The following is a 57,382-nucleotide window of genomic DNA, read 5'->3' as shown; positions in this document are numbered from 1 at the left end:
GGCATCGGCGTGGTGCGCGTGTCCGGCCCCGATGTCGGCGCCATCGCGCGCGCCGTCTGCGGCCAGGCGCTCAAGCCGCGCCATGCCACCTATCTGCCGTTCCTCGACGCGCACGGCAAGGCCATCGACCACGGCCTCGCGCTCTATTTCCCCGCGCCGAATTCCTACACCGGCGAGGAAGTGCTCGAACTGCAGGGTCACGGCGGCCCGGTGGTGATGCAGATGCTGCTGGCGCGCTGCCTCGAAGCGGGCCGCGAGACCGGCCTGCGCCTGGCCGAGCCCGGCGAGTTCACGCGCCGCGCCTTCCTCAACGACAAGCTCGACCTGGCCCAGGCCGAAGCCGTGGCCGACCTGATCGAAGCCAGCACCGAAGCCGCCGCGCGCTCGGCCGCGCGCTCGATGGAAGGCGAGTTCTCGCAGGCCATCCACGCGCTGGTCGAGCAGGTCATCCACCTGCGCATGCTGGTGGAAGCCACGCTCGACTTCCCCGAGGAAGAAATCGACTTCCTCGAAGCCTCCAACGCGCGCGGCCAGCTCGCCGCCATCCGCGCAGCGCTGTGCGGCGTGCTCGCGCAGGCCAAGCAGGGCTCGCTGCTGCGCGAAGGCCTGTCGGTGGTGCTGGCGGGACAGCCCAACGTCGGCAAGTCCTCGCTGCTCAACGCGCTGGCCGGCGCCGAGCTGGCCATCGTCACGCCGATTCCCGGCACCACGCGCGACCGCGTGCGCGAAACCATCCAGATCGAAGGCATCCCGCTGCATATCGTCGACACCGCCGGCCTGCGCGACGACGCCGCCGACGAAGTCGAGCGCATCGGCATCGAGCGCACCTGGGAAGCGGTGCGCCGCGCCGACCTCGTGCTGCACCTCGTGGACGCCGCCGACTACGTCGAGCACGGCCTGTCCGAGACCGACGACGCCATCGACGATCGCCTCTCCGGCCACCTGCCGCCCGGCTCGCCGATCCTGCGCGTGGTCAACAAGATCGACCTTGCCCCCGCCGTGGGCGCCCGGCACTTCGGCGCCAACCGCCCCCACGTGGTCGCCGCCAACGGCCCCAATCCCGCCGAGGTCTGGATCTCCGCACGCACCGGCGCCGGCATCGACCTGCTGCGTGGCCAGTTGCTGCGCCTGGTCGGCTGGCAATCCGGCAACGAAGGCACCTTCCTCGCGCGCGAACGGCATCTCACCGCGCTGCGCAACGCGCAATCCCACCTCGACCTCGCCGCCGAGCGCGCCGAGCAGCAGGCGCAGGCGCTCGACCTGTTCGCCGAGGAACTGCGCCTGGCGCAGGATCATCTCAACAGCATCACGGGCGAGTTCACCAGCGACGATTTGCTGGGGACTATTTTTACGCGGTTTTGTATTGGGAAGTGAGGCAGGCTGAGGTCTCCTGATACAGCCAAGAGTCGCGTAAATGTTTCACCGGCGTCTGCGTCCGCCGCGCCATGTATCAACGATGACTCATCCAGAATCACCGCAGGTTGTCGCTCTTCATTGACGCTGTCCGTGCACGCTGCGCAAGGACAGCGCTCCATCCCGCTGCGTTGTCGATATGACACCCCGCCTGTGCGGTTTTGGCGGCTCCGCAAGCAACTTTGTCCGTTCGATGTCGGCCCCAAGCCATAGATTCGTAGCACGGGATGCGAGGCAGCCCGCCAGGGGCAAGACGCGCCGGCGGCGGCAGCGGCCATGCGCGGCTTGCCGTGCTCGGCCGGCTCCGCCTCGCTCCTGGCCTGTGCACCAGCGGAGCTACACGCTATGCGTGACCACGACATCGAAGCGCAGCCGCCCCGGCTACAAGTATTCGAAGGTGTCGTTCCCCGGCAGTTGCTGGCGGAGATGAATGCGACCGTCGACGCCTGCAGGCAGGCGTGGCGGCCGGCGGATGGCCGTCGCGCCACGGACACGGCGGCGCAGTTCGCCGAGCTGCTGCGGCGGCACGATCCGTTCCGGCTGGCCGAGCGGCAGGCCTGCGCGCGTTCGCGGCAAGGCGCGCGGCAGGCGGGCTGGGCCATCGAGCGCGCCCAGCCGCTGTACGTGCTGCGCTGTATCAACGGCGGCCTGCGCGGGCAGAGCCATCTGCGGCACTACGATTCCCATATCCTGACGCTGCTGATTCCGCTGCAGCAGGCGGCGCCGTCGCGCGAGAACGGCGACCTGATCCTCTACCGGCATCCGCGCGAAGCCGTGGCGGCGTGGAAGAACGTCATCACCAAGGTGCGGCTGATCCTGATGCGCTCGCTGCCGTTCGTCGTGCGCCGGGCGCTGACCTTTCACCATCTCGCGCACGGCCGCTGCGAGCGCGTCGCGTGCGTGCCGGGCAACGTCTACGTGTTCAACGGCTTCATCACGCTGCATGCGAACCTGCACGTCGAAGCGGGCGAGCGCCGCTCGCTGATCTTCCACTATTACGATCCCGGCCTCACCGCGGGGCTGAACCACGTGCCGCGCGCCTGGCGGGCGCTGCGGGACCGGCTGCTCGACGCGATCCAGCCGGTCCGCTCGCGCGACTGACCGGCGGCCGGCCGGCGCGCTCGCGCCGGGACGATCGCGCGTGCTCCCGCTCGCGTACTCCTTGCGGTACATGGCGGCACCGCTGCCGATGCCCGCCGCGGGCGCTCCTATACTGGAACCGCTGGAACAGCCTTCCGCGCGTAGCGTCACGGGCCGGCGCTGGTGTACGCGCGGATCCACATCGGCCCGGACCCAGGCTAGGAGAACGTCATGATCAATGCGCAAGGACATCTCGTCGGTACCCTGAACCACCTGATCGAGGTCGGCAAGGACGGCGAACTGAGCTGCACGACCGGCGCCCGCGAAGTGCAGAGCCCCGAGATACGCGCCATCCTGACCGGCACCGCGGAAACCTGCCGCGCCTCGGTGATGGAGCTGCAGGCGCTGGTGACTTCGCTCGGCGCCCAGCCGCGCGACCGCGGCAGCATGGGCGGCGCGCTGCACCGCGGCTGGATGGAGGTGCTGCACGTGATCGCGCCGCACAACGACGACGCCGTGCTGCAACTGTGCGAGCGCGACGAGGAAGCGGCCAGGCGGGAATACCAGGCGGCCCTGACCGGGGACATGCCGGCCGAGGTGCGCGCGGTGGTGCAGCGCCAGTACGAGGGCATGCAGTGGCATCACCAGCGCATCCACGCCATGCGCGGCATGCAGGTCCACTAGCGGACGGTGGCGCCGGTGGCAGCGCCGCCGCGCCTCACCACACGCGCGGCACCAGCCGGTACCGCACGCGGGCCGCGTAGGCGGCGTAGCCGTCCAGCCCGCGCAGCAGCTCGCGGTCTTCCATCGCCGTGCGGAACACGATGCCGGCGGCGAGCAGCAGCGACCCCGCCACGCCCCACCACGACCCCAGCAGCAGCGCATTGGCCGGCAGGAAGACCAGCACGGCCGCGTAGAGCGGATGGCGCACCAGCGCGTAGGGGCCGCTGGACACCACGCGATGCCCGCGCTCGGACTGGATCCGCACCACCGGGGCGAGGAAGGTATTCTCGCGGCAGACCCGGTCGATGGCGGCATAGGACAGCACCAGCAGCACCGCGCCCGCGCCTTGCAGCCACGCCGGCATGACCGACCAGCGGTAGCGTCCCGCGTCCAGCCCCATCAGCGCCAGCCACGCGCACCACGCCACGCCCACGGCCACCATGAAGACGCGGTCCCACAGCGGCTGCCCGCGCTGCACCGGCGGCTTCAGGCGCTCGGCCAGCAGCGCGGGATCGTAGCGGGCCATGCGCCACGTCACCACCACGGCGCCGCCGAAGAACAGCGCCAGGTACGCCCAGCCCGCGGGCCACGCCAGCGTGCCCGCCGCGCCGAACAGCAGGGCGGCGAAGACCAGCGCCTCGGCCGCCAGCGCGAACGCAAGCCTGAACTTCATGGCGGATGCCCTCCTTGCGGCGTCCCGCGCCGGCATGCCGCCGGGAACGGCGGCGCAGTGAAGTGCGATGGGGAACGCGGCAGGGGCTACAATGGGCCGTTTCAGCGAACGAGCCACTGCCATGTCCGATTATCCGCGTTATACCCTCAATCGCTCGCTCGTCATCCTGGTGCCCCAGCAGCCGTTCTTCGACTGGATCATGGCCGTGGACACCGACCCCGTACCGTCGCTCACGCTCGAGAACGTGCGCGAGGACCAGAGTACCTTCCTGGTGCCGGACGAGGTCTCCAACGCCGCCCAGGCGGTGCAATGGGTGGAGGAGCGCTGGCGCGCCTTCTTCGAGTTCATGCTGGGCGAGTGGTTCGAGGAGTCGGCCTGGCCGGCGGCCCTGACGCTCGAGCAGTTCCGCGAGTGGTTCACGGTGCAGCACCACTCCACGGTGTTCGACATGGCGCTGGACTTCGGCATCGAGCACGAGGACTGGGAAGCCGAGGAGGAAGAGGAGGACGACGGCGAACCGGGGCTGCACCGGCTGCACTGAGGCCGTTGGCGTGGCCCGCATGACCCACATGACCTGTGAGGCGCGCGCCATGCCTGTGGACAAGTCTGTGGAGAAGCCCGAATAACCCTGTGGGCAAAGCTGTGGGCAAGATTGTGGGCAACCCGCCGCGAACGCCGCCATCCCCGCCATGCCGGCGGCGTTGCCCGCCCGTGCCGGCCGCGCCCGTCCCGCCCGACCTTCTTGCCCGCCCCCTCTTTACCGCAGGAAACCCCGGATGTTGAACCGTACCCAGAAGACCCTGATCGGCGTCGTCGCCGTGGCCGTGCTGGCCATGCTGTGGCTGACCGGCAACCATGAGCAGCAGCAGCTCGAGCCGGCCGCGGCGGATGCCGCCGCCGATGCCTCCGCAGCCGCGGCCGCCACCGAGGCGGCCAGCGGCGCGCGCGGCGTGCCGCGCAACGGCACGCTCGACCCGATCAGCATCGACCCGGCGCGCTCCACCGACGTACTGCCGCAATACCAGGCGGATACGCTGGTGGACGACTACCAGGACAACCCCGGCGCCGCGAACGACCGCTATCGCGACCAGTATTTCATCGTGGAGGGCGTGGCCGCCGGCGTGCGGCGCGAGAGCGGCGACAACGTGTTCCTCGACATCCGCTCGAACAACCCGGCCGTGGCGGTGCGCGCCAGGCTGCTGCCCCAGCAGATCTGCGGCCCGGCCGGGCGCACCTGCGAAGTGGAGGCGCGCGCCACGATGGTCCGGCGCGGCCAGAAGGTGGCGGTGGAATGCACCGGCGCGGGCCAGGTGGACGGCTCGCCGCTGCTGGAAGGCTGCCTGGTCCGCGGCGGCGCCAACTGAGCGGCGCCGGCGCTTTTTTCCATCGATTCCACGCCCGTTTCCCGGCTTCCGCATGCAAACCCTGCTCTCCGTCCTCGCCCTGACCATCCTGATCGTGACCGCGGTCGGCCTGGTCTCGCCGCCGTTCATCAGCAACGCCTTTCTCAAGGGCCGCCCGGTCGGCCGCCTGCAGATCCTGCTGGTCGGCGTGTTCCTGGCCGCGATCTGCCTGGTGGCGGTCGGCAGCATGGCCACGCCGCCGGCCGCCGGCTGAGCGGCACGCGCGGCGCTTCGGCAGGCCGCTCCCGCGGCTTTGCGATGCCCGCGCCACCCGCGCCGGCCCGGAAATGCCGGACACGAGACTTGCGGGGCGCGTCCCGCGGGCGGACCAGCGCGGCCGCTTCGGGTCGCCAACGGTAACTCCCGCCGTCCGCCAGCCGTCTCCGGCTGGCGTTTTTCCGGGCTGGCGGACCGTTTTTCCCACTCTGTTCCACCGATTGACCGCGCGGCAACACGCCTAAAGTTGGCGGGCGCGCGTGCCGGGAGCACGCGCCCACCCGCCATGCGCCCAGGAACATCATGAAAAAAGCATTGCTTGCCGCCAGCCTAGGCCTGCTGGCCACCGGCTGCGCCACCTACCAGGCGGTCGTGCCGGTCGACCGCGGCGACCGTATCGCCTCCATGCAGCCGGCCGACGGCACGCTGTTCTGCGTGATCACCAACCAGTCCAGCGGCAACGCCTACCTGGGCGCGCTGCGCGAGTCGCTCGAGGCGCGCGGCTTCGAGTTCAAGCAGCTCGCGCCGGGCTCGTCGGTGGCGGCCTGTCCCTATACCGCCACCTACTACGCGCAGCGGCAGTCGTACTGGCGCGATTTCCTCAGCTCGCTGGACATGGTGGTCTACATCAACGGCGAGCGCGCCGGCCAGGCGAAATACGACGCGCTGCGCAGCGCCGGCGGCATCAACCTGAGCGACCTGATCCCGCCCGGGCAGAAGATCGAGGACGTGGTGGAGCAACTGCTGCCCGGCATGCGGCCCCGGCCGGCCGCCGCCGGCACCGCGCCGTCGGTCCCGGCAGCCCCTTCCGCGCCGGCCGCGTCCGCTACGCCAGCCTGAATACCTCCACCGCCTGACGCAGCTCCTGCGCCTGCTGGTGCAGGCTCTGCGCGGCCGCCGCGGCCTGCTCGACCAGCGCGGCGTTCTGCTGGGTGGCGTTGTCCATCTCGTTCACGGCGCCGTTGACCAGCGCGATGCCCTGCGCCTGCTCGCGCGAGGCCACGGTGATGTCGCCCATCAGCGCGGCGATGCCTTCCACGCGGCGCACGATGTCCTCGATGGCGGCGCCGGCCTGCTGCACCGCCTCGTTGCCGGCGCGCACGTCGGCCACGGTGCGCTGGATCAGCGTCTTGATCTCGCCGGCGGCGCCGGCGCTGCGCTGCGCCAGCCCGCGCACCTCGCCCGCCACCACCGCGAAGCCGCGCCCGTGCTCGCCCGCGCGGGCGGCTTCCACCGCCGCGTTGAGCGCGAGGATGTTGGTCTGGAAGGCGATGCCGTCGATCATGCCGATGATGTCCACCACCTTCTGCGCGTTGCCGTGGATGCCCGCCATCGTGCCGACCACGCGCGCCACCGTGGCGCCGCCGGTGCGCGCGGCCTCGGCGGCGCTGCGCACGGCCTCGTTGGCGTCGTGCGCGCTGTCCGCGTTCTGCTTCACGGTGGCGGAGAGCTCGTCGATGCTCGACACGGTGCGCTCCAGGCTGGTCGCCTGCGCGGCGGTGCGCGCCGACAGGTCGGCGTTGCCGCTGGCGATCTGGCTGGTGCTGCTGGCGATGGCCGCCGCGCTCGCGCGCACGGTGCCGACGATGTCCGACAAACCCTGGCCCACGCCGTCGATGGCGCGCAGCAGCCGGCCCATCTCGTCCTGGCGCCGGCTCGCCATGCGCGTGCCGAGGTCGCCCCCGGCGATGCGCGCCGCGGCCTGGGCGGCGGTGCCGAGCGGCACGCTGACCATGCGCCGCAGCAGCCACCAGAAGCCCGCCGACACCACCAGCGCCAGCGCCACGCCGGCCAGCAGGAAGCGGTCGCGGCTCGCCACCAGCCCGGCGCGCAGCGTCTGCACCGGCACCGAGCCGGCGATGATCCACTGCCAGTCCGGGTAGGTGGTGAAGGCTGTCACGCGCTCGGCCGCGGGCGTGTTGCCCAGCGCCGCGGTGTGCGTCATCACGCCTTGCTTGCCGGCGATCATGTCGCGCACCCAGGGCTTGCCGCCGGCGTCGGTGGCGTTCAGGATCACGCTGCCCTCGGCGGCGCCGCGGCCGACCATCAGGCGGCCCTGGTCGGGGCCGGGGCTCGCGTCGATCACCATGAACTCGCCGTCGCCGCCGACCTGCTTGCGGCGGATGCGGTTCTTCAGCATGGCCAGCTCGGCATTGACGTTGACGCCGACGAACAGCGCGCCCACCACGCGGCCGGTGGCGTCGCGCACGGGCTCGTACTTGCTCATGTACGGCTTGCCGAACAGCCACGCCAGCGCGCGGTAGGCGCGGCCCGACATCAGCGCGGCGTAGGCCGGATGGGTGCGGTCGAGCACGGTGCCGAAGGCGCGCTCGCCGCCCTGCTTCTTGAGCGACGTGGCGATGCGCACGAAGTCCTCGCCGCTGCGCGCGAACACCGTGGCGGCGGCGCCGCCGGTGGTGGCCTGGAAGCTGTCGGGAATGGCGAAGTTGCCGTTGAGCGTGACCTCGCCGCTCCTGAAGCGCGGCGTGGCCTGGCCGGCCACCTCCACGGTATCGGCCGCGTCCAGCGTGTACGGGCCGGGCACCTGCGCGGCGAAGCTGAGCATGAAGCGGTCGGACTCCTGCAGCATGGTGTCGTCGAGCTGGCCCACCAGTTCGCGCAGGGTGTCGGCCTCGGCCACGATGGCGTTGCGCGCCTGCGCCTCGAGCAGGTTCATGCTGCTGGCCGACAGGGCCAGCGCGTAGGCGCCGAACACCGCCAGTTGCACCAGCAGCACCACCGCGGCGATGCGCGTGCCGATGCTCCAGGCGCCGGGGTGCAGCCGCGCGCGCAGCGGGCGCGCGGACGGTGGCCTGCCGGAAGACGAGGCGGGGGACGGCGCGGCAGGTCGCGGGGACGGTGCGGCGGCCGGCGCCAGGGGCGCCGCCACGGCATGGGCAGTGACAGTTGAACGCAAGAGCAGCTCCGTCAATGAGTGCCATGCGCCACCTGGCGCACGGGCGGCGCGCGCTCTGCGGCGCGTCGCCATTGCGGAGGTTTACGGCGGGCGCGCCGCGGCCTTGACCGCCGCGCGGCGAAATCGCCTAGAAGCGCGGCTCTAGCTTGCGCGCGGTGCAGCCGGCGCTTCGTTGTGGTGCACTTTGCCGCGCGTCCTGCCCACGCGCCGCGCCCGATCATGCCCGAACGATCACGCCCGAACGATCATCCCGCCGGCCAATCAGCCAACCATTCAGCCGACCAGCCGGCCCAGCCGCACCACGGTCACGCCGGGGCGCAACTGGCGCAGCGACGGCATCACCAGCACGCAGTCCGGGTAGGGCGTCACCACCGGCTCGCCGTCGCGCCAGCCGATCACGGTGCCGGCCTCGGGGAAGGTCTCCAGCCCGGTATACGGGCCGGCGAAGCGGAAGTCCATGCTGGCTGCCACCACCGGCTCGGTCACGCGCACCACGCGCTGCGGCCGCGGCGGCTGCAGCCAGCCGGCGGGCACGTCGGCCGCGTCAATGATGCCGGCGTTGAGCAGGAAGCGCGCGGTGCTGTCCTTCGCCACGCTCACCGAGGCGGTTTCCCAGTGCTGGCCGCATTCGATCAGCAGCGCGTTCTTCGCGCTGGCGGCGTCGCCGAAGCCTTCGTAGTCGCGCATGCGGCGGCCTTCGGGGTGGCCTTCGTCGACGATCACGTTGGCCGGCGCGCCGACCGCGCGCGCCAGCTCGATGCCCTTGTCGAGCGGGCCGGAGACGATCAGCGGCAGGCTCTTCTCGTGCATCGAGTGCAGGTCCAGCAGCAGGTCCACGGTGTCGATCACCGGGCGCATGGCGCGCGCTCGGCGCAGCTCGGACGAGTCGCGGCCGGCGTCGTCGAGCACGGCGGCGGTCCACACGCGGTTGAAGTCCTGGTCGACGTAGCGCGAGGCGTCGGGCTTCGCCGCGTCGAACGTGTGGTACGCGTCCACGTTGGCGAAGGCCAGCGTCAGGCGGCCGCGGCGCGGGCGCAGGCCGGCGTCCAGCAGCGCCTTGACGGTGATGGCGCCGCACACCTCGTTGCCGTGCGTGAGCGCGTTGATCATCACGTGCGGGCCGGGCGCGCCGCTGTCGAAGGTGTGCACGTAGGGCACGCCCGCGTTGCCGGCGGCGTAGGGGCGGATGTCGGGGAATTCGACTTCGACCGGATAGGCGTCGAAGGTAGGGACTTGGGTATGCATGTGTGTGGGTTGGCTAGCTTGCCTGTTTGAGCGGGAATCCCGGCGGCCGGAAATCCGGGCGCCGCTGGTGGCAAGCAAATGGCACGCCTGCCGCCGTTTGCCGCCATCGTTGCCATTATTGGTGCATTGCGGTTATTCGTGGATGCCGGCGGCCTGCACGATGGCCTTGTACTTGCTGGTCTCGCGCTTGACGAAGGCGGCGAACTGCGCCGGGCCGCCCGGCGCCACCGCCACGCCGGCCTCGGCCAGCTTCTTCTTCACCTCGGGCAGCGCCAGCACGGCCTGCATCTCGGCGTCGAGGCGCTCGACGACCGCGCGCGGCGTGCCGGCCGGCGCCATCAGCCCGAACCACACGCCCATGTCCACGCCCCTGAGCGCGCTGCTCTCGGCCAGCGCCGGCACGCCGGGCGCCACCTGGGCGCGGTGCGCCTCGGTCACGCCATAGGCCTTGACGCGGCCGGCCTGGATATGGGGCAGGGCGGACGACAGCACCATCACGGCGAGGTCGATCTGGCCGCCGAGCAGGTCGGTCGACATGGCCGACGCGCCCTTGTAGGGCACGTGCGTGATGTTGACCTTGCCCTGCTGCTTGATGAGTTCGCCGGCGAGGTTCAGCGGCGTGCCCACGCCCGACGAGGCATAGGCCAGCTTGCCCGGCTGCGCGCGCGCCAGCGCGATCAGCTCGTCGGCGTTCTGCGCCGGCAGCCCCGGCTTGCCCACCAGCACCATCGGCTGCGTGCCGACGAAGGTGATGGGCGCGAGGTCGCGCTCGCCGTCGTAGCGCACGGCGGGATTGGTCAGGCGCGCGATCGAGACCTCGCTGCCCGAGCCCATCAGCAGCGTGTAGCCGTCCGCGTCGGCCTTGACCACCCTGGCCGCGCCGATGGTGCCGCCGGCGCCGCCGAGGTTCTCGATCACCACGCTCTGGCCCAGGCGCTTGCCGAGCTCCGGCGCGATGGTGCGCGCCACCAGGTCGACGCTGCCGCCGGCGGTGTAGCCCACCACCAGCGAGATCGGCCTGGCGGGCCAGCCCGCCGCGCCGGCGACGCCGGCAAGCAGGCACAAGGACGCGGCGGCGGCCGCGCGCAGCAGTTTGTTCATGGCTCTCTCCCTTCGTGGATTCGTGGTCTCGCCGCCGTGCGCATGTATGGATATGCGGATATGGCGATGTGCGGCGATCTTAGAGAGCGGGCGGGCGCAGCAACGTGCGGCTTTGGCAACGGCGCTTGCCGAATCGGCAAGGCGGCGCGGGAAAAGGAAAAAGCTAGGCGACGGTGGCGGCGCGCCAGAAGGCCTCGGCCAGCGCGCGCATGGGCGCGCGCGTGCGATAGAGCAGGATCTGCATGGCGAGGTCGGACTCGCCGCCGGCCTCCAGCCCCGCGCGCACCAGGCGCCCGGCATGGAGGTCGTCGGCGATCAGCCGCGCCGGCAGCCACGCCAGGCCCATGCGCTGGCGCACCATCTCGTGCACCGATTCGGGGAAATCGCTCACCGCGATCACGTCCAGGCGCGCGGCCAGCCGGCGCCGCGCGATCTCGCCGTCGACCATGCGGCCCAGCGTGAGCGTCTCGGCATACGCGATCATCGGCACCGGCGCGTGCCGGCCGCGCGCCTGCAGCTTGTACTGCGGGCCGCCGCCGGGCGCCGCGGCGCTCACGCAGACCAGCCGCTCCTCGCCGGCGAGATAGCGCTGGTAGCGCGCCTCGTCCAGCGTCACCGGCTGCTCGGGCGAGTTGTAGCAGAGCAGGAAGTCGGCGTCGCCCTCGGTGAACATGGCCAGCGCGTCGTGCGTGGGGAACGTCGACAGGCGCGTGCGGAAGCCGGCCGCCACCGGGTCGTGGCGCAGCGCGTGGCGCAGGCCCGCCAGCCATGCCGGCACCATCGAGCGCGCCAGCGTCTTGCCGGTGGCGATCACCACCGTGCTGGCATCGGCGCGGTGCGCCGCGCGCAGCGACAGGCGCGCCTCGTCCAGCGTGCGCAGCGCGTCCCCGGCGGCTTCGAGGAACTGGCGGCCTTCGTCGGTCAGGCGCACCGGGAACACGCTGCGGTCGATCAGCGGCGCGCCGGCCCACACTTCCAGCGCCTGCATGCGGCGCCCGAACGCGGGCGGCGTGACGTTGCGCAGCTCGGCCGCGCGCGCGAGGCTGCCGGCCTGGGCCAGGCACACGAAATCCTCGAGCCAGCGGATATGCATGGGAAGGTGCGGTGAAGTTGACAGTCGATGAAGCGGCGCGGACATTGTAGCGGCATGCCGGCACCGTGCAGACTTCTCCTGGACACCGCGCGGGCGCCATACGTGTGCCATACGTGTGCCATACATGGGCCATACGGGCGCCGCGCGAGTCGGGTAGAATTTTTCGCATGGCCCTCTTCAAGCGCAGCGCCGCGTCCTCCTCCAGTTCCCCGCCGGACAGTGCCTCGGGCAATGCGCCGGGCAGCACGCCGAGAAGCGCGCCAAGAAGCGCGAAACCGGGAAGCGCGAAAGACGGCGCGACAGGCAGCGCGCCCGCCGAGTACACCATCGACGAACTCGCGCGCGCGGCCGGCACCACGGTGCGCAACGTGCGCTCCTACCAGGACCGCGGCCTGATCGACCCGCCCGAGCGGCGCGGCCGCGTCGGCATCTACACGCAGGCGCACCTGGGCCGCCTGCGCCTGATCAACCACCTGCTGGCGCGCGGCTACACGCTCAACAACATCCAGGAACTGCTCAAGGCCATCGTCGAGGGCCACGACCTGCGCTCCATCCTCGGACTGGAATCCGCCATCGCCAGCCCGTGGACCGACGAAGTGCCGCGGCACTACTCCTACCTCGCGCTGGCCAGGCTGTTCGGCCGCGCGGTGTCGCGCCCGGCGCTGGCCAAGGCCATCGCGCTGGGGCTGCTGGAGCCGGACGGCATGGGATACCTCGCGCACAGCCCGCGCACGCTGGCCGCCGGCGCCGAAATCGCGCGCGCGGGTTTCCCGATCGAGGACGTGCTCGCCATCATCGAACATGCGCGCGGGCATTTCGAAGCGGTGTCGGACCGCATCGTGGCGATGGTGGTGCGCGAGCTGGACCGCTTCGGCGAAGGCAAGCTGCCACCGCCGCAGGACGTGCCGCGGCTGGTGGACATCCTCTGGCGTATCCGCCCGCTGGCGATGGTGGCGGTGGAAGCGGAGATGATGCGGGCGCTGGAGTTGTCAGCGAACAAGTATCTTGGAGATCGGGTGGCGGCGATTATTGAGCATTTGCATGATGGGGATGAGCGGGCCTGAGCGGCTTGGCTTTTTTTGGTTATTTTGTTTTTTAAGACAAAGGCTTTAAAGAATTAAAGTCAGATTCAAAGGCTTAACTTCAAGGTCAACGGCTGAACGTCAAAGTCAACATCAAAGTCAAAGGCTTTCGCTCCCCCGGAGCGACCTACTTTCTTTTCCCCGAAAAGAAAGTAGGCAAAGAAAGCGGGCTGCCTGGCCGGCAGGGGCAGAAACGTTGGGATTTCTCTTGTGGGTGGTTTCGTGGTGGGGCCTGTGGTTCTGCTGGCATCCTGCCGTTACCGGTTCGGCTGGCCACGATCTGGCTGGCGGTATGGGTTTCGGGGTCAGACCTATGATGGCGGGCGCACTGCTGGTTCGGGCATCTGCCGTTGCCGGTTTGGGCGGTCACGGCGTAGCACCCGCATGGTTTCGTGGTGGGCGTGGTGGACCCAGCGCGGGTGCGCGGGGTTGCTGGAACCGGGATTGCTTTTCAGCCGTCCGGCACTGCGTTCAAATAGGGGCCACCGCGCCCACCACGAATCCAGCCCCGTTCCTATGCCGTATGCATTTGCCCCGGTCGCGGCAGCAGCCCGAAGGGCCTGGATCTCCGCCATCATGCAGCGCCACCACGAATCGAACACCACCCGAGAGATAGTGGCCGCCAAAACCGGTACCGGCAGATGCAGACAGAACCACCAACCCCACCACGAAACCACCAACCCAAGCAACTCTGTTCGGCTCTGCCCCTGCCGGCAAGGCAGTCCGCTTTCTTGGCTTACTTTCTTTTCGGATAAAAGAAAGTAAGTCGCGCCGGGGGCGCGAAAGCCTTTGACTTTAAGCCTTTGACTTTGACTTTGATGTTGACTTTGACGTTAAGCCTTTGACCTTGAAGCTAAAGCCTTTGACTTTGAACCCCAAAACCGTCCCCCTCAAAAAGACCCCCTAATAGAAGGCGCCCGCAAAGAAACCCCCGCTCTCCGCGAATTCTCCTCAATCTCCGCGATCAGCGGCTCAATCCTCGCGAGTTGCGCGCGGTTATCATGATCCCACGGATGAAACCCCGGCCGGAAATAGTCGAACCACTCCGGGATCATCCTGCGCAGCACCCCCGGCTTGCCCCACAGAAACCACATCACCCCACCAAACCCACGCAGCTTGTTGCGGCACTCGCGGTCGGCCATCACCAGCCGCACGTGGAACACGAACACCATCGCCCAGAACGTCGCGGTGGTGGTCAGCATGGTGAAGGTGCGCAGCAGGTAGCGCGACAAGCCGGGCTTCATCACCGTGTTCCACACGTCGTAGGCCACCGCCTTGTGCTCGGTTTCCTCGAGCGCGTGCCAGATCCACACCTGGTGGTAGCCCGGCTCGGAGCCACCCATCTGCTCGGGGTCCGCCAGCAGGCCGCCGGCCAGCATCGCGGTGTAGTGCTCCAGCGCGATGGTGTGGGCGAGCTGCCATGACTTCGGCAGGATGCGGCGCAGCAGGTTGAGCAGCTTGGCCACGGTGTTGTCGAGCTGCGCGGCGGGCAGGCCGGCTTCGCTCATCAGGCGGTTGTAGAGGATGTGCTCGCGCGTGTGCATCGCTTCCTGGCCGATGAAGCCGGCGATGGCGCGCTTGAGTTCGGGGTCGGCCACGTCGTCGCGGTAGGCGCGCACGCTGTCCATGAAGAAGCGTTCGCCGGCCGGGAAGAAGATCGACAGCGCGTTGACGAAATGGGTGACGTGGCGGCCCCGCACGTGCCAGTCGGCGATGCGGCTGGCGGGCAGGTGGGGATGCACATCGCGTCGGACTGGCATCATGATCGGAACTCCTGTCTAGGCTTGGATGGCGTGGGGCGCGGGCTGCGCGACGTTGCCGCGCCCGGCGAGGAAATGCAGCAGGTCCGCCGCCACGCGCTGCGGGTCTTCTTCCATCGGGACGTGGCCGAGGCCGGCATAGCGCTGCAGGCGCGCGCCGGGAATGCGCCCGGCGAAGGCCTGCGCATGCGCGGGCGGAATCCAGCGGTCGCGCTCGCCCCACAGCACCAGCGTGGGTGCGCGGATGCCGGCCAGCGCGTCGGTGTCGAGCGCCGCGAAATCGAGCCTGGGCACCATGCGGCCCACCGCCTCGCGGCTGCCCTCGGCGTAGAAAAAATCGACGTAGCGGCGGAAGGTGGCTTCGTCCACGCGCGCGGCGTCGCCGTAGACGTCGCGCGTGGCGGCGCGGATGATGGCCTCGGGCAGCATCCACGGCGCCGACCAGCGCACCGGCGCGTGGTTGAACAGCGCGATGTAGAGCGGCAGCTTCATCGGGAAGCCGGCCGCGTCGACCAGCACCAGCTTGTCGACCTGGGCCGGGCGGCGCGCGGCGAGGTCCCACGCGATCAGGCCGCCGAGCGAGTTGCCGATCACGCTGGCGCGCCGCAGGCCGATGGCCTGGCAGAAGGCGTCGATGAAGCGGCGGTACATGTCCACGTCCATCGTGGCGATGCGCCCGCGCGCGTCGCGCAGCGGCCCGGTCAGGCCGAACGGCGGCAGGTCCACACGCAGCACGCGGTAGCGCTGCGACAGCGCCGGCAGCACGCCCTGCCATGTATGCAGCGACGCGCCGAAGCCGTGGATCAGCAGCAGCGGCTCGCCGTCGGGCGCGCCCTCGTCGGTGTAGTGGACCAGCGTTCCCATCACCTGCACCCAGCGCGAGGCCGGCAGCGCGTAGCGGCGCGCCAGCGTCTCGCGCGACAGGCTGAACAGGCCGATGCGGCCCTGGCCGAACCAGCGCGTGAAGGCGCCGGGCGGGCGCCGCAGGCGCGCGTCCGCGGCGGCGGCGCGGCTCATGGCGCGTCTCCGCCGCCGGCGGGCCTGGCCGCCACGGTGCCGCCCGCGGACGCGGGCTTGCCGAGCGGGCTCTTGCGGCGCGCCCCGCGCACCACCAGCGACTGGTAGGCGGCGGGCAGCAGCCGCGCCATCAGGTCGGCGGCCACCGCGTCGGGCCCGATCAGCACGCGGCGGCGATCATGGCGCACGCCGTTGAGGATCACGCGCGCGGCCTTGTCGGCGCTGGTGATGAAGAACTTCTCGAAGTCGTCGCGGCCCTGCTGTTCGTTCTCGACCAGGAAGCCGGCGACGTTGGGCGCGATGCGGCTGGCCTGCGCGATGTTGGTCTTGATGCCGCCCGGATGCACGCAGGTGGCGGAGACCCCGCAGCCGAGCAGGTCCAGTTCCTGGCGCAGCGATTCGGTGAAGCCGCGCACCGCGTACTTGCTGGCGTTGTAGCCGCTCATGCCGGGCTGCGCGAAGATGCCGAAGATGCTGGAGGTGTTGACGACGTGGCCTTCGCCGCTGGCCTTGAGGTGCGGCAGGAAGGCTTTCGTGCCGTGCACCACGCCCCAGAAGTTGATGCCCATGATCCATTCGAGATCGTCGTAGCTCATGCCGTCGATGGTGCTCGACAGCGCCACGCCGGCGTTGTTGAAGATCAGGTTGACGCGGCCGTGCGCGTGCGCGGCCTGCGCGGCCCACGCATGCATGGCGGCGCGGTCGGCCACGTCCACCACGTGCTGCGTGACCATCAGCGCGGGCGCGGCGCGCATGACCTCGCCCACGGTCTGCGCCAGGCCGGTCTGGTCGCGGTCCGACAGCGCGAGCTGGCAGCCTTCGCGCGCCAGCGCCACGGCCAGCGCGCGGCCCATGCCGGAGCCGGCGCCGGTGATGGCCGCCACCTTGTTCCTGAATTGCTTCATGCGGGAGTCTCCTCGCGGGTCGTTTGTTCTTGGTGGTTGTTTCTTGCCCGGTTCATGCGCGGCTCATGCCTGGGCGGCCGGCGCCGGCTGCCGCGCAGCCGCGGACAGTTGCGGGTGCATCAGCGAGCGGGTCTCGTAGTCGGCCATGTCGAAGCGCGCGGTGGCGCGGCGGAACTGCCAGGTGAAGCCCGGCCACAGCGTGGTGTTCTTGCCGGTCTTGGGGTCGAGATACCAGCTCGCGCAGCCGCCTTCGGACCAGATCGCGCGCGCCAGCTTGCGCTGCAGCCCGGCGTTGTAGTCGCGCTGCGCCGGCGCGCGCACGTCGATGGCCTGCACGCGGTGCCGGCCCATCGCCTTGAGCGCGCCGAGGATGTAGTTCACCTGCGACTCGATCATGAACACCATCGAGCTGTGGCCGAGGCCCGTGTTCGGCCCCACCACCATGAACAGGTTTGGAAAGCCCGCCACGGTGGTGCCGAGATAGGCCTCGGCGCCGTCGCGCCAGGCATCGAGCAGGTCGATGCCGTCGCGCCCGAGGATGGCGCCGCGCGGAATCGGGTCGGTGGCGTGGAAGCCGGTGCCGAAGATGATGCAGTCGGCCGGGCGGCGGCTGCCGTCGCGCATGACGATGGCGTCTTCCTCGACGTGGCCGATGCCCGCCGTCACCACGTCCACGTTGGCGCGCGCGAGCGCCGGGTAGTAGTCGTTGGAGATCAGCACGCGCTTGCAGCCGATGGTGTAGTCCGGCGTGACGGCGGCGCGCAGCGCGGGGTCGCTCACCTGCCGGCGGATGTGGCCGCGCGCGATGCGCTCCACCGCCTTCATCAGCTTGGGGTGCACCACGAAGCCGAGCACGCGCGACTCCAGCATCCAGTAGATGCCGCCGCGCACCAGCTTCTGCGTGAACGGCAGGCGGCGGAACAGCCAGCGCTCGGCCGCGGAAACGTTGCGGTCCGGCTTGGGCATGATCCACGGCGGGGTGCGCTGGAACAGGTCCAGGTGCACCACGCGCGGCGCGATCTGCGGCACGAACTGGATGGCGCTGGCGCCGGTGCCGATCACCGCCACGCGCTTGCCGGCCAGCGCGTAGTCATGGTTCCAGTGCTGCGAATGGAAGGTCTCGCCGCGAAAGCGCTCCAGCCCCGGGATGGCCGGGTACGCGGGCCGGCTCAGGCCGCCCATGCCGGACACCAGCACGCGCGCCTGCACGCGCTTGCCGTCGGCCATCTCCAGCTGCCAGGTGCCGCTGGCCTCGTCCCACGTGGCGCGGCGCAGCTCGTGGCGCAGGCGCAGGTGCGGGCGCAGGCGGAACTGGTCGGTGCAGCGCTCCAGGTAGGCGCGGATCTCCGGCTGCGGCGAGAACATGCGCGACCAGTCCGGGTTGGGCGCGAACGAGAACGAATAGAGATGCGACTGCACGTCGCAGGCGCAGCCCGGGTAGTGGTTATCGCGCCAGGTGCCGCCGACCGAGCCGGCCTTCTCGAACACGGCGAAATTGTGCAGGCCCGCCTGCTTGAGGCGGATCGCCATGCCCAGCCCGGCGAAGCCGCTGCCGATGATGGCGATGTCGCAATACTGGGTCGGGCCGGCGCCGCCGGGGCCCGGCGGCTGGGGTCCGGCGGTGGACAACTCGGGGGGCAGGTCCGCTGGCGCGTTCATAGGCTGTCTCTCGTGCCGCGGGCGCGCCGGGCGGGGTGCCCTGACGCGCCGCAACATCATTGATTGTGACATTGATGGATGTCATCGTAGGCAGCGCGGCAGCGCGGGTCAATGCCGGGATTGGAATGTCGCTTCTAATTTTTGGCGGATTTTAGCGGGCCGTTCGCCGTATTAAACGGTGACTAGGCGCGTTTTGGCCGCACTGGCAAGCGTACCCACTGCTGCGTTTGAAACCGCCGGAGGCGGGAGCACGGCGCCGGCCAGTCCGCTGCCGGTGCCGGCACGCCCTAGGCGCGCCCGCCGCCAAGCACGCGCCGGCGCCAGGCGTTCGGGGTTTCCCGCGTCCAGCGCTTGAATGCGTGGCTGAACGCGCTCTGCTCGGAAAAACCGAGCAGCATGGCCAGTTGCGCGAGGCTGACGGCGGGATCGGCCAGGTAGTGCTCGGCCTGCGCGCGGCGCACGCCGTCGACCAGCGCCGAGTAGTTCATGCCGCGCGCCTGCAGCCGCCGCTGCAGCGTGCGCACCGGCAGGCCCAGATGGGCGGCCACGCTGGCGATGGGCACCTCGCCGCGCGGCAGCGCGTGGCCGATGAACGCGCGCGCCTGCGCGATCTCGCCGCCGCCGTCCGCCTCCAGCGCGCGCAACTGGGCCTGGGCGATGCGCGCCATCTGCGCCTGCATCTCGGCGTCGGCCTGCAGCGAGGGGCGCGCCAGCAGCGCCGGGTCGATGTGCAAGGCGTGGCGGCCGGCGTCGAACGCCACCGGGCAGCCGAACACCCGCGCATAACCGTCGGCATGGCCGCCGGGCGGCGCGGCGTGCGGAAACTCGATGCGCTCGGCGAAGAAGCCCTCGCCGAGCAGCCAGCGCGCGAAGCAGATCCAGGTGGCCATGTGCAGCTCGTGCGCGTGGCGCGAGAGCGGGCCGTGCAGCGCCTCCCACGTCATGCACGCGCCGCGCGCCGTTTCCATCAGACGGGTGCGGCCGATGTCGTTGGCCAGCACTTCATAGCGGATGCCTTGCAGGATGGCCTCGCGCACGGTCGGCGTGGTCAGCACCACGTAGCCCATCTCCGCATAGTGGCGCGGCTTGAAGCCGGCGCCCGCGTGCAGCCCGGCCAGCGGGTCGCCGGTGGCGCGCGCGAGCGCGTCGAGCAGGGCCAGGTAGTCGGCCGCGGGCACGCGCGCGGCGGGACCGGCGGCGGCGTCGGACAGCGCCGGATCGAGCCCGGCCAGCGCGAGCAGGCGGACCGGCGCGATGCCGGCGGCCTCGCCGTGGTCGAGCACGGTGCGCAGGTAGGGCAGCGAGACGGTGCCGCCGGCAGCGCCGGCGGCCGCATTGGCGCGTGGCATCAAATGACCTGTCATGCGGAATCAAGACCGGGGGCCGATCTTGATCCAGACTGCGGCGAGCGTCAATGCGGGCAATCGACAACGATCGACGAGTTCACGCAGTCCCGAGGCGCACGAGAACAAGAGAAGGAGACACCATGCACGCCCCATGCACCGCGCCGCCCGGCGCGCTCTCGCGGCGCGGCTTCCTCAAGGTCGGGCTCGGTTTTTCCGCGGCGCTGGCCTGCGCGGGACTGCTCCCGGCGCTGAGCGGCTGCGCGCCCGCGCCCACGAACCCGGCCGCCGGCATGCGCTTCCTGCGCGACGGCGACGTGGCGCTGTTCGGCGCGCTGCTGCCCGCCGTGGCCGACGAGCTGGCCGCGCGCGAGCCCGGCCAGCGCGCGCTGCATCTCGGCCAGGCGCTGCACAATATCGACGACACCTGCGCGGCGATGGACGCCAACGCGCGCGCCGAGCTGCGCAAGCTGCTGGACCTGCTGGCCATCGGCCCGCTGCGCCGGGTGCTGGGCGGCGTGCGCGACGACTGGCGGCACACCGACGCGGCGCAAGCACGGCGCTTTCTCGCGCGCTGGCGCGCGAGCCGCTTCGCCACGCTGAACGCGGGCGCCGTGGTGCTGGTCAAGCTGTGCGGCGTGGCCTATTACCTGCTGCCCGCCGCGTGGGCCGGCGCCGGTTATCCCGGCCCCAATCCCGCCGTCTTCAACGCACTGCACGCCTGACGCCATGACCGTACCCGACCTCTACAGCGCCGGCATCGCGTCCGGCTGGAACGTGGTGGACGCCGCCACGCTCGCCGCGCCGCTCGCGCTCGACGCCGACGTGGCCATCGTCGGCAGCGGCGCCGGCGGCGGCGTGGCCGCCGAGATCCTCAGCGATGCCGGCCTGCGCGTGGTGCTGCTCGAGGAAGGCGCGCTGCGCACCTCCGACAGCTTCCGCGACATGGACGAAGGCCGCGCCTACCGCGAGCTCTACCAGGAGGGCGCGGCGCGCGCCACCGCCGACGGCGCCATCGCCATCCTGCAGGGCCGCGCGGTCGGCGGCAGCACCACGGTGAACTGGTCGTCGAGCTTCCGCACGCCGCCGCAGACGCTGGCGCACTGGGCCGCGCACCACGCGGTGAGCGGCCACGCCGCGGCCGACATGGCGCCGTGGTTCGCGCGCATGGAGGCGCGCCTGTCGGTGGCGCCGTGGGGCATGGCGCCGAACGGCAACAACGGCGTGCTCAAGCGCGGCTGCGACAAGCTGGGCTGGGAGTCGCACGTGATCCCGCGCAACGTGAAGGGCTGCTGGAACTCCGGCTACTGCGGCCTGGGCTGCCCGGTCAACGCCAAGCAGTCGATGCTGGTGTCGACCATCCCGGCGGCGCTGGCGCGCGGCGCCACGCTCGTGCACCGCGTGCGCGTGCGCGCGTTCGCGCACGACGGCAAGACCGTCGGCGCGCTCGCCGGCGAGGCGCTCGGCGCCGACGGCCGCACGCCCACCGGCGTGGCGGTGACGGTGCGCGCGCGCCACTACGTGGCCGCCGGCGGCGCCATCAACACGCCGGCGCTGCTGCTGCGCTCGCGCGCGCCGGACCCGCACCAGCGCCTCGGCCTGCGCACCTTCATCCATCCGGTCAACCTGAGCATCGCGGTGATGCCGGAGCAGGTCGACCCGTATTACGGCGCGCCGCAGTCGGTCGCCTCGGACCACTTCCAGTGGAAAGACGGCGCCACCGGCGCGATCGGCTACAAGCTCGAAGTGCCGCCGCTGCTGCCCGGCATCAGCGCGGGCGTGTTCGGCAGCGTGGGCGAGGCGCTGCGCGCCGACATGGCCGCGCTGCCGCGCACCAACGCCATGCTGGCGCTGCTGCGCGACGGTTTCGTGCCGCACAGCGAAGGCGGGCGCGTGCGCATCGCCGGCGACGGCAGCCCGGTGCTCGACTACGACATGAACGACTACCTCTGGGACGGCGTGCGGCGCGCGTGGCTGAGCATGGCCGAGGCGCAGTTCGCCGCCGGCGCGCTGCGGGTGCGGCCCGCGCATCTCGACGCGCCGTATTACGCCGACTGGGCCAGCGCGCGCGCGGGCATCGCCGCGCTGCCGCTGGCCAAATTCCGCGCGGCGCTGTTCTCGGCGCACCTGATGGGCGGCTGCGGCATGAGCGACGAGCCGCGGCTCGGCGTGGTGGACAGCGGCGGCCGCCATCACCAGTTGAACAACCTGTCGGTGCTGGACGGCTCCGTGTTTCCCACCAGCATCGGCGCCAACCCGCAGTTGTCGGTGTTCGCGCTGAGCGCGCAGAACGCGCACGGGCTGGCCGCGCGGCTGGTGCGGTGAGCGCCGCCCGGCCGCCCCACGCAAGAGGGGTAAGACAAAGCGGTGCGCGCTCGCGCGCTTCAAGTCCACAATTAAAACGGGCGCGCAAGGAGCCGGCGCGCCCCGCGCGCGGCGCCACGACACAGGAGGCGGAGTCCGAGGCAACGTTGGAAACAACGTTAGAGGCAACCCTCAAATTTTGCGCTTGTGAAACGCTCGCGGCGCTGGCTAGGCTCCGTACAACCGTTTCAAGCATCCGTTTGCCGACAGAGCAGGGAGCAGGAACGGCATGGCATTTTGCTGGGGTTCGATGCATGACAAGACAAGAGGCGCCCCCCATGAAGACCGGTAAAGGCACGGCAGGAGACACCAAGGCCCGCATTCTCGACGCCACCGAGCGCTTGTTCATCGAGGTCGGCTACGAAGGCACCTCGCTCAGGCAAGTGACCTCGCGCGCGATCGTCAATCTGGCCGCGGTCAACTATCACTTCCGCAGCAAGGAAATCATGATGCAGGCGGTGCTCGGGCGCCGCCTCGACCCGCTCAACACGCGGCGCCTGGCCGTGCTCGACGCCTGCGAGGCGCGCTGGCCCGGCAACCAGATCCGCTGCGAGCACGTCATGGGCGCGCTGTTCGTGCCCGCGCTGCAGATGGCGCGCGAGCCGGAGCTCGGCGGCCCGTCGTTCCTGCGGCTGCTCGGCCGCGTGTACTCGGACACCTCACCGTTCATCCAGTCCTACCTGCTCGGCCACTACGCGCCGGTGTTCGGCCGCTTCTCGGGCGCCTTTGCGCGCGCGCTGCCGGAGATCCCGCCGCAGGAGCTGGGCTGGCGGTTGAACTTCGCGCTCAAGGCGCTGGCCGGCGTGCTGGCCGGCGACGAGCTCGGCAACCTGCTGCCGGCCTTCACGCAGGGCAAGGACGTGAGCGACGCGCAGGTGCTGGCGCAGTTGAGCGCGATGGTGATCGCCGCGCTCAAGGCGCCGGTGCCGGCCAGCCAGCAACTGTGCGCGCTGCAGGACGTGTTCGTGATCGGCGAGGCCCAGCACGCCGAGGAACGCGCCACGCAGGCCTCGCTCGACGGCCTGGTGGCCGAGCAGGCGCAGCGCGCCGACGCGCACGCCGCGGCCGCGCGCAAGACGCGCCGCACCGCGCGCAACGAGGGCGCCACGCGCGCCGCCGTCACCAGCATGGCGGTGCGCGGCGCGCGCGAGCACCCGCCCATCGTCTTCCCGAGCAATCCGCTCGACGACTGGATGCGTACCCGCTCCAGGACCTAGCGGCGCGTCCCGCGCGCCTTCCGCCGCCCGGCCGCGCGCTTCGCCCGGTGGCGGGGTCTTGCCGTTCCACGATCCCCGCCGCCGCCCTGGCAACCCGCGCCCAGGCAATCCGCTTCGCCGACCCGCCGCGTGCCGCGAGCACGCGCCGGCCCGCTGCTGCCCGCGTTTTCGCGCCACGCGCGCCTGGCGCAGCACGGTGCCGTGACAGGAGACCCGCATCATGAAGCCACTCTCTTTCCAGACGCTGCGCCAGGCCTTGCGCGCATTCCCGGGGGCCCGGCCCGCCGGCCTGCTGCGCGGCCTCGCCGCCGCCGGCGTGATCGCAATGGCGCTGCCGGGCGTCGCGCATGCCCAGGCATCCGTCACACCAGCCACCGCCGCCACCGCCGCCACGCCGGCCGGCACCGCCTACGACGGCCTGTCCGCGCAGCAGCAGGCCGCACTGCTCTCGAAGCAGGTCGCCGGTGGCGAGCTCGCGAAGCTGCCCGACGAGCAGCTGCTGGCCGTGTTCAACGCGCTCCAGCCCGAGACGCCGCTGCTGTGGGCCAAGGCGGAGGTGAGCCGCTATCCCGAGTACGAGTACTGGATGACGCGCCAGGAGCGCCTCAACGGACAGTGGCAGGACCAGCCCGCGCGCATGCTGATCCGCTACCGCCACGCGCCGCGCCAGCTCTATGCGAAGTGGCTGCCCGGCGGCAGCCAGGCCGGCCAGGAGATCCTCTACGACGAGACCCGGCGCAAGGACGAGATGTACGGCCACCTGGGCGGGCTGCTGGGCTTCACTTCGATGTGGATCGCGCTCGACGGCACCATCGCGCGCGCGCAGTCCAACCACACCGTGCGCGACCTCGGCTTCCAGTACGTGGTGGCGATGCTCGAGCGCGACGCGCGCTCGCTGCGCGCGGCCGGCCTCTCCGAGCGCTTCGCGCGCGCCGAGATCGTGCAGGAGCAGGGCACGCGCATGGTGGCGCTGACCTGGGAGCTGCCCGCCGGCGCGCCGCGCTACTACGCCAAGCGCGTGCAGCTGATGCTGGACCTCAAGAACCCGTGGCCGCGCGTGGAGACCGCGTGGGACGCCGATGGAAACATGGTGGAGAAGATTGTCTTCGAGAAGGCCGTGCGCAAGACATTCGACGCCGACACGTTCGACGCGAAAAACGGCGACTACAGGTTCTGAAACCATGCCGCCGGACCCGGCGCCGCGCGGGGAAGCCGCGCGCGCCGTTTGAATTGCGCCGCGCGCGCGGGCGCGCCGCGGTTTGAACAGGCGGCGCGAGCGCCTGCATGGCGGTGGCGGGCGCGCGGCGCACGGTGTTTGGAACGGGCGCTCTATTGACGCTCGCGCGGGCGAACGGCGAGAGTCACTGCACAACAGGTCATATACAAGACCGGACAAACCGGCACGACACAAAAATACAAAACCGATAAAAAGGAGACAAACGATGGCCCGCTTGAATGTATTCAACGGCCTTGCGGCGCTGGCTGGCACAAGCCTGGCGCTGACCCTCGCCGGCTGCGGCGGCGGCGATGCGCCGAGCCCCGGCTCGGCCGAGGTCGCATCCTGCGCCAGCACCGGCAGTTGCCCCGCCAGCGGCCCCGCGCAGTCCGGCCCCGCGCCAGCGCCGCTGTGCCCGGCCTCGCTCGACTACGCCACCGTCTATACCGGCGGCTCGGGCGGCGGCGAGTTCGTCAAGATGCAGTTCGACACCACGGCGCTCACGTACCGGCTGCAGATCCTCGCGTCGCCGGTGCCCAAGGCGCCCGGCAGCGTGCAGCCCACGCGCGCCGGCGTGACCTACACCGGCACCATCGCCCGCCTGACCTCGCTGCCCAGCGCCGAGCAGAACCGCTGCGCGCTGGCCATCCGCAGCGCGGTGCCGTCCGACGGCGGCGCGCAGGCCGTCATCGACCCCGCCGACCCGCCCATCATCTTCGTCGGCAACGGCGTGGCCGGCGGCGGCATCCCGGGCGCGACGATCTCCTATCCCGGCGTGGACCTCGGCATCGGCGCGCCGATCGGCGCCATCCCCGCGAAGACCTTCCCGATCTACCCGGTGCTGGCGTTCGCCGAGACCGAGACGGACTTCGCCAAGGTGGCGGGCACCTACAACATGCTGGGCTACCACCTGGTGCCGTCGGGCGGCAACCTGTTCCCGGCCGGCAACTTCATCCCCGCCACCGCGCAGACCGTCGAGACCCTGAACGCGGACGGCACCTGCACCGCGGCCAGCGGCAGCTGCCGGTCCACCGGCAACCCGTGGCGGCCGCGCGCGCAGAACGACGGCGCGTTCGAGAGCAACAACGACGCCGGCACGCGGCAATACCCGTTTTTCTACACGCAGTCGCTGGTCAGCGGCCCCACCACCAAGGCCAAGGGCATCCTGGTCGCGGGCAAGCTCAACGGCGCGCTGGTGCCGCTGCTGATCCGCACCGGCTACGCGCACATCGACCTGACCGACCTGCTCGACCCGATCAACGTGGACGACGAATCGGGCCTGGCCTTCCTCGCCCCGGCCGCCACGCTGACCAGCGCGCAGCTCAACGGCTCCTACGTCGGCTCGGGCAGCGATTTCGTCTACACCTCGTCGATCGTGCAGGACAAGCTGGTCGGCCTGGTCGACCCGCTCACCACCAACGTCAAGGGCGCCTTCCAGCTCGACTTCTCGCAGGCCCGCCCGGGCCAGATCGGCACCACCGACAACAGCGGCACCACCGGCACGCTGATCGCCACCGGCCACGCCTTCGCGCACCTCGCGGGCACCGGCAGCGCCAACCCGACCTTCCGCGTCAGCGTATTCGCCAGCCCCTGAGCCGGCGGGCATCGAAGCCTGCCGCGCGCGCCCGGAGGAGGCGCGCGCGGCGGCCGGCAGCGCACGGTGCCGCCTCGCGGCACCCGCGCGGAAAAACAGAACAACAGGCCAGGAACCACGCGCCGCACACAAGGCGCTTCAGGAGACAGACATCATGCACAAGGCCCCCCTTTTCCCGTCGTCCGGCGCGCGGCCGGCGTTCTCTTCGCCGGCCCGCGCGCGCCGCGCGTCCCGGCTGGCGCGCTACGCGCTGGCGCTCGCCGGCGCCGCGCTGCTGGCCGCCTGCGGCGGCGGCGGCGGCGGCGACGGCGACCACACCAGCGCCGCGCCGGCCGCGGCGATCCCCGTGCGGCTGTGCCCGGCCGCGCTCGACTACACCACCACCTTCACCGGCGGCACCGGCTCGGGCGAGCTGGTCAAGGTGCAGATCGACACCAGCAAGATGACCTGGCAGGTGACGTTCCTCGATTCGTCGGTGCCGCGCGCCACCGGCACCGTGCAGCCCACGCGCAGCGACACCGCCAGCGGCAGCAACGTGATGAGCGGCAAGCTGCAGCCCGAGACCGGGCTGCCCACCGAGAAGCTCAACCAGTGCGCGTTCCAGCTCGCCGGCGCCAGCCTCGACCCGAACCGCCCGGCGCGGCTGTTCGTGGGCGAGGGCGTGGCCGGCGGCACCATCCCCGGCGCGCGCATCCAGTTCGACGGCGTGGCCGGCGCGGGCGTGGTGCCCGACACCACCTTCCCGTACTTCCAGTTCATCGGCTTCGCGCAGACCGAGACCGACCTCGGCAAGATCGCCGGCCAGTACAACGGCTCGGGCTTCCACGAGGTGCCGTCGAAGAACTTCCAGACCGTGGCGCAGGACTACCGCATGACGCTGGCCGCCGACGGCTCGTTCCTGGTGTGCGACAACAAGCCCGGCGGCACCTGCGCGCAGAAGGGCAACAAGTTCGTGCCCACCGCCGGCGGCGCGCTGCTGTCGACCAACTACGCGGCCGAGCTGCCGCCCACGCTGGGCGGCACGCTCGGGCGCGCCTACCTGATCGTGGGCAAGCTGCGCGGGCAGCTGGTGCCGGTGATGATCCGCGTGGGCTACGCCAGCGGCTCGATCGGCGGCGTGCTGGGCGGCATGCCGCTCGGTGCCGACGACGAGATCGGCATCGGCATGATGGCGCCGGCGGCGGCCGTCGCGCAGGGCTCGGTCAACGGCGAATACGTGGGCGTGGACAGCAGCTTCGACTACCGCACCACCGCGCTGGTGGGGCCGGACGCCACCATGCTCGACCCGTTCCGCGCCTCGGACGCGTCGCTGGCCACGGCGTTCGCGCTGGACTACGCGCAGCAGGTGCCGGGCATGGTGACGACCACGCGCAAGGGTGGCGCCGCGGGTGGTCCGACCGGCAAGTTCATGTTCACCGGCGGCGTGTTCGGCTTCCTCGAGTCGCGCGGCGGCAGCCCGTATTTCACCATCGGCGCGTTCGTGCAATGACCGCCATGCGATCCACACACATCCGGGAACACAACATGACGATGAACGCCATTCGATTCGCCGCGCCGCTGCTGGCCGCGGCACTGGCCTGGCTCGGCGCCATGCCGGCCGCGCACGCGCAGAAGGCCGGCGACAACGTGGTCGCGCTGGGCTGGTTCCACATCAGCACCAGCGGACACAGCAGCCCCTTCACCACCAGCGTGATCGACGCGCCGATCAACGGCCCGCTCGGGCTGCCGTCCTCGTTCAGCGCGCCGGGCAGCAGCATCAGCACCTCCAACGCCGACACGCTGGGCCTGACCGTGAGCCACTTCTTCACCGACCACATCGCGCTGACGACGGTGGCCGGCGTGCCGCCCAAGTTCAAGCTCCACGGCCACGGCGACCTGATCCCGCCGGGGCCGGCCGGCGCGCTGGGCCGCCAGCCGCTGGGCGACCCCAGCCTCAACCCGATCATCACCGGCGCGCGCCAGTGGAGCCCGGCGGTGATGGCGCAGTACCACTTCCTGGAGCCGACCGCGCGCGTGCGGCCGTTCGTCGGCATCGGCGTGTCGTACAACTTCTTCACCAACATCGACCTCAACCCGGCTTTCGCCGCGTCGGTCAACAACAACCTCGGCGCCACGCTGGCGGCCGGCGCCGGCAAGCCGGGCCCGACCTCGGTGGAGGCCAAGGCGTCGAGCTCGTGGGCGCCGGTGTTCAACCTGGGCGGCTCGTTCGCCATCACCGACCAGTGGGGGCTGACCGCGTCGGTGACGTACATCCCGCTCAAGACCACCTCGTCGATGATCGTCAAGGCCGCCGACGGCACCGTGCTGTCCACCTCCAAGGCGGACATCAGCCCGAGCCCGATCATCGTGTTCGTGGCGGCGACGTACAAGTTCTGAAGCCGGCGCGGCGGCGCGCCGCGGATCGATTATGCTGATGCCTCGCCGGCCCGTTCCCGGGCCGGCTTTTCCTTGGAGGCAATATGCAACTCATCGGCATGCTCGACTCGCCCTATGTCCGCCGCGTGGCCATCTCGCTGCGGCTGCTGGGGGTGCCGTTCGAACACAAACCGGTGTCGGTGTTCCGCACGTTCACGCAATTCCAGGCCATCAACCCGGTGGTGAAGGCGCCCACGCTGGTATGCGACGACGGCACGGTGCTGATGGAGTCGGGGCTGATCCTCGACTACCTGGCGGTGCTGGCCGGCCGCAGCCTGATGCCGGCGGACCTGCCCGCGCTCCAGCACGCGCTGCGCGTGGCCGGGCTGGCGCTGGCCGCCTGCGAGAAGACCGTGCAGATCGTCTACGAATGCAACCTGCGGCCCGACGAGAAGCAGTACGAGCCGTGGCTCGCGCGCGTGCGCGGCCAGCTTGGCGCGGCCTACGCGGCGCTGGAAAAGGAAATCGCCGGCACCGCGCCGCCGGCCGACGAGCGCCGGCTCACGCAGGCCGACGTGACCACCGCCGTGGCGTGGCGCTTCACGCAGATGATGCTGCCGCAGGCGGCCGACGCCGCCGCCTACCCGGCGCTCGCGGCGTTCAGCGCCGCCGCCGAAGCGCTGCCCGCGTTCAGGGACACGCCGCCGGACTGAGGTCCTTGGCCATCTCCGTGGTGGCGTGCCAGCCGAGCGCGACGTAGAGCGGCCGGCCCGTCTCGGTCGCGTGCAGGATCGCGTACTGCACGCCGCGCCGCGCGAACTCCTCCTCCGCCAGCTGCATGAGCCGGTGGCCCAGGCCCTGCTTGCGGTGGGACGTCTCCACGTAGACGTTGAGCACGTAGCCGCGCTTGTCCTGGGTGGGATGGGCGGGGTGTGGCGGCCAGTCGATGGCCATCAGGCCGATGCCCGCCACCGCGCGGCCGTGCTCGGCGAGCACGAAGCCGAAATAGCTGCCGTCGCGCAGGCGCGGTTCCAGCCACGGGCGGAAGCGTTCGGTCATGGCGCGCAGGACGGCGTCATCGCGGCCGGCTTCGCGGAACATTTCCTCGCGGTGGTAGCAGACTAAGTCTAGGTCGTCGGGGGTCAGGGGGCGGACTTCCATTGGGGTGGGGGAGGGTTGGCGTCGGGGATTGTTATGCTAGCGCAGGTGGTCGGGTTCGGGGATTTGGGGGGTCCTGTGCGGGCTGTTGTGGGCCTTGGGGATCGGGCTTGATTGGCGGTTCGGGCTTTGGGTCCTTGTTCGGGCTTTCGTGGGCCTTGAGGCTCGGGCGGTTTTGGTGGTTCGGGCTTGGGATTCTTGTTCTGGCTTCTGTGGGCCTTGAGGCTCGAGCGGTTTTGGTGGTTCGGGCTTGGGATTTTTGTTCTGGCTTCTGTGGGCCTTGAGGCTCGAGCGGTTTTGGTGGTTCGGGCTTGGTGAAGATCGTTACTTTTCTTTGTCTCGACAAAGAAAAGTAACCAAAAGAAAACGACCCCTTGCAGGGGGGCTGGGCGCTCAGACTTTATGTCTGGTGGTGGTTTCGTGGTGCGGGCGTTGGCTTCGATGAGGCTGCTGACGCTACCGGGTTGCTTGCCTGCGACGTCGCTGGCGGCATTGGATTCGTGGTGGCGCTGCTTGATGGCGGTGGCACAGGTGGTTCGGGCTGCTGCCGCGACCGGGGCGGATGGGCGCGTCATGGGAGCGACGCTGGTTTCGTGGTGGGCTCGGTGGCTCCCGTTTGTTTTTCTTTCTCTTTCTCGTTTTTCTTTCTCTTTGCCCTTGTTCCATAAAAAAAGCGAAGCGCATCTGCGCTTCGCTTTTTTTTGCCTGCCAGGCCAGCGTATCGATTGTTTTCTCCCCTCTCCCGCTTGCGGGAGAGGGGCGGGGGAGAGGGCCGGCGTGTCCACGAAGTGATCGCTTTCGCCATTCGCTGGCGCCTGCCTTCTCCCCCGGCCCCTCTCCCATTTCATGGGAGAGGGGAGCAAACCTCCAGCTATCTGTGGCCGCCTTACTGCGCGGTCACCGCCGGCTTGATGCTGTCGGCTGACGCCACGGGGCCGGCTTCCGCCAGGCCGCCGCCGAGCGAGCGGTACAGGTCGATGGCGTTGTTCAGGCGCAGTTGGCGCGCCTGGATCAGTGCCTGTTCGGCGGTGAACAGCTGGCGTTGCGCGTCGAGCTGGTCGAGCTGGTTGGCCACGCCGCTGCGAAAGCGCACCGTGGACAGTTCGAAGCGTGCCTGCTCGGCGTCGCGCACCTGTTCCTGGCCGTGCACCTGTTCTTCGAGCGTGCCGCGCGCCACCAGTGCGTCCGCCACTTCGCTGAAGGCCGTCTGGATGGTCTTCTCGTAGCTGGCGACCTGGATGTTCTTGCGCACGTTGGCCAGGTCCAGGTTGGACAGGTTGCGGCCGTAGTCGAAGATCGGCAGCGTCAGTTGCGGCGCGAACGACCACACGCCGGTGCCGGAATCGAACAGGCTCGAGAAGGTCGGGCTGATCGCGCCGGCGTTGGCGGTGAGCGTGATGCGCGGGAAGAAGGCCGCGCGCGCGGCGCCGATGTTGGCGTTGGCCGACAGCAACTGCTGCTCGGCCTGGCGGATGTCGGGGCGCTGCTCGAGCAGGTCCGACGGCAGCCCGGCCGGGATGTCGCTGATGATGCGCTCGTCCGACAGGCGCATTGCCTCGGGCAGGTCCGCGATGCCGCCGAGCGGCTTGCCCACCAGCACTTCGAGCGCGTTCTGCGCCTGCGCGCGCTGGCGCGCCAGCTGCGCGGCCGAGACGCGCGCCTGCGCCACCAGCGATTCGTTGTCGCGCAGGTCCAGCGCCGAGGTGGCGCCGGCGTCGAAGCGCTGGCGCGCCAGGTCCAGCGTGGACTCGCGCGTGCGCAGCGTGTTCTGCGCCAGCTCGTACTGCTCGGCGAAGGAACGCTCGGACAGGTAGGCCTTGGCCACTTCCGAGACCAGCGAGATCTGCGCCGCGCGGCGCGCCTCCTCGGTGGAGAAGTACTGCGCCAGCGCCGCGTTGGAGAGGCTGCGCACGCGGCCGAATAGGTCGAGCTCGAACGATGTGATGCCGGCGCCGGCCTGGTAGTACTCGGAGACCGAGGTGCCGGCCTGGCTGGAGCCGAACTGCGCGCCCGAGATGCGCTGGCGCGTGTAGCCGCCGGTGGCGTTCACCGTGGGCAGCAGGTCGGCGCGCTGCACCTGGTACTGCGCGCGCGCTTCCTCGATGCGCAGCACGGCGGTGCGCAAGTCGCGGTTGTTCTCGAGCGAGGCCGCGATCAGCGCCTGCAGGCGCGGGTCGCGGAAGAACTCGCGCCAGCCGATGTCGGCCGCGCGGCGGGTCTCGCCGGTCTTCACCTCGGCCGCGGCGTAGCCGTCGGGCGCGGCCGGGTACTGCGTGGCCACCGGCGGCGCGGGGCGCTCGTACGTCGGCGCCAGCGTGCAGCCCGAGAGGACGCCCGCCACCAGCAACAGCGTGGTCAGTGTCTTGGTCATGGTCAGAGTTCCTGTTTGGGTTCGAGCCACTTCTGATCCTGCTTCGGGTCCTGGTCCAGGTCCTGCTCGGGCGCGCGGCCCTTGAAGCGGCTGCGGATCACCACGAAGAACACCGGCACCATGAAGATCGCCAGCACCGTGGCCGTGATCATGCCACCGATCACGCCGGTGCCGATCGCGCGCTGGCCGCCCGAGCCCGCGCCGGTGGCGATCGCCAGCGGCAGCACGCCCAGGATGAAGGCCATCGACGTCATCAGGATCGGGCGGAAACGCAGGTGCACCGCTTCCAGCGTGGCCTCGATCACGCCGCGGCCCTGCGCCTGCAGGTCCTTGGCGAACTCCACGATCAGGATGGCGTTCTTGGCCGACAGGCCGATGGTGGCGATCAGGCCCACCTTGAAGTACACGTCGTTGGGCATGCCGCGCAGCGTCACGCCGAGCAGCGCGCCGAGCACGCCGAGCGGCACCACCAGCAGCACCGAGACCGGGATCGACCAGCTTTCGTACAGCGCGGCCAGGCACAGGAACACGATGATCAGCGACAGCGTGTACAGCATCGGCTCCTGCGAGCCGGCCAGGCGCTCTTCATAGGACTGGCCGGACCATTCGAAGCCGAGGCCCGGCGGCAGCTTGGCGAAGTTGTCCTCCATGATCTTCATCGCCTCGCCGGTGCTGTGGCCCGGCGCCGCCTGGCCGGCGATCTTCACCGCCGGCAGGCCGTTGTAGCGCTCCAGGCGCGGCGAGCCCATGATCCACTGCGAGGTGGAGAACGAGGCGAACGCGACCATGTCGCCGTTCTTATTCTTCACGCGCAGCTTGCTCAGGTCGTCGGGCAGCTTGCGGTCGCTGCCCTCGGCCTGCGCGATCACCTTGCGCACGCGGCCTTCGTAGATGAAGTCGTTGACGTAGGACGAGCCGAACGCAATGGCCAGCGTGGCGTTGATGTCCGCCACCGAGACCCCCTGCGCGCGCGCCTTCTCGCGGTCGATGTCGATCTGCAGCTGCGGCGCGTCTTCCTGGCCTTCGGGGCGCACGCCGGCCAGCGCCGGATTCTGCGCGGCCATGCCGAGCATCATGTTGCGCGCTTCCATCAGCTTGGCGTGGCCCTGGCCGGTGCGGTCCTGCAGGCGGAAGTCGAAGCCCGAGGAATTGCCCAGCTCGGAGATCGCCGGCGGGTTGAGCGGGAAGATGATGGCGTCCTTGATGAACGACAGCGTGCCGAACGCGCGGCCCACCAGCGCCTGCGCGGTCTCGTCCGCGCCGGTGCGCTCCTTCCAGTCCTTGAGCTTGACGAACGCGATGCCGCCGTTCTGGCCGCGGCCGAAGAACGAGAAGCCCGCCACCGTGATCATCTGGTCCACCACCTTGCTTTCCTTCTGCAGGTAGTAGTCCTCGATCTGCTTGAGCACGCCCAGGGTGCGCTCCTGGGTGGCGCCGTTGGGCAACTGCACCACGGTGATCATGTAGCCCTGGTCTTCGTCGGGCAGGAAGGAGGAGGGCAGGCGCATGTACAGCACCACCACGCCGGCCAGGATGACCGCGTAGATGACCAGGTAGCGCCCGGCGCGCCCGAGGATGCGCGCGACCACGCCCTGGTAGCCGGTGGCCGCGCGCGCGAAGCCGCGGTTGAACCAGCCGAAGAAGCCGCGCTTCTCGTGGTGATGGCCGGCTTCCACCGGCTTGAGCAGCGTCGCGCACAGCGCCGGGGTGAGCGTCAGCGCCAGCAGCGCCGAGAACGCCATCGACGAGATCAGCGACAGCGAGAACTGGCGGTAGATGTTGCCCACCGAGCCGGAGAAGAACGCCATCGGGATGAACACCGCGGTCAGCACCAGCGTGATGCCGACGATGGCGCCGGTGATCTGGCCCATCGCCTTGCGCGTGGCCTGGCGCGGCGAGAGGCCTTCCTCGCTCATGATGCGCTCGACGTTCTCCACCACCACGATGGCATCGTCGACCAGGATGCCGATCGCCAGCACCATGCCGAACATGGTCAGCACGTTGATGGAGAAGCCGAACGCCAGCAGCATGCCGAAGGTGCCCATCAGCGCCACCGGCACCACCAACGTGGGAATCAGCGTGGCGCGGAAGTTCTGCAGGAACAGGTACATCACCAGGAACACCAGCACCACGGCTTCGAGCAGGGTCTTGATCACTTCCTCGATCGAGATCTGGACGAAGGCGGAGGTGTCGTAAGGCACGCTGTACGCATAGTCGCCCGGGAAGAACTTGGACAGCTCCTCCATCTTGGCGCGCACCGCGGTGGCGGTGGCGAGCGCGTTGCCGGTCGGCGCGAGCTTGATGGCGATGGCCGCGGCCGGCTTGCCGTTGGTGCGCGCCAGCGTGGAGTAGTCGGCGCCGCCGAGCTCGACGCGGCCGACGTCCTTGATGCGCACCGAGGAGCCGTCCGGGTTCACGCGCAGCAGGATGTTGGCGAACTGCTCCGGCGTGGTGAGGCGGCTTTCGGTGGTGACGGTGGCGTTGAGCTCGGTGCCCTTGGGCGACGGCGCGCCGCCCAGCTCGCCCACGGCGACCTGCACGTTCTGCTCGGCGATGGCCGCGGTGACGTCCTGCGGCGTCAGGTTGAAGCCCGTCAGCTTGGACGGGTCCACCCAGATGCGCATGGCGTACTCGGTGCCGAACAGGTCGGCCTGGCCCACGCCGGGCACGCGGCGGATCGAGTCGATCACGCTGGCCGAGACGTAGTTGCCGAGCTCGATGGCATCGGCCCGACCCGACTTGGACGAGACCGTCAGGAACATCATGTAGTTGTTCCCGGCCTTGTCCACGCGCACGCCCTGCTGGCGCACCTCGGCCGGCAGGCGCGCTTCCACGCGCTTGAGGCGGTTCTGCACCTCGACCGAGTCGAGGTCGACGTTGGAGCTCGGATCGAAGGCGATGGTGATCGTCGCCAGGCCGGTGGCTTCACTGGTGGACTGGTAGTACAGCAGCCCCGGCGCGCCGTTGAGCTCCTGCTCGATCACCGACGTGACCGAGTCTTCGAGCGTCCTGGCGGATGCGCCCGGGTAGGTCGCCGTGACCGAGATCGTCGGCGGTGCGATGTTGGGATACTGGGCGATCGGCAACTGCAGGATCGACAGCACCCCTGCCAGCACGATGATCAGCGCGACAACCCACGCGAACACCGGCCGGTCGATGAAAAACTTGGCCATAGAACTGGCTCCCTTGGTATTGCGCTGTGATTAGCCTTGCTTGGCGCCGGCCTGCTTGTCTGCCTTGCCGGCCGCCTTGCCGTCCGCCTCCGCGGCGACCGCCGCCGGCGCCGAGGCGCCCGCGCTGGCCGGCTGCGCGGCCGGTTCGGAAGCGGCGGTGACAGGCGCGGCGGCGGGGGCGGCAACAGGCGCGGCAGCGGGCGCCGCGAACGGCACGGCCTTGGCGGGCGCGCCCACCTTGACCTTCTGCAGGCCCTCGACGATCACCTTCTCGCCGCCCTTGAGGCCTGCGGTGACGATCCAGTTCTCGCCGACCGCCTGGGGCGCCGTGACCGGCAGCGAGGCCACCTTGCCGTCGCCGCCCACCACCAGCACCGAGGCGCCCTGCGCCGTGCGCACCAGCGCGCGCTGCGGCACGGTCAGCGCGTTCTCGTCCACGCCCTGCTCGATCTTCACGCGCACGAAGGTGCCCGAGAGCAGCTCGCGGCGGGGATTGGCGAACTGCGCGCGCAGCGTGATGGCGCCCGTGGTCGGGTCGACCGTCATGTCGGAGAACAGCAGCTTGCCGGTCTGCTCGTACTCGCGGCCGTCCTCGATGAACAGGTGCACGCGCGCGCCGCCGTCCACGCCCTTGACCTGGCCGCTGCCGATGGCGCGCTGCAGCTTCATCACTTCGCTGGCGGGCTGGGTGAACGTGACCCAGATCGGGTCGACCTGCTCGACCGTGGCCAGCTTGGTGGCCTCGCCGCTGCCGACCAGCGCGCCTTCCGTCACCAGCGCGCGGCCCACGCGGCCGCCGATCGGCGCGGTCACGGCGGTGTAGCCGAGGTTGATCTGCGCGGTGGTGACGGCGGCCTTGGCCGAGGCGATGTCGGCGGCGGCCTGGCCGGCGGCGGCCACGGCTTCGTCGTACTCCTGCTTGCTGACCGCGTTCACGGCCACCAGCGGCTTGTAGCGCTCGGCCTTCTGGCGCGCGGCCACGGCATTGGCCTCGGCGCGCGCCAGGCTCGCCCTGGCCGATTCGAGCTGGGCCTGGTACGGCGCCGGGTCGATCTTGAACAGCAGCTGGCCGGCCTTGACCTCGCCGCCTTCGCGGTAGTTGCGCGACAGCACGATGCCGGCCACGCGCGCGCGCACCTCGGCGGTGCGCACGCCTTCGAGGCGGCCCGGCAGTTCATTGATGACCGACACCGTGGTCGGCGTCACGGTGACGACGCCCACTTCGGGCGGCGGCATGGCGCCGCCCTGCGGCTGCTTGTCGCCACAGGCGGTGAGCGCCAGCGCCGACAAAACGGCAGCGGCAACGCAGGTAATACGTTGGGACTTCCTCATCGATAACCCCATGATGGCAATTTGAGATCGGCCGCATGCGCTTCCGGCAGCGTGCGCGGATACGGCGCGGCCCGCCGGCCGGCAAAGGCCGGCGGCGGGCATAAAGAGTGCTGCTGGTCACTTACGGGCGCGCTGGCGCTACGCGTGTGACAAATGGAAAAACCGGGCCACGGCACGCCGGCGGGACGCCGCGGAAAACCGCCCGCCACGGCAGGACGGGCGCGGAAATCGCGGCGCCGCTTCAGCCCGCCCGGGCTGGCTGAACGTCAGGCGAACGCGTATTATAGATACATTCGCGCATGTATGTAAGTGTCTGTTGCAATGCGGCGATAATTGCCCCATATATCAGCGGCCCGGCGAAGGCCGCGCGCGCTAGCGCATGCCCGTGCCCGGCGGCGCCGTCGACTGCACCCGGGAGAGATAACAGACCGGCCAGACCTGGCCGGCAGCCGAGAACATCATGGCCAGACGCACCAAGGAAGAGGCGCTAGAAACGCGCCACCGCATTCTCGACGCGGCGGAAGCCGTGTTCCACGCCCGCGGCGTGGCACGCCCGTCGCTTGCCGACATCGCCGAGGCCGCCGGCGTGACCCGCGGCGCCATCTACTGGCACTTCAAGAACAAAAGCGACGTGTTCGCCGCCATGTCGGACCGCGTGCACCTGCCGCTCGAGGCGCTGTGCGAGCCCGAGCGCATCGCCAGCAAGGAAGACCCGCTCGGCAGCATCCGCGACATCTGCGCGTTCGCGCTGCGCCAGACCGTGGAAAACCCGCAATGGCGGCGCGTGTTCGAGATCGTCTTCCACAAGTGCGAGATGGTCGAGGAGAACGGCGCCATCTTCCAGCGCCAGCGCCAGTCGCACCAGGAAGGCACGGTGAAGATGCGCGACCACCTGCGCCTGGCGGTGGACCGCGGCCAGCTGCCGGCTGACCTCGACCTCGACCTCGCCGTCAATGTCTTCCACGCCTCCATCGGCGGCATGCTGTCGCACTGGCTGTTCGCGCCGGAGGACTTCGACCTGGAGACCAACGCCGCGCGCGTGTCGGATGCCTTCATCGACACGCTGCGGCTGTCGCCGGCCCTGCGCAAGGGCTACGTGGCGCCGCCGGTGGCCGCGCTGAACGAGGAAATCGATTCGATGTGCCAGGAAGCCCAGGCCAAGGAAGCCAAGGAGGCGGAGCAGGCCGCGTCGAAAGCTGCGCCGAAGGCGGCACCGAAGCCGGCCCGGAAGGCCGCCTCGAAAACGGCAGCGAAGACAGCCCCGGAAACCACGCCGAAAGCCACCGCCAGGCCTGCGCGCGGCACGAAGGCCGGCTGAGGCAGCCCCCGCCCAGCCACCCGTTCCGTCAGCCGCGCGTGGCGTCGCGCCAGCGCGCGAAGAAGGCGCGCTTGCGCAGCGTGTCCTGCGCCGCCAGCAGGCCGGGGCCCACGCTGATCGGCTTGAGCGCGTAGCCCAGCCGCTCGGCCAGCGCCGCCGCGGTGTGCACGCTGTCGGTGTCGGTGCGGATGGTGTAGAGCTGCGAGGCGCTCTGCCCCAGCACGGTCTGGCCCGCGCGCGACAGCAGGAAGTCCAGCCACAGCCGCGCCGCGTTGGGATGCGCCGCGCGGCGCGCGATGAAGGCCACGCGCGACATCACCAGCGTGTAGTCGCGCGGGGCGATCACGTCGATCTCCGCGCCGCGCTCCATCAGCGACAGCGCATACGAACCCAGCAGGTTGTAGCCCATCACGAACTCGCCCGAGGCGATGCGCTCGATCATGTTCGCGGTGGAGGCCGACAACTGCACGCCGCAGCGCCCGAGCGCCTGCGCCAGGTACCAGAACTCGTCGCCCATGCGCGCGTCCTGCTGCGCCAGCAGGTAGCCCACGCCCGATTTCTCCACGTCGTAGGTCACCACGCGCTGGCGCCAGCGCGGCGTGTTCTCCTGCAGCAGCCGCGCCAGCCCGGTGCGGCTGCGCGGCGTCTGCATGCCGGCGAAATGGCGCCGGTTGTAGACGATCACGGCCGGCTCGAAGGTGGTGCCCCAGGCCTCGTCGCGCCACGCCGCCCAGGCCGGCAGCCCGGCGCGCTCGGGCGAGGCGTAGCGCAGCGCGTGGCCGTCGTTGACGAGCTTGATCTGCAGGTCCATCGCCGTGCTCCACAGCACGTCGGCGGTCTCGGCGCCGGGCGGCTCGCCGGCGGCCAGGCGCGCGCCTTCGGCCAGGAAGCCGTCGTTGAGCTCCACCGTGTTGAGCTCGCGGTAGCGCACCCTGATGCCTGGGTAGCGCGCCTCGAAGGCGCTCACCAGCGGCTGGGCGATGTCGGCGTCGGTGGAGGCGTGCACGTTGACCGCGCCTTCGCGCAGCGCGCGCGCGATGATCTCGGCATAGCTCTGTGGATAACCAGGCGGCACCGGCGGCGCGGACTGCGCGCGCAGCGGCGCGCTCAGGCCCGCGCTCCACGCCGCGCCCAGCGCCGCGGCGCCGGCCAGCACGCGGCGGCGGCGCCGGCTCGGCGGCGCGGCGGCGCCCGGCGCGGACGGGCCGGCCGGGGCGGAAGAGAGGGCGTGGGCGGGGGGCAACTTGCGCAAGGCTGGAACCATCGTGGCTGACATCGCTGCCTGGCAGGGCCCTGGCGCGCACGCCGCGCCCGGCCCGGGGCGGAGGTATTATAGGCGCCCGCGGCCAGTCCCCCGCGGCGGCCGCTGTGCCGCATTGTGAACAACGGACGCTTATCGAGCATGGGAGGACCGGCGTGCGCCTGTTGCTGGTGGAAGACGAAATCGAGCTGGCGCGCTGGGTGGCGCGCGCGCTGGAGCAGGGCGGCTTCGTGATCGAGCACGTGGCCGACGGCCTGCAGGCCGAGGCGCGGCTGATCGCCGAGGAATACGACGCGGTGGTGCTGGACCTGCGCCTGCCCGGCAAGGACGGCCTGTCCGTGCTCAAGTCCATGCGCGGGCGCGACGACCGCACCCCGGTGCTGATCCTGACCGCGCAGGACACGCTCGACGAGCGCGTGCGCGGCCTCAACCTCGGCGCCGACGACTACCTGCCCAAGCCGTTCGCCATCGCCGAGCTGGAGGCGCGCATCCTGGCGCTGATCCGGCGCAGCCGCGGGCGCGCCCATCCGCGCCTGCAATGCGGCTCGCTGGTGTTCGACGGCGAGACCCGCAGCTTCACGCTCGGCGGCGCGCCGCTGGCGCTCACCCCGCGCGAGTCCACGCTGCTGGGCGCGCTGCTGGCCAGGAGCGGCCAGCCGCTGACCAAGGCGCAGCTGCTCGACAAGGTGTTCTCGCTCGACGCCGACGTCAGCCCCGATGCCATCGAAGTGCTGGTCTACCGCCTGCGCAAGAAACTCTCCGGCCACGGCGTGACCATCGTCACGCTGCGCGGCTTCGGCTACCTGCTGGAACCGGAAGGGCCGGCCTGATGCTGCACCGCCTGCCCCGGCACTGGCTGCGGCGCTGGCTGCAGGGCAGCCTGCGCCGCCAGTTGCTGGTCCTGCTGGTGCCGGCGCTGGCGGCGATGATGGCGCTCGACACCTGGCTGACCTACGGCACGCTGCGCGACGCCGCCAACGCCGCCTACGACCGCTCGCTGTACGGCTCGGTGCGCGCCATCGACAACGCCATCGGCATGGCCGGCGAGAGCGTGCAGATCGCGCTGCCCGACGCGGCGATGGAAATGTTCGAGACCGCCACCCAGACCCACGTGTTCTACCGCGTCTCGCTCGAGCGCAACGGCCAGGTCGAGACCGTCACCGGCTACGACGACCTGCCGCTGCCAGCCGGCGCGCTGGCCAGCAACCAGCCGCGCTTCTACGACGCCGACTACCGCGGCGACCCGGTGCGCATCGCCGCGCTGGCGCACCCGGTCTACCGGCCCAACGCCAACATGCGCGTGATCGTGCAGGTGGCCGAGAGCGCCGAGCCGCGCCTGGACCTGATCGCCACCGTGTGGCGCGGCGCGCTGGCGCGCGACGTGCTGCTGATCCTGGTCAGCGCGGGCGTGCTGGTGGCCGGCATCACCTATGTGCTGCGCCCGCTCGCGCGCGTGCGCGACGACGTGCAGGCGCGCCGGGCCGAAGACCTCACGCCGCTGGCCTTCGACCACGTGCCGCTCGAAGTGCGCCCGCTGGTGGACGCGGTCAACCTGCACGTGTCGCGCTCCAGCGCGATGGCGCAGGCGCAGGCGCAGTTCATCGCCGACGCCGCGCACCAGTTGCGCACGCCCCTGGCCATCCTCAAGACCCAGGCCGAGTTCGCCCAGCGCCAGTTGGGCGCCGGCGCCGATCCGGCCCACGCGCCGCAGGCCGCGCGCGAGGCCGTGGGCGGCATCGTCACCCAGCTGGAGCAGGCCGCGCGCCTCACCAGCCAGCTGCTGGCGCTGGCGCGCGTGCGCCAGCATCCGGGCAGCGACAGCCCCGGCGACGCCGAGCCGCCGCCGCTGACCGACGCCGTGGCGGTGGCCGAACAGGTCGCGCTGGACTACCTGCCGCTGGCGCGCGGCAAGCAGCAGGACTTCGGCTGGGAACGCCCCGCCGGGCTGGCGCTGCCGGTGCGCGCCGACGCCGCGCTGCTGCGCGAGGCGTTCGCCAACCTGGTTCACAACGCCATCCAGTATTCACCGCGCGGCAGCCGGATCACGCTGTCCGCGGCGCGCGCCGGCGACGTTGCCCGCCTTGTCGTCGAGGACGACGGGCCCGGCATTCCCGCCGAAGAACGCGAGAAGGTGTTCGCGCGCTTCTACCGGCGCGTGGGCAACACCGAACCCGGCTCCGGCCTCGGGCTGGCCATCTCGCGCGAGATGGCGGCGCGCTTCGGCGGCACGGTGGAACTGGGCGAGGGCACGCAGGGACGGGGGGTCCGGGCGGTGTTGGGGTTGCCGGTGGGGGAGGGGGGAAGGATTGGAGTCGAAGTCTTTGAAAGACTAGAATCAAAATCAAAGGCTTAACTTCAAAGTCAAAGACTTAACGTCAAAGTCAACATCAAAGTCAAAGGCTTTCGCTCCCCCGGAGCGACCTACTTTCTTTTCCCCGAAAAGAAAGTAGGCAAAGAAAGCGGGCTGCCTGGCCGGCAGGGGCAGAAACGTTGGGGTTTCTTGTTGTTGGTGGTTTCGTCGTGGGGCCTGTAGTTCTGCTGGCATCCTGCCGTTACCGGTTCGGCTGGCCACGATCTGGCTGGCGGTATGGGTTGCGGGGTCAGACCTATGATGGCCGGCGCACTGCTGGTTCGCGCATCTGCCGTTACCGGTGCTGGCGGTCACGGCGTAGCACCGGCACTGGTTTCGTGGTGGGCGCAGTGGACCCCACGCGGGTGTGCGGGGTTGCTGGAACCGGATTGCCTCTCAAGTCAAAACCATTTGGCACTGAGATCGAATGGGGGCCACCACGCCCACCACGAAACCAGCACCGTTCCTATGCCGTATGCATTTGCCCCGGTCGCGGCAGCAGCCCGAAGGGCCTGGGCCACCGCCATCATGCAGTGCCACCACGAATCGAACACCACCCGAGAGACAGTGGCCGCCAAAACCGGTACCGGCAGAATCCCAGCAGAACCACCGCCACCACCACGAAACCAGCAACACTAGAAATCCCAACGTTTCTGCCCCTGCCGGCTAGGCAGCCCGCTTTCTTTGCCTACTTTCTTTTCGGGGAAAAGAAAGTAGGTCGCTCCGGGGGAGCGAAAGCCTTTGACTTTGATGTTGACTTTGACTTTGACTTTGACTTTGACTTTGAAGTTGAAGTTGAAGTTGAAGTTGAAGTTGAAGTTGAAGTTGAAGTTGAAGTTGAAGTTGAAGCCTTTGACCTTGAAGTCGACTTTAGCATTTTAAAGACTCTAAATTTAACCCTCCAAAGCCAACGCCCCACCATTAAAAAAACCCAGAAAACACCCCCAGCCCCCAAATGTCCACACATTCACCCCCACGTAAACCCCACCCCTTTCCCTGTCAAATTGACAGCCTTTTGACAGTTTCCCCCACCTAGAATCCCCCCCAATGGCTCATAAGAGCCAGATCCGCGCAATCCACCGCACGGAAAGAACTCAAAGAACAAGTCCGGCCATGCACGCGCAGCGGCGGACAGGAGACGAGCCCTTCGCCCCCCGGCGTGCCGGGGGTGTCTTCCTGCCCCGCGCCAGCGCCACACCAGCCGGGCGCCCCGGTCCGGACCGCGCCAGGCACCGCATGCCATGCCCGGCCGCCGGCAACCTTCAAGACAAGCAGGAGACCGATATGCGCCGCTCGATTCACCGCTTCGCCCACGCCGTCATGGCTTCGGCCGCGCTGGCCGCCACCGTGGCCGCCGCGCCCGCGTTCGCGCTCGACAACGTCAAGTTCATGATCGGCGCCAACCCGGGCGGCGGCTACGACCAGACCGGCCGCTCGCTGGGCGCCGCGCTGGTGGCCGCCGGCGTGGCCAAGACCGCCGCGTACGACAACAAGGGCGGCGCGGGCGGCGTCATCGGCCTGACGCAGTTCGTCAACACCGACAAGGGCAACCCCAACGCGCTGATCGTCACCGGCGCGGTGATGGTGGGCGCGATCGAGACCAACAAGCCGCCGGTCACGCTCAAGAACGCCACGCCGGTAGCGCGCCTGTACGCGGACACGATGGTCATCACGGTGCCGGCCAACTCGCCGCTGAAGTCGGTCAAGGACCTGACCACGCAGCTCAAGGCCAACCCGGGCAGCGTGAGCTGGGGCGGCGGCTCCAAGGGTTCGATCGACCACATCCTGGCCGGCCTGATCGCCAAGGACATCGGCGTGGATCCGAAGAAGGTCAACTACGTGCCGTTCCAGGGCGGCGGCGAAGCGTCGGCCTCGATCCTGGGCGGCCACGTGACCGTTGGCATCGCCGGCGTGTCCGAGTTCCTGCCCTTCATCAAGAGCGGCAAGATGCGCGCGCTGGCGGTGACGTCGAAGGAACGCACCGCCGACATCCCCACGCTCAAGGAGCAGGGCGTGAACGTGGAGATCTACAACTGGCGCGGCGTGTATGGCGCGCCCGGCATCACCGCCGAGCAGCGCAAGGCGCTGGTGGACGCGGTGGTCAAGGCCACCGAGACGCCGACCTGGAAAGAGGCGCTGACCCGCAACGACTGGACCCCGTTCCTGCTGACCGGCGACGAGTTCGGCAAGTTCGTGGACGGCGAGTCGGCGCGCCTGGGCACCACGCTGCGCGAGCTGGGCGTGGCGAAGTAAGTTCCGTGCCGGCGCGCGCGCCGGCATGACGGCGCCGCCGCGGTGTCGCTTTGCCGTTTCACCTGTCGGCCCCGCCTGCGGCGCACCGTGACGCCTGGTGCGCATGCGGCAGGCGGGGGCCCGGTGTCCACCACCTGCGATAGCCAGCACCAGACCATCAGTCGCCGGGCCCCCGCCGCGCGGGGACGACAAACCGCGGCCGGCCAGCGCGCCGCCGCCTGAAGGAGCCCTTGATGAAACCCTCGCACCTGGCGATCGGCATTGCCGTATTGCTGCTCTCGCTGTTCTTCTTCGTCGGCCTGCCGGGCATCTCCGGCGACGAAGGTTATGCCGGGCTGTCGCCGCGCTTCATGCCCACGCTGGTCGCCATCGGCCTGGCCGTGTGCGGCGCGGCGCTGACCTGGCAGGGCATCCGCGGGGGCTTTCGCAACATGCCCGAGGAAGACGCGGAGCTGCCCTCGGCACCGCACAACTTCCGCGGCTTCCTGTGGGTCGCCGCCGGGCTGGTGGCCAACATGGCGCTGATCGGCACGCTCGGCTTCGTGCTGGCCTCGACGCTGCTGATGATCTGCGTGGCGCGCGGCTACGGCAGCAAGCGCTTTGTGCGCGACGGCTTCATCGGCCTGTGCATCACGCTGCCGATGTGGGCGCTGTTCGAATTCCTGCTCGGCATCAACCTGCCGCTGCTGCCCGTCGCCGGGTTCTGACCGGAGCTGACTCATGGACACTCTCAACCTGCTGATGCACGGCTTCGCCGTGGCCATCACCCCGATCAACCTGATGTGGGCCCTGGTGGGCTGCTTCCTCGGCACCGCCATCGGCGTGCTGCCCGGCATCGGCCCGGCGCTGACGGTGGCGATGCTGCTGCCGCTGACCACCAAGGTGGAGCCGACCGCCGCGCTGATCATGTTCGCCGGCATCTACTACGGCGCCATGTACGGCGGCTCGACCACCTCCATCCTGATGAACACGCCGGGCGAATCGTCGACGATGGTCACGGCGATGGAAGGCAACCTGATGGCCAAGAGCGGCCGCGCCGGCCCGGCGCTTGCCACCGCGGCGATCGGCTCGTTCGCGGCGGGCACCATCGCCACCGTGCTGCTGTCGATGTTCGCGCCGGTGGCGGCGGACGTGGCGCTGCAGTTCGGCCCCGGCGAGTACTTCATGATCATGCTGCTGGCCTTCACCACGGTGTCCGCGGTGCTGGGCTCGTCGCTGCTGCGCGGCATGACCAGCCTGTTCCTGGGGCTGGGCATCGGCCTGATCGGCATGGACTCGCTGTCGGGCCAGACGCGCTACTCGATGGACGTGCAGGAGCTCTACGACGGCATCGACATCGTGGTGGTGGCGGTCGGCCTGTTCGCGGTCGGCGAGGCGCTGTTCAACGCCTTCTTCCCGCAGCCCGACGGCAGCTTCAACAAGCTCAGCAGCGTCATGATGACCAGGTCGGACTGGAAGCGCTCGGTGCCGGCGTGGATCCGCGGCACCCTCATCGGCTTCCCGTTCGGCCTGATCCCGGCCGGCGGCGCGGAGATCCCGACCTTCCTGTCGTACGCCACCGAGAAGAAGCTGTCCAGGCACAAGGACGAGTTCGGCACGGTCGGCGCGATCGAAGGCGTGGCCGGCCCCGAGGCCGCCAACAACGCCGCCGTCACCGCCACGCTGGCGCCGCTGCTGACGCTGGGCATCCCCACCTCGAACACCACCGCGATCCTGCTGGCGGCGTTCCAGAACTACAACCTGCAGCCCGGCCCGATGCTGTTCCAGACCTCGGGCGACCTGGTGTGGGGCCTGCTGGCCTCGCTCTACATCGGCAACGTGATGCTGCTGGTGCTGAACCTGCCGGCCATCGGCCTGTGGGTGCGCATGCTGCGCATTCCCACGCCGCTGCTGTACGGCGGCATCCTGATCTTCGCGGGGCTGGGCGCGTACGGCATCCGCCAGTCGTGGTTCGACCTGCTGCTGCTGTTCGTGATCGGCGTGCTGGGCATGGCCATGCGGCGCTTCGACTTCCCCACCGCGCCGGTGATCGTCGGCATGATCCTGGGGCCCATCGCCGAGAAGCAATTGCGCAACGCGCTGTCGATCAGCCAGGGCGACTGGTCGATCTTCGTGACCCAGCCGATCTCGGCGACCATCCTGGCGATGACCGTGGCGGTGGTGGTGATTCCGAGGGTGCTGGGGTGGCTGGCGCGGCGCGCCGCGCGGCGTGGGGGGGTGGTGGACGCGGCGGGTTGAGTTGGCTTGCCGCGTGGCGGCGGGGTGATTATGTTGGCGAAGCCTGACACTTTTGCGGTGTTGGGCTTTTTTTATTGGTTTATTGGGGGAGGGTTCTTTAAAGATTGGGTTCGGCTTGAGAAGCGGCTTCAAAGTCAACTTCTTAACGTCAAAGTTAAAGTCAAAATCAACTTCAAAGTCAAAGTCAAAGTCAAAGGCTTTCGCTCCCCCGGAGCGACCTACTTTCTTTTCCCCGAAAAGAAAGTAGGCAAAGAAAGCGGGCTGCCTGGCCGGCAGGGGCAGAGCCGAACAGGGATACGAGGGTTATTGGTTTCGTGGTGGGGCCTGCGGTTCTGCTGGCATTCTGCCGTTACCAGCTTTTGCGTCCACGTTCTTTCGGGTGGTGTTCGATTCGTGGTGGCGCTGCATGATGGCGGAGGCCCAGGCCCTCCGGGCTGCTGCCGCGACCGGGGCGGATGGGTGCGTCATAGGGGCGGTACTGGTTTCGTGGTGGGCGCGGTGGCTCCTGTTCGAGCGCGGTGCCGAACGGTTTCGACTTGAGAGGTAGTCGGGTTCAAAGCAACCCAACACACCCGCGCCGGATCCACCACGCCCACCACGAAACCATGCCGGTGCTACGCCGTGACCGCCCAAACCGGTAACGGCAGATGCTCGAACCAGCAGTGCGCCCGCCATCATAGGTCTGACCACGAAACCACTACAGCCAGCAGTGTCGTGGCCGCTCGCACCGGTACCGGCAGAATGCCAGCAGAACCGCAGGCCCCACCACGAAACCAATAACCCTCGTATCCCTGTTCGGCTCTGCCCCTGCCGGCCAGGCAGCCCGCTTTCTTTGCCTACTTTCTTTTCGGGGAAAAGAAAGTAGGTCGCTCCGGGGGAGCGAAAGCCTTTGACTTTGACTTTGAAGTTGATTTTGACTTTGATGTTGACTTTGACGTTCAGCACTTAACTTCGACGTTCAGCCGCTGACTTTGAAGTAGCCTTTGAACGTCAAGACCCAGAAAGAAAAAAGTGCCCCTTTCCCCCCAGAACGCACCACCAGCCCCCCAACAGGGCCCCCTCCCCCCACCCCCTGTATCATTCCCCCAACCCGCGCCGCACCGGCCACCCGAATAGCAGCCCGGCCACCCGGCCACAATCCAGGACCAGGAACAACCTGAACCGCCATGCCAGAGCCGAAGCCGGAATCCGCCCTCATGCCCGTCGGTGCCGACCATGCCCCGCCGCGCGAGCCGGACCGCATGCGCGCCGCGTCGCCGTTCGACCAGGTGGTGTTCGCCGGCGGCGGCAACCGCTGCTGGTGGCAGGCCGGCTGGTGGGACAGGGTGGCGCCCGAGCTGGGCCTGCGTCCGCGCGTGATCGCCGGCATCTCGGCCGGCGCCGCCACCGCGTGCATGATCTACACGCACGACGCGCGCCAGGTCATGGCGTACTACCAGGAGGTGCTGGCCGACAACCGGCGCAACGTCTACTGGAGCAACCTGCTGACGCGGCAGCGCGTGTTCCCGCACTACGGCATCTACCGCGGCGCGCTGCTGAGCATCTTCGCCGATGGCCGCCTGGCGCAGTTGCAGGCCGCGCCCGAGATCCGCGTCGGCGTGGCGCACATTCCGCGCTGGAGCGGGCCGCGCATGGCGGTGCTGGCGGGCCTGGTGGCCTACAACATCGAGAAGCACTGGCTCAGGACGCTGCACCCGCGGCTGGGCCGCAGGCTCGGCTTCCGTCCGGAGTTCGTGCGCGCGCAGGACTGCGGCTCGCCCGAGCAGCTGGCGGACCTGCTGCTGCAGTCGGCCTCCACGCCGCCGTTCACGCCGGTGCTGCGCCGCGACGGCCGGCCGGTGCTGGACGGCGGCATGGTCGACAATGTGCCGGTCGACGCGCTCGACCCGACGCCGGGCAACGTGCTGGTGCTGGTGACGCGGCTCTATCCGCGCCCGCGGCGCTTCGTGCTGCGGCACGGCGGGCAGCGGCGGCTTTATCTGCAACCTTCGCAGCGGGTACCGATCTCGAGCTGGGACTACACCCGGCCCGGCGCGATGATCGCTGCCTACGAACTCGGCCAGCGCGACGGGGAAACCTTTCTGCGCGAATGGCCGTCTGTCATGAAGACGGAGCTCGGCACCACCGCATAGCGTTCTTCGGACGCGCCGGCCGGCCTTGCGGCTCTGTCATCTCGATGTGCAACGCGGCCTTCGCGCCGCCACAGGAGGCATTGATGACGAAACGCCAGGCAAGACCGGCAAGCGAGCGCCAGAGCGCGCGCAGGGCGACATCCGAGCAGCCCGTCGAGCGCGTGCCGCGCCGCGGCAGGCGCCGCGGCGGCGCGCAGCGCGAGGCGGATTTCGTGGTGATCGGCGCGGGCTCCGGCGGCGTGGCCGCGGCGCGCCGCGCGGCGGCGCACGGCGCGCGCGTGGTGCTGATCGAGCGCGACGCGATCGGCGGCACCTGCGTCAACCGCGGCTGCGTGCCCAAGAAGATGCTGTCCTACGGCGGCACCCTCGCCGCCATTCTCTCGGGCTGCCTGTCGCACACCGGCGGGCGCGAGGACTGGGGCGACGCCATCGTGCGCGTCAACGCCGAGATGGCGCGCCTGCACGTGGCCTACACCCACCGCCTGCAGGAAGCCGGCGTGACGCTGCTGCACGGCGAGGCCACCGTCACCGCGCCCGACCTGGTGCAGGTCGGCGCCGAGACCATCCACGCGCGCCGCATCCTGATCGCCACCGGCGCGCGCCCGCAGACGCTGCCGGTGCCCGGCGGCGAGCTGGCCAGTACCTCCGACGACGTCTTCACCTGGCAGAGCCTGCCGGCCTCGATCGTGGTGATCGGCGGCGGCTACATCGCGGTGGAGCAGGCCTCGATCCTCTCGCGCTACGGCGTCAAGGTCGAGATGCTGGTGCGCGAGAGCCGCCTGCTCGAGCGCTTCGACCACGAGATCGCCGCGGCGCTGGCCGAGGCGCTCGCCGCCAGGGGCGTGCGCCTGCATTTCAATGCCGAGGTCACGCTGCTCAACCAGGCCAACGGCGCCATCGACGTGTGCTACCGGCAGGGCGCGCCCGATGGCGATGGCATCGATGGCGGCGGCGGCGGCCGCGTCCACACCGTGCGCGCGCAGGCCGCGCTGGCCGCCATCGGGCGCGAGCCGCAGTGGGAAAACCTGGGCCTGGCGGCGCTCGGCGTGGAGAAGTCCGCGCAGGGCGGCATCCGCGTGGACCGCTCGTTCCGCAGCCGGGTGCGCTCCATCCACGCCGTCGGCGACGCCATCGACGGCCTGCACCTCACGCCGGTGGCCAGCGCCCAGGGCCGCTGGCTGGCCGACCGCCTGTTCGGCCGGCGCGGCGAGCGCGCCGACTTCGACGTGGTGCCGACCGCGGTCTTCTGCGAGCCCGCCATCGGCAGCGTCGGCCTGACCGAGCACGAGGCCATCGCGGCCGCCGGCAAGGCCGAGCGCGTGGAGAGCGTGGTGCGCCGCTTCGTCTCGCTGGAGAACCGCTTCGCCGGCAGCGGGCAGGCGTCGATGGTGAAGCTGGTGGTCAACGCGCGCAGCGGCCGCGTGCTGGGCGCGCACATGATGGACAACGCCGCGCCGGAGATCATCCAGACGCTGGCGGTGGCGCTGCGCCTCGGCGTGAAGCTGTCACACCTGCGCACCACGGTGCAACTGCACCCGACCGTGGCGGAAGAGTTGTTCGCTTAGGCGGGCCCGCGCCGCGCGCGCCTCAGCCCATGCCGGCCGGCGCGGTGCCCGCGCCGGGCCGGGCGTCCTGGCACGGGTCCGGCCGCTTGCGCGCCGGCACCAGCACCACGCGGTCGTACTCGCCCACCTCGCCGGCGCCGGCCTGCTCCAGGTAGCCCACGCTGTAGATCTTGCCCGGCTCGGCCGCGAGCCAGCGCGGCGCGCCCACGTCGCGGCGCACGTGGCCGTTGCCGGCGATCAGCACGGCGCCGCGGTCCGCATAGGCGCGCATGGCGGCGGCCATCACGGCGTCGCGCGCGGCCTGCGCGTCGAGCATGCCGGGCAGCATGGCCTTGGGGAAATTGCCGCAGTGGCCGCGGTCGAGCACGGCGGTCTGCTCGCTGACCACGTCGGCGGGCAGCGGCGCGGCCAGGCCCAGGCGCTGGCGCTCGGCCGGCTCGAACACGCCGTCGAGCCCGCCGCGCACGATCCTGCCGGCATCGGCGCGCGACAGGTTGGCCGCCACCAGCGGCAGGTCGTATTGCAGCGCGAGCGCCACCACCGGCGTGTACAGCTCCCATTGCCAGCCCTTGCCGCCGGCCTGCGCGACCACGTAGGCGGCGTCGCCGGGGCGCTCGCGGCGGGCGCGGTCGATGTCGGGCTGGCGCTCGCGGTCGAACTGCTCCATCGCGATGGCGGGCCGCCAGCCGGCGGCGAGCGCGCTCGACAGCGCCAGCAGGCGGCGCTTCTGGCCGTCGGCGTTGTCGTGCACTTCACCGAGCAGCACGTAGGTCTTGCCGGTGAACTGGTGCGCGACGTCGCCCGCCACGGTGGCCGGCGGCGTGCCCGCGCAGCCCGCCAGCGCGGCGAGGAAGGCAGCGAGGAGGGCGGCGGCGAGCGCCAGTCCGGCGCGGCGGCCGGCAGGCCGGCAAGCAAGGCGATGACGTGTCTGCATGGCGGGGAAGTCCGGATTTTTCATGTGGTGGCTGGCGCGCATGGCGACCATTATTGCCCAGTTGCGGGCGGCGCGCTGCGCACCTCGCCCCGCGCGCGCCGGCCGGCGCAAACGAAAAGGGCGGCGCCGGCTGACCCGGCACCGCCCCTGTCTTCTCCCGGCTCGCGCCGTGGCGTCGGCCCGCTCAGTGGCTGGCGCCGGCCGCCTCCCCGCCGACCAGTTCCGGCAGGCGGTTGCCTTCCGAGTCGATCTGCAGCGGCCCGGTGCCCGAGAAGCGGTCCAGCGCGAGGTAGATCACCGGCGTGATGAACAGCGTGATGACCTGCGAGAACAGCAGCCCGCCCACCACCGCCAGGCCCAGCGGCTGGCGCAGCTCGGCGCCGGCGCCCAGGCCCAGCGCCAGCGGCAGCGCGCCGGCCACGGCGGCGAAGGTGGTCATCATGATCGGGCGGAAGCGCAGCAGGCAGGCCTGCCGGATCGCGCGCGCGGGCGCCATGCCCTGCTCGCGCTGCGCCGCCAGCGCGAAGTCGATCATCATGATGGCGTTCTTCTTGACGATGCCGATCAGCATCAGCACGCCGATGGTGGCGATCAGCGACAGCTCCACGTTGAAGATGAACAGCGTGAGCAGCGCGCCCACCGCCGCCGACGGCAGGCCGGCCAGGATGGTGAGCGGGTGGATGTAGCTTTCGTACAGCACGCCCAGCAGCGTGTAGATCACCGCGATGGCGGCCACCAGCAGCAACACCTGGGTGGCCTGCGAGGACTGGAACACCGCGGCGTCGCCGCCCCAGCTCGTGAAGATCGAGGTCGGCATGTCGATCTCCTGCCGGTAGGTGTCGATCTTGGACGAGGCCGCGCCCAGCGCCGCGCCCGGCGCGAGGTTGAACGACACCGTCACCGAGGGCAGCTGGCCCTGGTGGTTCACGGCGATCGGGCCGACCCGGCGCTCGGTGGTGGAGAAGGCCGAGACCGGCACCATCTGCCCGGTCTTGCTGCGCACGTAGAGCTTGGAGAACGCGGTCTCGTCAGCGCGGTCGATGTCGGCCGCGGTGAGGATCACGTAGTAGTTGTCGATCGGCGTGTAGATGGTCGAGACCTGGCGCTCGCCGAACGCGGAGTACAGCGCCTGGCGCACGTCCTGGATCTGCACGCCGAGCGCGTTGGCCTTGTCGCGGTCGATGGAGAGCTGCGCTTCCAGGCCGGATTGCTGCGAGTCGCTGGTGACGTCGCGGAACACGGGGTCGGCGCGCATCCTGGCCATCAGCTTGTCCGAGTATTCCTGCAACTGGCCGGCCTTCACGCTCTGCAGCGTGTACTGGTAGCGGCTCTTGCTCTGGCGCCCGCCCAGGCGCAGGTTCTGCACCGGCGAGAAATAGACCGCCAGCCCGGGAATGCCGGACACGTCGTGGCGCAGCGACTCGACCACTTTGGACATGCGCGGGCGCTGGCCGTGCGGCTGGAGCTCGACGAACATGCGGCCGGTGTTGATGGCCGGCGAGTTGCCGCCGCCGATCGTCACCACCACGCTGCGCACCGCGGGGTTCTTGCGCATGCGCTCGGCGGCGTCGCGCAGGCGCTCGGCCATCGCGTCGAACGAGATGTCCTGCGGGCCTTCGGCGTTGACCTGGATCTGGCCGATGTCTTCCTCGGGGAAGAAGCCCTTGGGAATGGTGGCGAACAGCACCGCGGTCAGCACGAAGGTCAGGCCGGCCACCGCCAGCACCGACTTGCGGTGCGCCAGGCACCAGTCCAGCCCGCGCGCGTAGCGGTGCAGCGTGAACTCGAACAGGTCCTCGAACCACTGCGTGGAGCGCAGGCCGATGGTCTGCTTCTGCGCCGCGGCGGGCGCGTGCGCCGCCTGCCCGGCGTGGTCGCCGTAGGTGTGCTGCGACTCGTCGATGGGCACGTTCTCGGCCGAGAGGAAGCGCGCGCACAGCATCGGGATCAGCGTGAGCGACACCAGCGCCGAGACCAGGATCGACAGCGACACCACCGCGGCGAACTCGTGGAACAGCAGGCCGATCACGCCCGGCATGAAGAAGATCGGGATGAACACCGCGATCAGCGAGATCGAGATCGACAGGATGGTGAAGCCCATCTCGCGCGAGCCGATCAGCGCGGCGCGCAGCGGCGGCACGCCTTCCTCGATGTGGCGCACGATGTTTTCCAGCATCACGATGGCGTCGTCCACCACCAGGCCCACGGCGAGCGTGATGGCCAGCAGCGAGACGTTGTCCAGGCTGTAGCCGAACACCTTCATCAGCGCCACCGTGCCGATCAGCGAGATCGGCAGCGACACGGTGGGGATCAGCGTGGCGGCGGCGCGGCGCAGGAACAGGAAGATCACCATCACCACCAGCGCCACGGTCAGCGCCAGCGTGAACTGCACGTCGTGGATCGACTCGCGGACCGACACCGAGCGGTCGTTGACCACGCTGACGCTGACCGAGGCCGGCATCTGCTGGATCAGGCGCGGCAGCGTGGCCTTGATGGCGTCCACCACGGCCACCGTGTTGGCGTCCGGCTGGCGCAGCACGGCCAGCACGATGGAGCGCTCGTTGTTGAGCCAGCTGCCGGTCTTGATGGTCTCGACGCTGTCCTCGACCTCGGCCACGTCGGACAGCCGCACCAGCGCGCCGCTGGGCTGGCTGGCCACGATGATGTTGCGGAAGGCGTCGGCGCTGGCGAGCTGGCGGTTGGCCTGGATGGTGAGCGTCTGGCGCGCGCCGTCGAGCGTGCCGACCGGGGTGTTGGCGTTGGCGCGGTTCAGCGCGGTGGCCAGCTCGTCGAGCGTGAGGCCGCGCGCGGAGAGCGCGTCCGGGTGGGCGCGCACGCGCACCGCGAAGCGCTTCTGGCCGTTGACCTGCACCTGCGCCACGCCGGGCAGCGTGGCCAGCGTGGGCGAGATCAGGTTGTCGCCGAAGGCATTGAGCTCGGCCAGGCTCAGCGCCGGCGAGTTGATCGCCAGCAGCAGCACCGGCGCGTCGGCCGGGTTGACCTTGCGGTACGACGGCGGCACCGTCATCTCGATCGGCAGCGAGCGCTGCGCGCGGAACAGCGCGGCCTGCACGTCCACGGCGGCGGCGTCGATGTCGCGGTCGTTGTTGAACTCGATGGTGATGCTGGAGTTGCCGAGCGTGTTCGACGAGCTGATCACCGACACGCCGGGAATGGTGGCGAACTGCTTTTCCAGCTGGATCGCCACCGAGGCCGCCATGGTCTCGGGACTGGCCCCGGGCAGCGTGGCGGTGACCTGGATCACCGGCGAGTTGAACGACGGCAGCGCGGCGATCGGGATGGTGGGGTAGAGCGCGATGCCGGTGACGATCACCGCAAGGCACAGCAGCACCGTCATCACCGGACGGCGGATACAGAGCTCGGACAGGTTCATGGCTTGGGGGCTCTGGACTTCAAGGCTTGGCATCGGCGGCCGGGGCGCTGGCGGCGCCCCGGGCGGCCGGCGGGGCTTCGCGCACCAGGCTGCCCGCGCGCAGGTTCTGCGCGCCTTCCACCACCACGCGCGCGCCCGGCTGCACGCCGTCGATGACGGCGGCGCTGGCGGTCGAGATCTGCACCTTGACCGGCACCGGCTTGACGCGGTTGTCGGCCTGCACGACGTAGACGAAGCGGCCTTCCGGGCCGGTCACGACCGCCTGCGGCGGCACCGACAGCGCGCCCTTGAGGGTCTGCACCACGGCGTCCACGTTGGCGTAGGTGCCCGGCCACAGGCGCTGCTCCTCGTTGTCGAACTGCGCCTTGATGCGGATGCTGCCGTACTGCGGGTCGACCGAGTTGTCCACGAAGCTGATCTTGCCCGTCACCGGGGTCTTGCTGCCGTCGTTGGGCATGGCGGTGACGGCGACCGGGCCGGCGTGCAGCGCCTCGCGCAGCGCCGCGAGCTGGCGCTCGGGCAGCGTGAAGGTGACGGCGATGGGCTGGATCTGCGCGATCGTGACCAGCGGCAGCGCGCTGGTGGGCGTCACCAGCGAGCCGGGGAACATGTTGATCACGCCGGTGCGCCCGGCGATGGTGGCGCGGATGGCGCCGTAGCTGACCGCCACGCGGCTGGCCTCGATGGCGGCCTGGTCGGCGCGGATGGTGGCCTCGAAGCCGTCGACCTTGGCCTGCGCCGTGTCCACCGCGCTCTTGGAGATGAAGTTGCGCTCGAGCAACTCCTGGCTGCGCGCCAGCGTGCGGCGCGCGTCGGCGAGGTCGGCCTGGTCGCGCAGCAGCTGGGCCTGCGACTTGGCGAGGTTGGCCTCGTCCATGCGCGTGTCCAGCGTGAACAGCAGATCGCCCGGCTTGACCGACTGGCCTTCCTTGATGTGCACGGCGCGCACCGTGCTCGAGACCTGCGGGCGCACCTCCACGGTGGACAGCGCGCTGACCGTCCCGTTGGCGCTCACCTGCAGCGGCACGTCGCCCTGCTGGACCACGGCCGTGCTGACCACCACCGCGGCCGGCGCCTTGGCGGCGGGTTTCGGCGCCATCCAGGTGCGCCAGCCATACCAGCCGCCGGCCACCAGCACGGCCAGGACCGCGAGCAGCAGCCACAGGGAGACCCGGCCCTTGCCGGTGCCCGTGGCCGGGCTCCACTTACCGTCGACAAAGCCCTTGGCCTGGTCGATGCCATTCGTTTTCATGTGAGGTCTCTCTTACAGTGCGCGCGTCACGCGCTGCTCCCCGACGACCCGGCTTCTTGGAACCGATGCCGCCTCGCGACAAAACCGCTACTAGTACAGGATCGGGACCGTCGGCGGCTAGCGACTTGGCATGCCGGATCATTACAACGTATTACAGCGCACCGCCGAGACCTGTTCGCTCCAGCCTATCCGTACTTGTATCGAAAGCCAAACATTAGCAGAAAAGCATGACATGGCGACACATTCCGGCGGCATGTTGTCGATGCCGGCCCATGCGCGGGCGGAAAAGCGGGCGGGACGGCAATCCGGGGGATACCACGGGGTATGTCCGGCTCAGGCCCGGCTCAGGCCTGCCGCGCGGCGCCCCAGCGGCAGCCCAGCGCCCGCGCGCGCTGCGACACGGCCAGCGCCAGCAGCATCAGCGCGGCGGCGCCCCAGTGCAGGGCGTCGGCGCCGGCGGTGGCGTAGATCGCCGCGCCGCCCATGGCGCCGAGCGCCTGGCCGAGGTAGATCGAGGAAGAATTGAGCGAGATCGAGGCCGAGGCCCGTTCCGGCGCCAGCGCCACCAGCCGCGCCTGCTGCGCGCTGTTGGTGGCGAAGCCGCCCACGCCCCACAGCATGAAGATCAGCACCAGCGCCACCGGCCCGATCGCGGCCAGCGGCCACAGCAGCATGGCCGCCAGCGAGGTCAGCATGGCCAGCTGGACGATGCGCGCGGGCGTGGCGCGGTCCATGCGCGCGGCGGCCAGCACGTTGCCGGCCACGCCGCAGGCGCCGTAGGCGAGGAACATCAGGCTCAGCGCGGCGCCGCTGATGCCGTGCACGTCGCGCAGCAGCGGCGCGATATACGTAAACAGCGTGAACATGCCGGCCGACTGGATCATGGTGGTGGCCACCACCAGCACCATCGGCGTGTGCCGCAGCACCGCGCCCCACGCGGCGCGGCCGACCGGCGCCACGTACAGCCGCGGCGGCAGCACGCGCCACACCGCCAGCGCCGCGGCCAGCGCCATCACGCCCACCAGCGCCATGCTGAAGCGCCAGCCCGCCGTGCTGGCGATCCACGTGCCCAGCGGCACGCCGACCACGCTGGCCACGCTCCAGCCCAGGAACACGAAGCTGATGGCGCGCCCGCGCGTGTGCGCGTTGACCAGCAGCGGCAGCGTGGCGGCCGCCTGCGGCGTGTAGATGGCCGCGCCCACGGCGGTGGCGAAGCGGATCGCCATCAGGCTGGCGAAGCCCGGCGCCAGCGCCGCGGCCAGGTGCATGGCGGCGTACACCAGCAGCGCGCCGGCCAGCAGCACGCGGCGGTCGATGCGCGAGCCGAGCGTGGCGAACAGCGGCGCGCCCACGCAGGTGGCCAGCGCGAACACCGAGATCAGCTGCCCGGCCGTGGCCGCGCCCAGGCCGAAGTCGCCGGCGATGTGGTTGAGCATGCCGGTGACGATCATCGCGCCGGTGCCGATGACGAAATTGCCGAAGCACAGCGTCAGGAGCCTGGGATCCATTGCGGCCGGCGCCGCGAGGCGCCACGAGGGGACAGGGGAAGGGCGGACGGAAACGCGGCCCGCGCGTCACCCGGGCCGCGCGGTGCGGCGAGTGTAGCGGGTTTGCCCGGTTCGCGTTTCGGCATGGCGGCCGGGGCACAAGCCGGGAGAATAAAAGGAGGGAGGAAGAGGGAGAGAGAAAAAGCGCTGTTCGCGTTACGTACCGATGCGGCATCTTGCCGGGTGCCGGTTGATTTTCATATATCAGTCATTACAATGATAGTTATCAAATATTTTCTCGCATAACCGCCATATCAATGCTCTTTAAGCTGGCCACACCCCAGGAGGTCGCGGGCGAACTCGGGCAGCGCCTGCGGGCACGCCGCCTGTCCCTGAATCAGTCGCAGGCGGAGACGGCCGCGCGGGCCGGTGTCTCGCTTGGCGCCCTGCGCAATCTCGAGCGCACCGGGCTCGTCACCGTCGAGGTCCTGCTGCGCGTGGCCACCACGCTGGGAGTGGTCCAGCAGCTCGAGCCGGTGTTCGTCACGCGCCCGGCAAGCATCGAGCAGATGGAAGCCGCCAGCCACTCGCGCCGCCGCGCCGGCCGCAAGAAAGGATGAGGCATGAGGAAGCTGACCGTGATGTATGCCGGCTGGGGCGAACGCTTCCCGCTGGCGCGACTGGCCGACGACGGACGCGATCTGCTGTTTCAGTACACCCCGGAGGCACTGGCTCGCGGGCTCGAACTGTCGCCCTACAACCTGCCGCTCTCCCGCGACGCGTATCGC

Annotated in this window: 45 protein-coding genes and 1 pseudogene (2 of these 46 running past the window's edge); 27 read left to right on the top strand and 19 right to left on the bottom strand. The window is 70.1% G+C overall.

Annotated elements, in window-relative coordinates; translation table 11 throughout:
* The 3 genes from mnmE to ACWTPI_RS19930 all read left to right on the top strand — a co-directional run.
* Window positions 1-1,374 carry the 3' portion of a tRNA uridine-5-carboxymethylaminomethyl(34) synthesis GTPase MnmE gene (mnmE, locus tag ACWTPI_RS19940; protein ID WP_454732508.1) on the top strand. Its footprint begins 75 nt before the window's first position, so 1,374 of the gene's 1,449 nt are visible here — the last part of the coding sequence; the start codon falls outside the window, past its left edge; it ends in the stop codon at window positions 1,372-1,374.
* Window positions 1,375-1,758: 384 nt separating this feature from the next.
* A complete protein-coding gene (locus ACWTPI_RS19935; RefSeq protein ID WP_155888153.1) occupies window positions 1,759-2,514 on the top strand; it encodes a hypothetical protein in 756 nt (251 codons plus the stop codon).
* Between the two features lie 210 nt (window positions 2,515-2,724).
* A complete protein-coding gene (locus ACWTPI_RS19930; RefSeq protein WP_020204208.1) occupies window positions 2,725-3,177 on the top strand; it encodes a PA2169 family four-helix-bundle protein in 453 nt (150 codons plus the stop codon).
* A 34-nt stretch (window positions 3,178-3,211) separates the two neighbouring features.
* On the opposite strand, the gene ACWTPI_RS19925 is transcribed toward ACWTPI_RS19930, so the two are convergent.
* Complete coding sequence (locus ACWTPI_RS19925) at window positions 3,212-3,889, bottom strand: methyltransferase family protein (RefSeq protein ID WP_020204209.1); 678 nt, start codon at window positions 3,887-3,889, stop codon at window positions 3,212-3,214.
* Between the two features lie 121 nt (window positions 3,890-4,010).
* Here ACWTPI_RS19925 and ACWTPI_RS19920 point away from each other — a divergent pair, with 121 nt between their 5' ends.
* The 4 genes from ACWTPI_RS19920 (at window position 4,011) to ACWTPI_RS19905 (ending at window position 6,348) form a co-directional block, all read left to right on the top strand.
* Window positions 4,011-4,430 (top strand): hypothetical protein, encoded by a 420-nt coding sequence (locus ACWTPI_RS19920; RefSeq protein ID WP_020204210.1) that lies wholly within the window; start codon window positions 4,011-4,013, stop codon window positions 4,428-4,430.
* Between the two features lie 235 nt (window positions 4,431-4,665).
* A complete protein-coding gene (locus ACWTPI_RS19915) occupies window positions 4,666-5,253 on the top strand; it encodes an OB-fold putative lipoprotein (protein WP_454732422.1) in 588 nt (195 codons plus the stop codon).
* 52 nt (window positions 5,254-5,305) lie between these two features.
* Window positions 5,306-5,506, top strand: coding sequence for a hypothetical protein (locus ACWTPI_RS19910; RefSeq protein WP_020204212.1), 201 nt, complete (start codon window positions 5,306-5,308; stop codon window positions 5,504-5,506).
* A 305-nt stretch (window positions 5,507-5,811) separates the two neighbouring features.
* Complete coding sequence (locus ACWTPI_RS19905) at window positions 5,812-6,348, top strand: Sbal_3080 family lipoprotein (protein ID WP_059410979.1); 537 nt, start codon at window positions 5,812-5,814, stop codon at window positions 6,346-6,348.
* Here the strand turns inward: ACWTPI_RS19905 and ACWTPI_RS19900 are convergent.
* The 4 genes from ACWTPI_RS19900 to ACWTPI_RS19885 form a co-directional block, all read right to left on the bottom strand.
* Window positions 6,335-8,425: a methyl-accepting chemotaxis protein gene (locus ACWTPI_RS19900; RefSeq protein WP_454732421.1), complete on the bottom strand. Its 2,091-nt coding sequence runs from the start codon at window positions 8,423-8,425 to the stop codon at window positions 6,335-6,337. The genes ACWTPI_RS19905 and ACWTPI_RS19900 overlap by 14 nt on opposite strands.
* A gap of 273 nt (window positions 8,426-8,698) precedes the next feature.
* Entirely contained in the window at window positions 8,699-9,670 is a 972-nt protein-coding gene (locus ACWTPI_RS19895; RefSeq protein WP_059410978.1) for a M14 family metallopeptidase, read from the bottom strand.
* Between the two features lie 132 nt (window positions 9,671-9,802).
* Window positions 9,803-10,771 carry a Bug family tripartite tricarboxylate transporter substrate binding protein gene (locus ACWTPI_RS19890; RefSeq protein ID WP_454732420.1) on the bottom strand — a complete coding sequence of 323 codons (969 nt, stop codon included), beginning with the start codon at window positions 10,769-10,771 and terminating at the stop codon, window positions 9,803-9,805.
* A 163-nt stretch (window positions 10,772-10,934) separates the two neighbouring features.
* Window positions 10,935-11,864, bottom strand: coding sequence for a LysR family transcriptional regulator (locus tag ACWTPI_RS19885; protein ID WP_454732419.1), 930 nt, complete (start codon window positions 11,862-11,864; stop codon window positions 10,935-10,937).
* 167 nt (window positions 11,865-12,031) lie between these two features.
* On the opposite strand from ACWTPI_RS19885, the gene ACWTPI_RS19880 reads away from it, so the two are divergent.
* The gene (locus tag ACWTPI_RS19880) at window positions 12,032-12,928 is read left to right on the top strand and encodes a MerR family transcriptional regulator (RefSeq protein WP_454732418.1); all 897 of its coding nucleotides are present in this window, start codon (window positions 12,032-12,034) and stop codon (window positions 12,926-12,928) included.
* A 908-nt stretch (window positions 12,929-13,836) separates the two neighbouring features.
* Here the strand turns inward: ACWTPI_RS19880 and ACWTPI_RS19875 are convergent.
* The 5 genes from ACWTPI_RS19875 to ACWTPI_RS19855 form a co-directional block, all read right to left on the bottom strand.
* Window positions 13,837-14,709 (bottom strand): metal-dependent hydrolase, encoded by an 873-nt coding sequence (locus tag ACWTPI_RS19875; RefSeq protein WP_029044375.1) that lies wholly within the window; start codon window positions 14,707-14,709, stop codon window positions 13,837-13,839.
* Window positions 14,710-14,724: 15 nt separating this feature from the next.
* Entirely contained in the window at window positions 14,725-15,723 is a 999-nt protein-coding gene (locus tag ACWTPI_RS19870; RefSeq protein ID WP_454732417.1) for an alpha/beta fold hydrolase, read from the bottom strand.
* Window positions 15,720-16,628, bottom strand: a complete 909-nt coding sequence (locus ACWTPI_RS19865; RefSeq protein WP_454732416.1) for an SDR family NAD(P)-dependent oxidoreductase — start codon at window positions 16,626-16,628, stop codon at window positions 15,720-15,722. Before ACWTPI_RS19865 ends, ACWTPI_RS19870 begins: the two co-directional genes overlap by 4 nt.
* 63 nt (window positions 16,629-16,691) lie before the next feature.
* Window positions 16,692-18,287, bottom strand: a complete 1,596-nt coding sequence (locus tag ACWTPI_RS19860) for a flavin-containing monooxygenase (RefSeq protein ID WP_454732415.1) — start codon at window positions 18,285-18,287, stop codon at window positions 16,692-16,694.
* 287 nt (window positions 18,288-18,574) lie between these two features.
* A complete protein-coding gene (locus ACWTPI_RS19855) occupies window positions 18,575-19,636 on the bottom strand; it encodes an AraC family transcriptional regulator (RefSeq protein ID WP_020206615.1) in 1,062 nt (353 codons plus the stop codon).
* A 137-nt stretch (window positions 19,637-19,773) separates the two neighbouring features.
* Between ACWTPI_RS19855 and ACWTPI_RS19850 the strand changes: the two genes are divergently transcribed.
* From ACWTPI_RS19850 to ACWTPI_RS19815, 8 genes are all read left to right on the top strand, one after another.
* Entirely contained in the window at window positions 19,774-20,355 is a 582-nt protein-coding gene (locus tag ACWTPI_RS19850) for a hypothetical protein (RefSeq protein ID WP_059410969.1), read from the top strand.
* Between the two features lie 4 nt (window positions 20,356-20,359).
* The gene (locus tag ACWTPI_RS19845; protein ID WP_454732414.1) at window positions 20,360-21,955 is read left to right on the top strand and encodes a GMC family oxidoreductase N-terminal domain-containing protein; all 1,596 of its coding nucleotides are present in this window, start codon (window positions 20,360-20,362) and stop codon (window positions 21,953-21,955) included.
* 317 nt (window positions 21,956-22,272) lie between these two features.
* A complete protein-coding gene (locus ACWTPI_RS19840; RefSeq protein ID WP_020206618.1) occupies window positions 22,273-23,211 on the top strand; it encodes a TetR/AcrR family transcriptional regulator in 939 nt (312 codons plus the stop codon).
* Window positions 23,212-23,536: 325 nt separating this feature from the next.
* Window positions 23,537-24,388, top strand: a complete 852-nt coding sequence (locus ACWTPI_RS19835) for a DUF1571 domain-containing protein (RefSeq protein WP_454732507.1) — start codon at window positions 23,537-23,539, stop codon at window positions 24,386-24,388.
* A 265-nt stretch (window positions 24,389-24,653) separates the two neighbouring features.
* Complete coding sequence (locus tag ACWTPI_RS19830; RefSeq protein ID WP_454732413.1) at window positions 24,654-26,021, top strand: DUF2957 domain-containing protein; 1,368 nt, start codon at window positions 24,654-24,656, stop codon at window positions 26,019-26,021.
* Between the two features lie 154 nt (window positions 26,022-26,175).
* Complete coding sequence (locus ACWTPI_RS19825) at window positions 26,176-27,510, top strand: DUF2957 domain-containing protein (RefSeq protein WP_454732412.1); 1,335 nt, start codon at window positions 26,176-26,178, stop codon at window positions 27,508-27,510.
* 41 nt (window positions 27,511-27,551) lie between these two features.
* Window positions 27,552-28,397 (top strand): OmpW/AlkL family protein, encoded by an 846-nt coding sequence (locus tag ACWTPI_RS19820; RefSeq protein ID WP_029044377.1) that lies wholly within the window; start codon window positions 27,552-27,554, stop codon window positions 28,395-28,397.
* A gap of 83 nt (window positions 28,398-28,480) precedes the next feature.
* Window positions 28,481-29,089: a glutathione S-transferase family protein gene (locus tag ACWTPI_RS19815; RefSeq protein ID WP_454732411.1), complete on the top strand. Its 609-nt coding sequence runs from the start codon at window positions 28,481-28,483 to the stop codon at window positions 29,087-29,089.
* Here ACWTPI_RS19815 and ACWTPI_RS19810 read toward each other — a convergent pair.
* From ACWTPI_RS19810 to ACWTPI_RS19795, 4 genes are all read right to left on the bottom strand, one after another.
* On the bottom strand, window positions 29,067-29,537 hold the full coding sequence (locus tag ACWTPI_RS19810; RefSeq protein WP_454732410.1) for a GNAT family N-acetyltransferase: 471 nt from the start codon (window positions 29,535-29,537) through the stop codon (window positions 29,067-29,069). The two genes, ACWTPI_RS19815 and ACWTPI_RS19810, sit on opposite strands and share 23 nt — an antisense overlap.
* Window positions 29,538-30,420: 883 nt before the next feature.
* Complete coding sequence (locus ACWTPI_RS19805) at window positions 30,421-31,905, bottom strand: efflux transporter outer membrane subunit (protein WP_454732409.1); 1,485 nt, start codon at window positions 31,903-31,905, stop codon at window positions 30,421-30,423.
* A 2-nt stretch (window positions 31,906-31,907) separates the two neighbouring features.
* A complete protein-coding gene (locus tag ACWTPI_RS19800; protein WP_020206804.1) occupies window positions 31,908-35,078 on the bottom strand; it encodes an efflux RND transporter permease subunit in 3,171 nt (1,056 codons plus the stop codon).
* Between the two features lie 30 nt (window positions 35,079-35,108).
* On the bottom strand, window positions 35,109-36,410 hold the full coding sequence (locus tag ACWTPI_RS19795; protein WP_029044413.1) for an efflux RND transporter periplasmic adaptor subunit: 1,302 nt from the start codon (window positions 36,408-36,410) through the stop codon (window positions 35,109-35,111).
* Window positions 36,411-36,870: 460 nt separating this feature from the next.
* On the opposite strand from ACWTPI_RS19795, the pseudogene ACWTPI_RS19790 reads away from it, so the two are divergent.
* Window positions 36,871-37,563, top strand: a pseudogene (locus ACWTPI_RS19790) (TetR family transcriptional regulator); the annotation flags it as partial.
* Between the two features lie 193 nt (window positions 37,564-37,756).
* Here ACWTPI_RS19790 and ACWTPI_RS19785 read toward each other — a convergent pair.
* A complete protein-coding gene (locus ACWTPI_RS19785; RefSeq protein WP_059410973.1) occupies window positions 37,757-38,863 on the bottom strand; it encodes an ABC transporter substrate-binding protein in 1,107 nt (368 codons plus the stop codon).
* Window positions 38,864-39,144: 281 nt separating this feature from the next.
* Between ACWTPI_RS19785 and ACWTPI_RS19780 the strand changes: the two genes are divergently transcribed.
* From ACWTPI_RS19780 to ACWTPI_RS19745, 8 genes are all read left to right on the top strand, one after another.
* Window positions 39,145-39,819 (top strand): response regulator, encoded by a 675-nt coding sequence (locus ACWTPI_RS19780; RefSeq protein ID WP_029044414.1) that lies wholly within the window; start codon window positions 39,145-39,147, stop codon window positions 39,817-39,819.
* Window positions 39,819-41,342 (top strand): sensor histidine kinase, encoded by a 1,524-nt coding sequence (locus tag ACWTPI_RS19775; protein ID WP_454732408.1) that lies wholly within the window; start codon window positions 39,819-39,821, stop codon window positions 41,340-41,342. The genes ACWTPI_RS19780 and ACWTPI_RS19775 overlap by 1 nt, the downstream gene beginning before the upstream one ends.
* Window positions 41,343-41,728: 386 nt before the next feature.
* Complete coding sequence (locus ACWTPI_RS19770; RefSeq protein WP_454732407.1) at window positions 41,729-42,358, top strand: hypothetical protein; 630 nt, start codon at window positions 41,729-41,731, stop codon at window positions 42,356-42,358.
* A gap of 265 nt (window positions 42,359-42,623) precedes the next feature.
* Entirely contained in the window at window positions 42,624-43,592 is a 969-nt protein-coding gene (locus ACWTPI_RS19765; RefSeq protein WP_020424049.1) for a Bug family tripartite tricarboxylate transporter substrate binding protein, read from the top strand.
* A 233-nt stretch (window positions 43,593-43,825) separates the two neighbouring features.
* Complete coding sequence (locus ACWTPI_RS19760) at window positions 43,826-44,299, top strand: tripartite tricarboxylate transporter TctB family protein (RefSeq protein WP_020207074.1); 474 nt, start codon at window positions 43,826-43,828, stop codon at window positions 44,297-44,299.
* Window positions 44,300-44,312: 13 nt separating this feature from the next.
* Entirely contained in the window at window positions 44,313-45,830 is a 1,518-nt protein-coding gene (locus ACWTPI_RS19755; protein ID WP_059410952.1) for a tripartite tricarboxylate transporter permease, read from the top strand.
* A gap of 1,196 nt (window positions 45,831-47,026) precedes the next feature.
* A complete protein-coding gene (locus ACWTPI_RS19750; RefSeq protein ID WP_370552788.1) occupies window positions 47,027-47,962 on the top strand; it encodes a patatin-like phospholipase family protein in 936 nt (311 codons plus the stop codon).
* A gap of 83 nt (window positions 47,963-48,045) precedes the next feature.
* A complete protein-coding gene (locus ACWTPI_RS19745) occupies window positions 48,046-49,527 on the top strand; it encodes a dihydrolipoyl dehydrogenase family protein (RefSeq protein ID WP_454732406.1) in 1,482 nt (493 codons plus the stop codon).
* Window positions 49,528-49,549: 22 nt separating this feature from the next.
* Here ACWTPI_RS19745 and ACWTPI_RS19740 read toward each other — a convergent pair whose 3' ends face one another.
* From ACWTPI_RS19740 to ACWTPI_RS19725, 4 genes are all read right to left on the bottom strand, one after another.
* Window positions 49,550-50,461: a ChaN family lipoprotein gene (locus tag ACWTPI_RS19740; RefSeq protein ID WP_082079437.1), complete on the bottom strand. Its 912-nt coding sequence runs from the start codon at window positions 50,459-50,461 to the stop codon at window positions 49,550-49,552.
* A 184-nt stretch (window positions 50,462-50,645) separates the two neighbouring features.
* Window positions 50,646-53,855, bottom strand: coding sequence for an efflux RND transporter permease subunit (locus tag ACWTPI_RS19735; protein ID WP_029044295.1), 3,210 nt, complete (start codon window positions 53,853-53,855; stop codon window positions 50,646-50,648).
* 19 nt (window positions 53,856-53,874) lie between these two features.
* Window positions 53,875-55,107 carry an efflux RND transporter periplasmic adaptor subunit gene (locus ACWTPI_RS19730; RefSeq protein WP_454732405.1) on the bottom strand — a complete coding sequence of 411 codons (1,233 nt, stop codon included), beginning with the start codon at window positions 55,105-55,107 and terminating at the stop codon, window positions 53,875-53,877.
* 344 nt (window positions 55,108-55,451) lie between these two features.
* Window positions 55,452-56,615 (bottom strand): MFS transporter, encoded by a 1,164-nt coding sequence (locus ACWTPI_RS19725; RefSeq protein ID WP_020206278.1) that lies wholly within the window; start codon window positions 56,613-56,615, stop codon window positions 55,452-55,454.
* Window positions 56,616-56,911: 296 nt separating this feature from the next.
* Between ACWTPI_RS19725 and ACWTPI_RS19720 the strand changes: the two genes are divergently transcribed.
* Together ACWTPI_RS19720 and ACWTPI_RS19715 are read left to right on the top strand one after the other, a co-directional pair.
* Window positions 56,912-57,214 (top strand): helix-turn-helix domain-containing protein, encoded by a 303-nt coding sequence (locus ACWTPI_RS19720; RefSeq protein ID WP_020206277.1) that lies wholly within the window; start codon window positions 56,912-56,914, stop codon window positions 57,212-57,214.
* A gap of 3 nt (window positions 57,215-57,217) precedes the next feature.
* A protein-coding gene (locus ACWTPI_RS19715; RefSeq protein ID WP_454732404.1) for a type II toxin-antitoxin system HipA family toxin crosses the window boundary here: on the top strand, window positions 57,218-57,382 show its start. It continues 1,068 nt past the right edge of the window; 165 of the gene's 1,233 nt are visible here — the first part of the coding sequence; it begins with the start codon at window positions 57,218-57,220; its stop codon lies off the right edge, out of view.

This window comes from Cupriavidus ulmosensis (assembly GCF_977008105.1).
Note: the sequence above shows the minus strand (reverse complement) of the source record. Positions and strands in the feature narration are given on the sequence as shown.

Excerpts from the sequence above, each read along its gene's own strand:
- ACWTPI_RS19845 (WP_454732414.1), top strand. The coding sequence starts at position 20,360 with ATGACCGTACCCGACCTCTACAGCGCCGGCATCGCGTCCGGCTGGAAC.
- ACWTPI_RS19885 (WP_454732419.1), bottom strand. The coding sequence starts at position 11,864 with ATGCATATCCGCTGGCTCGAGGATTTCGTGTGCCTGGCCCAGGCCGGC.
- ACWTPI_RS19735 (WP_029044295.1), bottom strand. The coding sequence starts at position 53,855 with ATGAACCTGTCCGAGCTCTGTATCCGCCGTCCGGTGATGACGGTGCTG.
- ACWTPI_RS19755 (WP_059410952.1), top strand. The coding sequence starts at position 44,313 with ATGGACACTCTCAACCTGCTGATGCACGGCTTCGCCGTGGCCATCACC.
- ACWTPI_RS19915 (WP_454732422.1), top strand. The coding sequence starts at position 4,666 with ATGTTGAACCGTACCCAGAAGACCCTGATCGGCGTCGTCGCCGTGGCC.
- ACWTPI_RS19895 (WP_059410978.1), bottom strand. The coding sequence starts at position 9,670 with ATGCATACCCAAGTCCCTACCTTCGACGCCTATCCGGTCGAAGTCGAA.
- ACWTPI_RS19865 (WP_454732416.1), bottom strand. The coding sequence starts at position 16,628 with ATGAAGCAATTCAGGAACAAGGTGGCGGCCATCACCGGCGCCGGCTCC.
- ACWTPI_RS19730 (WP_454732405.1), bottom strand. The coding sequence starts at position 55,107 with ATGAAAACGAATGGCATCGACCAGGCCAAGGGCTTTGTCGACGGTAAG.
- ACWTPI_RS19870 (WP_454732417.1), bottom strand. The coding sequence starts at position 15,723 with ATGAGCCGCGCCGCCGCCGCGGACGCGCGCCTGCGGCGCCCGCCCGGC.
- ACWTPI_RS19930 (WP_020204208.1), top strand. The coding sequence starts at position 2,725 with ATGATCAATGCGCAAGGACATCTCGTCGGTACCCTGAACCACCTGATC.
- ACWTPI_RS19890 (WP_454732420.1), bottom strand. The coding sequence starts at position 10,771 with ATGAACAAACTGCTGCGCGCGGCCGCCGCCGCGTCCTTGTGCCTGCTT.
- ACWTPI_RS19855 (WP_020206615.1), bottom strand. The coding sequence starts at position 19,636 with ATGCCACGCGCCAATGCGGCCGCCGGCGCTGCCGGCGGCACCGTCTCG.
- ACWTPI_RS19775 (WP_454732408.1), top strand. The coding sequence starts at position 39,819 with ATGCTGCACCGCCTGCCCCGGCACTGGCTGCGGCGCTGGCTGCAGGGC.
- ACWTPI_RS19795 (WP_029044413.1), bottom strand. The coding sequence starts at position 36,410 with ATGAGGAAGTCCCAACGTATTACCTGCGTTGCCGCTGCCGTTTTGTCG.
- ACWTPI_RS19760 (WP_020207074.1), top strand. The coding sequence starts at position 43,826 with ATGAAACCCTCGCACCTGGCGATCGGCATTGCCGTATTGCTGCTCTCG.
- ACWTPI_RS19905 (WP_059410979.1), top strand. The coding sequence starts at position 5,812 with ATGAAAAAAGCATTGCTTGCCGCCAGCCTAGGCCTGCTGGCCACCGGC.
- ACWTPI_RS19825 (WP_454732412.1), top strand. The coding sequence starts at position 26,176 with ATGCACAAGGCCCCCCTTTTCCCGTCGTCCGGCGCGCGGCCGGCGTTC.
- ACWTPI_RS19810 (WP_454732410.1), bottom strand. The coding sequence starts at position 29,537 with ATGGAAGTCCGCCCCCTGACCCCCGACGACCTAGACTTAGTCTGCTAC.
- ACWTPI_RS19800 (WP_020206804.1), bottom strand. The coding sequence starts at position 35,078 with ATGGCCAAGTTTTTCATCGACCGGCCGGTGTTCGCGTGGGTTGTCGCG.
- ACWTPI_RS19830 (WP_454732413.1), top strand. The coding sequence starts at position 24,654 with ATGGCCCGCTTGAATGTATTCAACGGCCTTGCGGCGCTGGCTGGCACA.
- ACWTPI_RS19750 (WP_370552788.1), top strand. The coding sequence starts at position 47,027 with ATGCCCGTCGGTGCCGACCATGCCCCGCCGCGCGAGCCGGACCGCATG.
- ACWTPI_RS19820 (WP_029044377.1), top strand. The coding sequence starts at position 27,552 with ATGAACGCCATTCGATTCGCCGCGCCGCTGCTGGCCGCGGCACTGGCC.
- ACWTPI_RS19745 (WP_454732406.1), top strand. The coding sequence starts at position 48,046 with ATGACGAAACGCCAGGCAAGACCGGCAAGCGAGCGCCAGAGCGCGCGC.
- ACWTPI_RS19925 (WP_020204209.1), bottom strand. The coding sequence starts at position 3,889 with ATGAAGTTCAGGCTTGCGTTCGCGCTGGCGGCCGAGGCGCTGGTCTTC.
- ACWTPI_RS19725 (WP_020206278.1), bottom strand. The coding sequence starts at position 56,615 with ATGGATCCCAGGCTCCTGACGCTGTGCTTCGGCAATTTCGTCATCGGC.
- ACWTPI_RS19875 (WP_029044375.1), bottom strand. The coding sequence starts at position 14,709 with ATGATGCCAGTCCGACGCGATGTGCATCCCCACCTGCCCGCCAGCCGC.
- ACWTPI_RS19765 (WP_020424049.1), top strand. The coding sequence starts at position 42,624 with ATGCGCCGCTCGATTCACCGCTTCGCCCACGCCGTCATGGCTTCGGCC.
- ACWTPI_RS19815 (WP_454732411.1), top strand. The coding sequence starts at position 28,481 with ATGCAACTCATCGGCATGCTCGACTCGCCCTATGTCCGCCGCGTGGCC.
- ACWTPI_RS19805 (WP_454732409.1), bottom strand. The coding sequence starts at position 31,905 with ATGACCAAGACACTGACCACGCTGTTGCTGGTGGCGGGCGTCCTCTCG.
- ACWTPI_RS19835 (WP_454732507.1), top strand. The coding sequence starts at position 23,537 with ATGGCGCTGCCGGGCGTCGCGCATGCCCAGGCATCCGTCACACCAGCC.
- ACWTPI_RS19935 (WP_155888153.1), top strand. The coding sequence starts at position 1,759 with ATGCGTGACCACGACATCGAAGCGCAGCCGCCCCGGCTACAAGTATTC.
- ACWTPI_RS19850 (WP_059410969.1), top strand. The coding sequence starts at position 19,774 with ATGCACGCCCCATGCACCGCGCCGCCCGGCGCGCTCTCGCGGCGCGGC.
- ACWTPI_RS19840 (WP_020206618.1), top strand. The coding sequence starts at position 22,273 with ATGAAGACCGGTAAAGGCACGGCAGGAGACACCAAGGCCCGCATTCTC.
- ACWTPI_RS19880 (WP_454732418.1), top strand. The coding sequence starts at position 12,032 with ATGGCCCTCTTCAAGCGCAGCGCCGCGTCCTCCTCCAGTTCCCCGCCG.
- ACWTPI_RS19740 (WP_082079437.1), bottom strand. The coding sequence starts at position 50,461 with ATGCAGACACGTCATCGCCTTGCTTGCCGGCCTGCCGGCCGCCGCGCC.
- ACWTPI_RS19720 (WP_020206277.1), top strand. The coding sequence starts at position 56,912 with ATGCTCTTTAAGCTGGCCACACCCCAGGAGGTCGCGGGCGAACTCGGG.
- ACWTPI_RS19860 (WP_454732415.1), bottom strand. The coding sequence starts at position 18,287 with ATGAACGCGCCAGCGGACCTGCCCCCCGAGTTGTCCACCGCCGGACCC.
- ACWTPI_RS19920 (WP_020204210.1), top strand. The coding sequence starts at position 4,011 with ATGTCCGATTATCCGCGTTATACCCTCAATCGCTCGCTCGTCATCCTG.
- ACWTPI_RS19910 (WP_020204212.1), top strand. The coding sequence starts at position 5,306 with ATGCAAACCCTGCTCTCCGTCCTCGCCCTGACCATCCTGATCGTGACC.